The sequence below is a fragment of the Capnocytophaga bilenii genome, assembly GCF_017565765.1.
In the GTDB taxonomy this organism is placed as follows: domain Bacteria; phylum Bacteroidota; class Bacteroidia; order Flavobacteriales; family Flavobacteriaceae; genus Capnocytophaga; species Capnocytophaga bilenii.
In genome coordinates, this window is sequence record NZ_JAGDYP010000011.1 from 1 (window position 1) to 57,671 (window position 57,671).

The 57,671-nt window shown below is 38.6% G+C and carries 48 protein-coding genes and 1 pseudogene (1 of these 49 running past the window's edge); 12 read left to right on the forward strand and 37 right to left on the reverse strand.

Annotation, left to right across the window (positions count from 1 at the left end; translation table 11 throughout):
• Positions 1 to 160: 160 nt before the first annotated feature.
• From J4N46_RS11450 to J4N46_RS11500, 11 genes are all read right to left on the reverse strand, one after another.
• Positions 161 to 1,225 carry a nucleoid-associated protein gene (locus J4N46_RS11450; protein WP_208059408.1) on the reverse strand — a complete coding sequence of 355 codons (1,065 nt, stop codon included), beginning with the start codon at positions 1,223 to 1,225 and terminating at the stop codon, positions 161 to 163.
• 13 nt (positions 1,226 to 1,238) lie between these two features.
• Positions 1,239 to 1,748, reverse strand: a complete 510-nt coding sequence (locus J4N46_RS11455; RefSeq protein ID WP_009415561.1) for an IS1096 element passenger TnpR family protein — start codon at positions 1,746 to 1,748, stop codon at positions 1,239 to 1,241.
• A 17-nt stretch (positions 1,749 to 1,765) separates the two neighbouring features.
• Complete coding sequence (locus J4N46_RS11460; protein ID WP_317194301.1) at positions 1,766 to 3,400, reverse strand: AMP-binding protein; 1,635 nt, start codon at positions 3,398 to 3,400, stop codon at positions 1,766 to 1,768.
• A gap of 12 nt (positions 3,401 to 3,412) precedes the next feature.
• Complete coding sequence (trmD, locus tag J4N46_RS11465; protein WP_208059410.1) at positions 3,413 to 4,087, reverse strand: tRNA (guanosine(37)-N1)-methyltransferase TrmD; 675 nt, start codon at positions 4,085 to 4,087, stop codon at positions 3,413 to 3,415.
• Between the two features lie 2 nt (positions 4,088 to 4,089).
• The gene (locus J4N46_RS11470) at positions 4,090 to 4,770 is read right to left on the reverse strand and encodes a hypothetical protein (protein WP_208059411.1); all 681 of its coding nucleotides are present in this window, start codon (positions 4,768 to 4,770) and stop codon (positions 4,090 to 4,092) included.
• A 14-nt stretch (positions 4,771 to 4,784) separates the two neighbouring features.
• A complete protein-coding gene (locus J4N46_RS11475) occupies positions 4,785 to 5,390 on the reverse strand; it encodes a thioredoxin family protein (protein ID WP_208059412.1) in 606 nt (201 codons plus the stop codon).
• Positions 5,391 to 5,428: 38 nt separating this feature from the next.
• Positions 5,429 to 6,661, reverse strand: a complete 1,233-nt coding sequence (gene clpX, locus J4N46_RS11480; RefSeq protein ID WP_208059413.1) for an ATP-dependent Clp protease ATP-binding subunit ClpX — start codon at positions 6,659 to 6,661, stop codon at positions 5,429 to 5,431.
• Positions 6,661 to 7,320 (reverse strand): ATP-dependent Clp endopeptidase proteolytic subunit ClpP, encoded by a 660-nt coding sequence (gene clpP / locus J4N46_RS11485; protein ID WP_009415555.1) that lies wholly within the window; start codon positions 7,318 to 7,320, stop codon positions 6,661 to 6,663. The genes clpX and clpP overlap by 1 nt, the downstream gene beginning before the upstream one ends.
• A gap of 111 nt (positions 7,321 to 7,431) precedes the next feature.
• Positions 7,432 to 8,760: a trigger factor gene (gene tig / locus J4N46_RS11490; protein WP_208059414.1), complete on the reverse strand. Its 1,329-nt coding sequence runs from the start codon at positions 8,758 to 8,760 to the stop codon at positions 7,432 to 7,434.
• Positions 8,761 to 9,135: 375 nt separating this feature from the next.
• Positions 9,136 to 9,762 carry a trimeric intracellular cation channel family protein gene (locus J4N46_RS11495; RefSeq protein ID WP_208059415.1) on the reverse strand — a complete coding sequence of 209 codons (627 nt, stop codon included), beginning with the start codon at positions 9,760 to 9,762 and terminating at the stop codon, positions 9,136 to 9,138.
• Between the two features lie 18 nt (positions 9,763 to 9,780).
• Positions 9,781 to 10,440, reverse strand: coding sequence for a hypothetical protein (locus J4N46_RS11500; protein ID WP_208059416.1), 660 nt, complete (start codon positions 10,438 to 10,440; stop codon positions 9,781 to 9,783).
• A gap of 114 nt (positions 10,441 to 10,554) precedes the next feature.
• On the opposite strand from J4N46_RS11500, the gene J4N46_RS11505 reads away from it, so the two are divergent.
• Complete coding sequence (locus J4N46_RS11505; RefSeq protein WP_208059417.1) at positions 10,555 to 11,136, forward strand: energy transducer TonB; 582 nt, start codon at positions 10,555 to 10,557, stop codon at positions 11,134 to 11,136.
• Here J4N46_RS11505 and mtaB read toward each other — a convergent pair.
• The 15 genes from mtaB to gldA form a co-directional block, all read right to left on the reverse strand.
• Complete coding sequence (gene mtaB, locus J4N46_RS11510; protein ID WP_208059418.1) at positions 11,123 to 12,445, reverse strand: tRNA (N(6)-L-threonylcarbamoyladenosine(37)-C(2))-methylthiotransferase MtaB; 1,323 nt, start codon at positions 12,443 to 12,445, stop codon at positions 11,123 to 11,125. The two genes, J4N46_RS11505 and mtaB, sit on opposite strands and share 14 nt — an antisense overlap.
• A gap of 47 nt (positions 12,446 to 12,492) precedes the next feature.
• Entirely contained in the window at positions 12,493 to 12,852 is a 360-nt protein-coding gene (locus J4N46_RS11515; RefSeq protein WP_208059419.1) for a hypothetical protein, read from the reverse strand.
• 117 nt (positions 12,853 to 12,969) lie between these two features.
• Entirely contained in the window at positions 12,970 to 19,233 is a 6,264-nt protein-coding gene (locus tag J4N46_RS11520) for a gliding motility-associated C-terminal domain-containing protein (RefSeq protein WP_208059420.1), read from the reverse strand.
• 782 nt (positions 19,234 to 20,015) lie between these two features.
• Positions 20,016 to 21,830 (reverse strand): DUF349 domain-containing protein, encoded by a 1,815-nt coding sequence (locus J4N46_RS11525; protein ID WP_208059421.1) that lies wholly within the window; start codon positions 21,828 to 21,830, stop codon positions 20,016 to 20,018.
• A gap of 155 nt (positions 21,831 to 21,985) precedes the next feature.
• Positions 21,986 to 23,134, reverse strand: coding sequence for a cysteine desulfurase family protein (locus J4N46_RS11530; RefSeq protein ID WP_208059422.1), 1,149 nt, complete (start codon positions 23,132 to 23,134; stop codon positions 21,986 to 21,988).
• Positions 23,135 to 23,160: 26 nt separating this feature from the next.
• On the reverse strand, positions 23,161 to 23,478 hold the full coding sequence (locus J4N46_RS11535) for a DUF6722 family protein (RefSeq protein ID WP_009415885.1): 318 nt from the start codon (positions 23,476 to 23,478) through the stop codon (positions 23,161 to 23,163).
• A 41-nt stretch (positions 23,479 to 23,519) separates the two neighbouring features.
• Entirely contained in the window at positions 23,520 to 25,382 is a 1,863-nt protein-coding gene (locus J4N46_RS11540; protein ID WP_208059423.1) for an SLC13 family permease, read from the reverse strand.
• A gap of 46 nt (positions 25,383 to 25,428) precedes the next feature.
• Complete coding sequence (locus J4N46_RS11545) at positions 25,429 to 25,932, reverse strand: phosphoribosyltransferase family protein (protein WP_009415883.1); 504 nt, start codon at positions 25,930 to 25,932, stop codon at positions 25,429 to 25,431.
• Positions 25,929 to 26,807, reverse strand: a complete 879-nt coding sequence (gene speB, locus J4N46_RS11550) for an agmatinase (protein ID WP_208059424.1) — start codon at positions 26,805 to 26,807, stop codon at positions 25,929 to 25,931. Before speB ends, J4N46_RS11545 begins: the two co-directional genes overlap by 4 nt.
• A gap of 97 nt (positions 26,808 to 26,904) precedes the next feature.
• Positions 26,905 to 27,270: a DUF4293 domain-containing protein gene (locus J4N46_RS11555; RefSeq protein ID WP_208059425.1), complete on the reverse strand. Its 366-nt coding sequence runs from the start codon at positions 27,268 to 27,270 to the stop codon at positions 26,905 to 26,907.
• Positions 27,271 to 27,325: 55 nt separating this feature from the next.
• Positions 27,326 to 28,231: a YitT family protein gene (locus J4N46_RS11560; protein ID WP_208059426.1), complete on the reverse strand. Its 906-nt coding sequence runs from the start codon at positions 28,229 to 28,231 to the stop codon at positions 27,326 to 27,328.
• A 55-nt stretch (positions 28,232 to 28,286) separates the two neighbouring features.
• Entirely contained in the window at positions 28,287 to 29,477 is a 1,191-nt protein-coding gene (locus tag J4N46_RS11565; protein WP_208059427.1) for a pyridoxal phosphate-dependent aminotransferase, read from the reverse strand.
• Positions 29,478 to 29,490: 13 nt separating this feature from the next.
• Positions 29,491 to 30,315, reverse strand: a complete 825-nt coding sequence (locus J4N46_RS11570) for an endonuclease/exonuclease/phosphatase family protein (protein ID WP_208059428.1) — start codon at positions 30,313 to 30,315, stop codon at positions 29,491 to 29,493.
• Between the two features lie 43 nt (positions 30,316 to 30,358).
• On the reverse strand, positions 30,359 to 31,999 hold the full coding sequence (locus tag J4N46_RS11575; RefSeq protein ID WP_208059429.1) for a M14 family metallopeptidase: 1,641 nt from the start codon (positions 31,997 to 31,999) through the stop codon (positions 30,359 to 30,361).
• A 185-nt stretch (positions 32,000 to 32,184) separates the two neighbouring features.
• Positions 32,185 to 33,078, reverse strand: a complete 894-nt coding sequence (gldA, locus tag J4N46_RS11580) for a gliding motility-associated ABC transporter ATP-binding subunit GldA (RefSeq protein WP_009415876.1) — start codon at positions 33,076 to 33,078, stop codon at positions 32,185 to 32,187.
• 586 nt (positions 33,079 to 33,664) lie between these two features.
• Here gldA and J4N46_RS11585 point away from each other — a divergent pair.
• The 4 genes and pseudogenes from J4N46_RS11585 to J4N46_RS11600 all read left to right on the forward strand — a co-directional run.
• A pseudogene (locus J4N46_RS11585) lies at positions 33,665 to 35,008 on the forward strand (GDSL-type esterase/lipase family protein); the annotation flags it as partial.
• Between the two features lie 43 nt (positions 35,009 to 35,051).
• A complete protein-coding gene (locus tag J4N46_RS11590; protein WP_009415873.1) occupies positions 35,052 to 36,572 on the forward strand; it encodes a LysM peptidoglycan-binding domain-containing protein in 1,521 nt (506 codons plus the stop codon).
• A complete protein-coding gene (locus J4N46_RS11595; protein ID WP_208059431.1) occupies positions 36,569 to 38,257 on the forward strand; it encodes an MBOAT family O-acyltransferase in 1,689 nt (562 codons plus the stop codon). The genes J4N46_RS11590 and J4N46_RS11595 overlap by 4 nt, the downstream gene beginning before the upstream one ends.
• Positions 38,258 to 38,986 (forward strand): biotin--[acetyl-CoA-carboxylase] ligase, encoded by a 729-nt coding sequence (locus tag J4N46_RS11600; protein ID WP_208059432.1) that lies wholly within the window; start codon positions 38,258 to 38,260, stop codon positions 38,984 to 38,986. It abuts the gene before it with no gap.
• An 18-nt stretch (positions 38,987 to 39,004) separates the two neighbouring features.
• Here J4N46_RS11600 and J4N46_RS11605 read toward each other — a convergent pair whose 3' ends face one another.
• Both J4N46_RS11605 and udk read right to left on the reverse strand, forming a co-directional pair.
• Positions 39,005 to 39,319, reverse strand: coding sequence for a DUF5320 domain-containing protein (locus J4N46_RS11605; RefSeq protein ID WP_009415870.1), 315 nt, complete (start codon positions 39,317 to 39,319; stop codon positions 39,005 to 39,007).
• The gene (gene udk, locus J4N46_RS11610; RefSeq protein ID WP_034557153.1) at positions 39,316 to 39,930 is read right to left on the reverse strand and encodes a uridine kinase; all 615 of its coding nucleotides are present in this window, start codon (positions 39,928 to 39,930) and stop codon (positions 39,316 to 39,318) included. The genes J4N46_RS11605 and udk overlap by 4 nt, the downstream gene beginning before the upstream one ends.
• A 206-nt stretch (positions 39,931 to 40,136) precedes the next feature.
• Here udk and J4N46_RS11615 point away from each other — a divergent pair, with 206 nt between their 5' ends.
• The 4 genes from J4N46_RS11615 (at position 40,137) to J4N46_RS11630 (ending at position 43,581) form a co-directional block, all read left to right on the forward strand.
• Positions 40,137 to 40,949, forward strand: coding sequence for a M48 family metallopeptidase (locus J4N46_RS11615; RefSeq protein ID WP_208059433.1), 813 nt, complete (start codon positions 40,137 to 40,139; stop codon positions 40,947 to 40,949).
• Positions 40,950 to 41,237: 288 nt separating this feature from the next.
• Complete coding sequence (locus J4N46_RS11620; protein WP_034557149.1) at positions 41,238 to 42,104, forward strand: glycoside hydrolase family 25 protein; 867 nt, start codon at positions 41,238 to 41,240, stop codon at positions 42,102 to 42,104.
• Positions 42,105 to 42,108: 4 nt separating this feature from the next.
• Positions 42,109 to 42,660 carry a 5-formyltetrahydrofolate cyclo-ligase gene (locus tag J4N46_RS11625; RefSeq protein WP_208059434.1) on the forward strand — a complete coding sequence of 184 codons (552 nt, stop codon included), beginning with the start codon at positions 42,109 to 42,111 and terminating at the stop codon, positions 42,658 to 42,660.
• A gap of 75 nt (positions 42,661 to 42,735) precedes the next feature.
• A complete protein-coding gene (locus tag J4N46_RS11630) occupies positions 42,736 to 43,581 on the forward strand; it encodes a hypothetical protein (protein WP_208059435.1) in 846 nt (281 codons plus the stop codon).
• Between the two features lie 73 nt (positions 43,582 to 43,654).
• Here J4N46_RS11630 and J4N46_RS11635 read toward each other — a convergent pair whose 3' ends face one another.
• Together J4N46_RS11635 and purH are read right to left on the reverse strand one after the other, a co-directional pair.
• Entirely contained in the window at positions 43,655 to 44,428 is a 774-nt protein-coding gene (locus J4N46_RS11635) for an MlaE family ABC transporter permease (protein WP_009415863.1), read from the reverse strand.
• Between the two features lie 8 nt (positions 44,429 to 44,436).
• A complete protein-coding gene (purH, locus tag J4N46_RS11640; RefSeq protein WP_208059436.1) occupies positions 44,437 to 45,969 on the reverse strand; it encodes a bifunctional phosphoribosylaminoimidazolecarboxamide formyltransferase/IMP cyclohydrolase in 1,533 nt (510 codons plus the stop codon).
• A gap of 366 nt (positions 45,970 to 46,335) precedes the next feature.
• On the opposite strand from purH, the gene J4N46_RS11645 reads away from it, so the two are divergent.
• Together J4N46_RS11645 and J4N46_RS11650 are read left to right on the forward strand one after the other, a co-directional pair.
• Complete coding sequence (locus J4N46_RS11645) at positions 46,336 to 47,583, forward strand: ABC transporter permease (RefSeq protein ID WP_208059437.1); 1,248 nt, start codon at positions 46,336 to 46,338, stop codon at positions 47,581 to 47,583.
• A 15-nt stretch (positions 47,584 to 47,598) separates the two neighbouring features.
• Positions 47,599 to 48,330: a shikimate dehydrogenase family protein gene (locus tag J4N46_RS11650; RefSeq protein WP_208059438.1), complete on the forward strand. Its 732-nt coding sequence runs from the start codon at positions 47,599 to 47,601 to the stop codon at positions 48,328 to 48,330.
• A 53-nt stretch (positions 48,331 to 48,383) separates the two neighbouring features.
• On the opposite strand, the gene folD is transcribed toward J4N46_RS11650, so the two are convergent.
• Positions 48,384 to 49,262, reverse strand: a complete 879-nt coding sequence (gene folD / locus J4N46_RS11655) for a bifunctional methylenetetrahydrofolate dehydrogenase/methenyltetrahydrofolate cyclohydrolase FolD (protein ID WP_009415859.1) — start codon at positions 49,260 to 49,262, stop codon at positions 48,384 to 48,386.
• 23 nt (positions 49,263 to 49,285) lie between these two features.
• The gene (gene ffh, locus J4N46_RS11660) at positions 49,286 to 50,614 is read right to left on the reverse strand and encodes a signal recognition particle protein (protein ID WP_009415858.1); all 1,329 of its coding nucleotides are present in this window, start codon (positions 50,612 to 50,614) and stop codon (positions 49,286 to 49,288) included.
• A gap of 287 nt (positions 50,615 to 50,901) precedes the next feature.
• On the opposite strand from ffh, the gene J4N46_RS11665 reads away from it, so the two are divergent.
• A complete protein-coding gene (locus J4N46_RS11665) occupies positions 50,902 to 51,537 on the forward strand; it encodes a hypothetical protein (RefSeq protein WP_208059439.1) in 636 nt (211 codons plus the stop codon).
• A gap of 569 nt (positions 51,538 to 52,106) precedes the next feature.
• Here the strand turns inward: J4N46_RS11665 and J4N46_RS11670 are convergent.
• The 5 genes in view from J4N46_RS11670 to J4N46_RS11690 are tightly spaced (at most 54 nt apart) and all read right to left on the reverse strand, a layout consistent with a single transcriptional unit that may run on beyond the window.
• Positions 52,107 to 54,440 (reverse strand): ribonucleoside-diphosphate reductase subunit alpha, encoded by a 2,334-nt coding sequence (locus J4N46_RS11670; protein WP_208059440.1) that lies wholly within the window; start codon positions 54,438 to 54,440, stop codon positions 52,107 to 52,109.
• Between the two features lie 8 nt (positions 54,441 to 54,448).
• Positions 54,449 to 55,030, reverse strand: coding sequence for a peptide deformylase (gene def / locus J4N46_RS11675; protein WP_095900506.1), 582 nt, complete (start codon positions 55,028 to 55,030; stop codon positions 54,449 to 54,451).
• A 54-nt stretch (positions 55,031 to 55,084) separates the two neighbouring features.
• Entirely contained in the window at positions 55,085 to 56,059 is a 975-nt protein-coding gene (locus J4N46_RS11680) for a ribonucleoside-diphosphate reductase small subunit (protein ID WP_009388529.1), read from the reverse strand.
• Positions 56,056 to 56,655 carry a YceI family protein gene (locus J4N46_RS11685; RefSeq protein ID WP_236013967.1) on the reverse strand — a complete coding sequence of 200 codons (600 nt, stop codon included), beginning with the start codon at positions 56,653 to 56,655 and terminating at the stop codon, positions 56,056 to 56,058. The genes J4N46_RS11680 and J4N46_RS11685 overlap by 4 nt, the downstream gene beginning before the upstream one ends.
• A protein-coding gene (locus J4N46_RS11690; RefSeq protein ID WP_095900504.1) for a leucyl aminopeptidase family protein crosses the window boundary here: on the reverse strand, positions 56,655 to 57,671 show its 3' portion. The gene runs 426 nt beyond the window's last position; the window shows 1,017 of its 1,443 coding nt (coding positions 427-1,443); its start codon lies off the right edge, out of view — the gene reads right to left on this strand; the stop codon is at positions 56,655 to 56,657. Before J4N46_RS11690 ends, J4N46_RS11685 begins: the two co-directional genes overlap by 1 nt.

A 57,671-nucleotide genomic window follows, 5' to 3' on the forward strand; every position in this document is an offset into this window, starting at 1 on the left:
TAGGAGCCACAAAGATACAAAATTTGTGGTAAAACACCAAATAATAAGAGGCTATCCGATAAAAGATAGCCTCTTTTTTATTCATTACTGATAATCAGCCTTTTAAAACTTTTCGGACAGGCTCTTTTTTATTTTAATAGCATTTTGTATGCAATTTAATTTAATCTGAGGCTTTTTGTTCTTTATTGAAATAAAGTAGATAATAATACATTTGCTTTTCTTCGTCCCAACCTTTTTCTATAAACTTATCTGCGGACTGAGGGTTGATAAAGTCCATACGTATTTGTATATGTGTATCTAAATCAATCACATTCTTTATCTTCTTGCGTACATCTGTAACAGCTTTGTTGGCGATTGGGAAAGTAGATACATCTTCTATTTGGTATTTAGGTCCTTTTTCTTCCTTATAATGCTTAAATTCGGGAATGAGCTCAGGGTTCTCAAATACTTCATTTACAAATGCTGTTTCTTCAAAATCATCATTCTTAGCAAAGTAATTAATAGCTCTATTCATAAAAAGCACCTCTTCCTTCTTGTCCTCTGCTGGTAAGATCACATCTTTTGCAAAATCCTGACTGAATTTTAGGTACTTTTTAGTATAAAAATTCTCGTCTATAAGGGCATCTACATTCAGGAAGTTTTCAAGCCAATATTTGGTGTCGTAACGATTGCTATCTATTGACAATATCTTGTAACCGTCTTCTTTATTGACATTGAAAATGATACAACCTTTATCCAATCGTTGTAGGTTTACCCCCTCCTGAATAAGTATCTCTAACTGACTATCTTGCTCTTCAAACTGCAAAAAGCTATTCTTTACTTCCGATTTAAAAATTCCTACAGCTTTTACCTTTTCATTATCTAAGTAAGTGTCGTGCAAGAGTGCTACATACACCTCACCGTTCTTGATATGTGGGTGATTAGATTGATTGTACAAATGTTTGGCTATTTTTTGTGATTGCTCGTGAATAGTACTTTCATCATCAAAAATAGCTGTAACCAATTGATAAAGCTCATTAAACTCTACATCGGCTTCGTGCACAAAGTGAAAATAATTTTGTTCTTTTTCACGAAAAGGCTTGAAAAAGTACTCTTTCAACAAACCTATAATTTCATCATTCAAAGCATAGGGCTGTGCAGAGAGGAACAAAGGCTCGCCCTTGCTCTGGTTACCCACCCTATGCACTGATAAGGTTTCTATATTTGTAGTATATAAATTCAGCATATTATTTTAGGCATTAATAGTATTCTTCAGAAAAGCCTTCATAGTAGTCTTCTTCATCTACATCAAAATCATTGAACTCGTCTTCAAATTCATTAAAATCATCAGCTACAAAGTTCTTTTCGGGAGCTTCAGCAGGTATGCTCCCCACTGTATTGAGCACCATTGGGTAGGAAGCTCCAGCTTGCTCATCATCAATCTCTACTAAATTCACAAAGAACGTCCACATTTGCATAAAGTCGTAAATGTAAAGGAGCTTGGGGTTGTCTTCACTTACTACCTCATCAATAGTAGTTTCCTCCATTAGGCGTGTTTCGCCACTTTCTGAAACATCAAAGAGGGTAATTTCCTCGCCTTGATTCCAATCATCATCAGTAAGGTAAAAAGAAGCCATTTCCTCACCTGTAAAGCCGAATGATTGGTTGATAACGTTATGAAAATCTTCTAATGTAGCGTCTTCCTGAATGATAATATCTCTAAATACATCTTCTTTTACATCAAGAATAACTCTGAATTTGTATACCATAATATGATTGATTGTTATTAGTTTTCGTCTTCTTCTTGTAAACCAAGTTCTTTGGTAGATATTTCACGCATTTCTACTTTACGTATTTTGCCTGAAATAGTCATTGGGAACTCTTGTACAAATTTCCAATAGCGAGGCACTTTGTAATGTGCAATACGCCCTTTGCAGAAGTTATGTAATTCTTCTTCGGTGAGGGTAACGCCTTCTTTAGGTTTTATCCACGCCATTACCTCTTCGCCAAACTTCTTGCTTGGTACGCCTATTACTTGGGCATCCATAACGCCCTCATAGGTATATAAAAAGTCTTCTATTTCTTTAGGAGAGATATTTTCACCTCCACGAATAATAAGGTCTTTAATACGCCCTGAAATATGCACATAGCCATCATCGTCCATCATAGCGAGGTCACCAGAGTGCATCCAGCGTTGCTCATCTATTACCTGAGCGGTAGCTTGTGGGCTATTCCAATACTTTAGCATTACCGAGTAGCCACGCGTACAAAGCTCGCCGTTCTCGCCTCGCTTTACAATAGCTTTGGTTTCGGGGTTGATAATCTTGATTTCTAAATGGTCGTGAATAGTGCCTACAGAGTGGATTTGTTTTTCAAAAGGAGCTCCTATCTTTGTTTGTGTAGATACGGGTGAGGTTTCGGTCATTCCGTAGCATATAGTAATTTCGTGCATATTCATCTGCTCTTTCACCCGCTTCATAATCTCTGGTGGGCAAAGTGCTCCTGCCATTACCCCTGTGCGCAAGCTGGATAAATCATAAGGGTGCCTATCGAGCACATAAAGTTCTGAAATAAACATAGTTGGAACGCCATAAAGGGAAGTACAACGCTCTTTTTCAACCGCTTCCAAAGTACGCGTAGCATCAAAGCTATCATTGGGGATTACCATTGTAGCTCCGTGAGAGGTGCAGCACAAATTGCCTATCACCATACCAAAACAATGATAAAAAGGCACGGGAATACAAACGCGGTCTTTTTCGGTATAATTCATACGAATGCCGATAAAGTAAGCATTATTAAGTATATTATGGTGCGATAAGGTTACTCCTTTAGGATTACCCGTAGTACCTGAAGTATATTGGATATTTACGGGGTCGTCAAATTGTACTTTGTCTTCGTACTCTTTGAGTTTTTCATCGGATATTTTTTTGCCTTTCTCTAAAAAGCGTTGCCATTCTTCTCCCCAAAAAACTTCTTTGCGCAAGCTTTCTGTAAATTCGCGAGCATCGTCTATCATTTTCCTATAATCACTGCTTTTAAACTTTTCAGCAGCAAACATATAGGCTATTCCTGACTGGTTGATAACGTAAATAAGCTCACTGGTGCGATAGGCGGGGTTGATATTTACCATTACCACGCCTATTTTGGCAGTAGCAAACTGCAGCAGTGTCCATTCACTACAATTAGGAGACCAAATACCTACGCGATCTCCACTTTTTACGCCTAAAGCTATTAATCCTTTGGCAACAGCGGTTACTTGTTCGTAAAATTCGGCATAGGTAGCTCTATAGTTTTGATGAGAAACTATAAGCGCTTCCTTATTAGGGTATTTGGCTACCGTTTTGCGCAAGTTTTCATCTATAGTTTCACCCAACAAGGGTATATTAGAAGCCCCATTGGTATAAGCTAATTTTTTCATTATCAAAAAGGTTTTTTATTTAAGTAAATCAGGACGTTTAGCAAGGGTGTGTTTATATGCCATTTCTTCACGCCATTGTTCAATCTTGGGAGTGTTGCCACTAAGAAGTACTTCGGGAACTTCCCAGCCTTTATAATTGGCAGGACGAGTGTAAATGGGGGGTGCTAAGAGATTATCCTGAAAGGAATCGGTAAGTGCTGAGGTTTCATCGGAAAGGACACCTGGTATAAGGCGTACAATAGCATCGCAGAGTACGGCTGCCCCTAATTCGCCTCCTGAGAGCACATAATCGCCTATAGAGATTTCTTTAGTGATAAAATGGTCGCGTACACGCTGGTCTACCCCCTTGAAATGCCCACATAAAATGATTAGGTTCTCCTTTAATGACAAGGAGTTTGCCATTTTTTGGTGTAGTGTTTCGCCATCGGGGGTGAGGTATATCACCTCATCGTAATTGCGTTGCGCTTTAAGAGCACTGATGCATTTATCAATGGGCTCAATCATCATTACCATTCCTGCTCCACCGCCAAACTGGTAGTCATCTACTTGTTTATAGGCATTATTGGCATAGTCGTGTAGGTTATGAAAATGCACCTCTGCTAATCCTTTATCAATAGCACGCTTCATTATAGAAAAGGAGAAAGGGCTCTCCATTAGTTCGGGTGCTACTGAAATAATATCAATGCGCATTATTAACGGTGTTTATTAATCTCGTCTTGCAATTGTCGGCGTACTTTTTGTTCGCGCTCAATAGCAGCTTTTCTATAATTTTCATATTCTTGTTGTAATTCGCCTAATTCATTGATAGAATTTTTGGTAATTACGTTGCTATTGGTGTATTTATAGATATAAAAGGCTAATAATCCTGCTAATATAAGCACAATAACCCACATAATGGTACTATAAACCCCTTTAGAGAGCAATACACCGAAGAAATTAACGCTATCATTTTGGTCTTTTGTTTGGTCGAGGGTAGTTTGTAGCTCGGTGATTTTATCATTTAGTTCTTTTATATTCTGAAGATGGGTAGCTACAGCTTGTTTTTGGGTACTGAGCTGTCCTCTAATTGCATTGATAGTATCAGCCATACTGCGTTGAAAGGTAGCTAATTTGGCTCTATCTAGCATCTTAAAGTTTTGCCAAGCTCCTGATTTATCTACAAGCTGCTGAAATACACCTTCTAAGGTAGTTGGCTTCATTTCTTCTTGTGCGGCTACTACTCCCATAGGGGCATTTTGCGTACGCTGATTGCGTTGATAGTATTCTTGTTGTGCTGATTGTGCAGATTGTGAGTGCCTTGTGGCTGTAGAATCTTGTGCAACTGCAGTATGCAATGCCAAAATACTCAATGATATTATTATTATTTTTTTCATTTTACGAGTTGTTTTTATAAGTCAAGTGTTGGGAGTGTTTGCATCACATTGATAAAATCATCAACAATAGTGAGTCCTTTATCTTGATTGTACCATTTTTGTAAATCCTCTTTAAATTCGGGGGTTAGTGAGCCGTGAGCTGCTTTAAAATCATCTACCATTTTTTTGGCTGCGGAGGGTCGTGAGCCCCAATAAGCCAATACGTTATCCTGTAAATCTAAAAAGATAACAATAGGGATAGCTTTTCCTCCGTTGGTAAGAAAGAGGTTCATCAGTTCCTCATTTTCGTCTCTAAATACTATTTTCATAGTAAGCTTGGGGTTAAGCTCTGTTATCTTATGCACTACAGGCAAAATCTGTGCTGCATCGGCGCACCAGCTTTCTGTAATAACAAGCAGACAAAGGCTATGAGGGTAGTTTTTGAAAAATGCCGCTTTATCTTCAGGAATAACAATCGTTTTGTCCAATCGCTTGTAACGTTTCTGATTTAGTGCAGTATAATGTATGCGATCCTCAGTTTGTTCTGTACCACTACTCTTCCCCTCTGCTTCATATTTATCAATAAGATGACGATAGGTTTCATACGAAACAGATTTCAATAAGCTATCTCTAATTATCATTGTTTTTTTGGTTTTATAGTTTTAAAGTTATGACTTTTTTACGATGCTATTTGCAATGCCGATTTATTGAGTTTATCCTCGGCATATTCTTTAGTAACAGTAAGGTTTTTTACACCAGTATTGGGTAGCTCGAACATTGCATCGGTGAGGATATTCTCACAGAGGGAACGCAAGCCACGAGCACCGAGCTTGTATTCTAAGGCTTTATCAACTATGAAGTCGAGAGCTCCTTCAGTAATCTCGAAGTGGATACCGTCCATTTCAAACAGTTTTTTGTACTGTTTGATAATAGCGTTTTTAGGCTCGGTGAGTATCATTCTCAGTGTTTGCTTATCAAGAGGGTTCATATAGGTAAGCACTGGCAGACGCCCAATAATTTCGGGTATTAAGCCAAAATCTTTGAGGTCTTTAGGAATGATATACTGCACTAAGTTTTTACGGTCTATCTGTGTATTTTTAGATGAGTTGTAACCTACAGCTTGCATATTCAAGCGTTTAGAGATAACGCGTTCTATACCATCAAAAGCACCACCTGCTATAAAGAGAATATGCTCGGTATTGACTTCTATGTACTTTTGGTCGGGGTGTTTTCTACCGCCTTTAGGGGGTACATTTACCACCGAGCCTTCTAAGAGCTTTAAGAGTGCTTGTTGCACGCCTTCGCCTGAAACATCGCGGGTAATAGAAGGGTTATCACTCTTGCGAGCTATTTTATCAATTTCATCAATAAATACGATACCACGTTCGGCTTTAGCCACATCATAGTCGGCAGCTTGTAGAAGGCGTGATAAGATACTTTCTACATCTTCGCCCACATAGCCTGCTTCGGTAAGCACAGTAGCATCGACAATTGCGATAGGCACGTTGAGCATTTTGGCAATAGTGCGAGCTACTAAGGTTTTGCCTGTACCTGTTTCGCCTACCATTATCACATTGCTCTTTTGTATTTCAACCTCATCGTCTATATTGGGTTGATTTAGGCGTTTGTAGTGGTTATACACCGCTACAGAGAGTATTTTTTTAGTAAAATCTTGCCCAATGACGTATTGGTCGAGGAAATGTTTAATTTCCTGTGGTGTTTTTAAGGTAAGCTCACCAAGAGTGGCTTTGCTATCTTTTGTTTTTTTGTTGCTGAGTGCTTCGCCGATGATGATATTGCACTGATCTACACAATAATTGCATATATTACCAGCCATACCTCTTATAAGTAGTTCGGTTTCAGCTTCAGCACGCCCACAGAATGAGCAGTAGTCTTCTTGTTTTTTAGCCATTATTTTCGTTCTAATACTTCGTCAATCATACCATAGTCTTTAGCCTCGCGTGCTATCATCCAATAGTCGCGTTCGGAGTCTTTATAGACTTTAGTGAAAGGCTGTTTTGTGTGTTTGGCAATGATTTCGTAAAGTTCATTTTTAATTTTTAACATCTCTTTCAAGTTGATTTCCATATCGCTGGCAACTCCTTGTGCACCCCCCGATGGTTGGTGTATCATCACGCGTGAGTGAGGCAGTGCTGAACGCTTTCCTTGCGCGCCTGCACACAATAAAACTGCCGACATAGAGGCTGCCATACCTGTACAGATAGTAGCTACATCGGGTTTGATGAATTGCATAGTGTCGTAGATACCTAATCCTGCATATACACTACCGCCGGGTGAATTGATATAAATTTGAATATCCTTACCGCTATCTACGCTTTCAAGGAAGAGTAATTGAGCGGTGATGATGTTGGCTACTTGGTCATTTACATCGGTGCCGAGGAAGATGATTCTATCCATCATCAGGCGAGAGAAAACGTCCATTTGGGCTACATTTAGCTGGCGTTCTTCCATAATATATGGAGTCATACTTGCGATAATTTTATCGTAGTATAGACTATTGATACCGCGCTCTTTGGTAGCATATTTTTTAAATTCGTCTGTTAAGTTCATTTTTTATATTGTTAGGTATGTTAGTACGCAAAGTCCAAAATTGTCAAAAAAGTAGTTATCATACTTTATTTTGACAATTTTGGACTGGTTATTTGTAGTCTTTATAGGGTTTTATTCGGGAAATGCTAATTTCACGAACTCGTCAAAAGTTACTTTTTTGGTATTGATATTGACGTTTTGTTTATAGAAATCTATCAATTTTTGGAATACTACTTGTTGCTGGATACGTTGTACTTCGTTACGGTCTTTTAGTAACTTAGCTACGATGTCATTCACATAGTCTTCGTCTTGGGCATTGAAGCCGTATTGTATCAATTGTGCTTTCACGTAATTAGCAGCGAAGTTTTTCAAATCGTCAGGAGTGGGTTGCAATCCGTTATCGTTGAGTATTTTTTCTTCGATAAGCTGGTAGCGTAAGCCTTTTTCTGAACGCTCATATTCTTCATTAGCCTCTTGTTCGGTAAGCTCTTTTTCACCTGAAGTGCGCAACCATTTTCTCAAAAACTGAGATGGGAGCTCGAATTTAGTATTATCTACTAAATAATCGGTTACGGTGTTCAAAAAGTGCTGGTCGGCTTGTTCTGTATATTGGTGTTGTGCTCCTTCTTTAATTTTTTCGCGCAATTGAGCTTCCTCGGTAACGCTACCGTCAGGGAATAGCTTGCTGAACAATTCGGCATCTAAAGCAGCAGGTTCACGCTCATTGATTTCTTCTAAGGTGAAAGTAACTTCGATGTCTAAATGATGTGCTTCATCGTGAGATACTTTTAGGTAGTGCATTAGGCTATGTGCATCAGCAAACAGACCTTTGGTTTGCAATGAATATTGGTCGCCTATTTTTTTGCCTATGAACAGCTTGCGGGCATCATCAGAAAGAGCTGATAGAGGGAATGTAGCTTGTGTATCAATACCTTTTTCTTCGTTGAAGAATGTTCCGCTTACTTCTACTCCGTCTTTATCGGCTACTTCTCCTTTGGCTACGAGTTTGCCAAATTGTTTTTGTATATTAGCAATTTGGTTGTCGATAACTTTATCATCTACAGTAATTTCGTAGTAATCTAAGGGGGTTGCAGGTTTAAGATTTACTTCAATAGTAGGTGCTAAACCTATTTCGAAATCAAAAGAGAAGTCATCGGCATCTAAATTGATGTCTTGTTTTTCTTTGGGTAGTGGATTGGCTAAAATATTGAGTTTTTCGTCTGCCAAATATTTATATAAAGCATCTTGAAGAACTTTATTGATTTCGTCAAACTTGATAGCTTTACCATATTGGCGTTTAATCATACTTGCGGGTACGTGTCCTTTTCTAAAACCTGGTACGTTGGCGGTTTTTCTGTAATTGGCAATGGTTTCCTCTACTTGAGTGTTGTAATCTGCTTTCTCTACATTGATTGTGATAACGGCATTCAAATCATCGATTTGAGTTTTTGATATATTCATTTCTTTAAATATTTATCTAACTAAACTTTTCAGCTTGCAAAGGTACAACAAAATATTTAAATATGCAATAGTTTTAAAAAATATTTATAATTGTGGTACCCTATCTAACTACACTAACTCGGTGCGAGCCGTACAGGCTTCACATACTCAGCTGCGCCAGCTCGGTGCGAGCCGCACGGGCTTTTATCCTTCGGTGCGAGCCGCACGGGCTTTTATCCTTCGGTGCGAGCCGCACAGGCTTTTATCCTTCGCTTATCCTTCGCTTATCCTTCGCTTATCCTTCGCTTATCCTTCGCTTATCCTTCGCTCAACCTTCGGTGAGGTACACAATTAGATTAGTTATTCAAAGGAAAGTATTAATTTTTTGATTAAAGGTTAGAATTTGGGGAGTTCCCAATGGTATTTTAGGGAGAGTAGGCGTACAGCGATAACTACTACTATAGTGATGAATATCACGAGGTTATGTGGCATAAAGCTATTGATAAGAAAATAAACGGTTCCGCCAGCAATGCAGGCTGTGGCGTAGATTTCTTTGTGGAAGAGTGCAGGGAGCTTGTTGGCAAGGATGTCGCGAATTACGCCGCCAAAGCTGCCTGTCATTGTGCCTAAAATAATGGCAATGGTGGGCGAAAGTTCGTATCTGAGGGCTTTTTCTATACCTATAATCGTAAAAACGCCTAAACCTATTGCATCAAATAGCAACAGCCATCTGCCCCATTGGTCTGCCATCTTATTTTTAAAAAGTAGTGTGATGACTACACTTACTATAATCATCACGATATAAATGTGGTCGCGCATCCAAAAGACGGGTATGTAGCCTATGAGTACATCGCGGAGTGTTCCTCCGCCTACGCCTGTAACAAAGGCTAAGATGAGCATTCCAAACACGTCCATACGGCGCTCCATTGCTATGAGTACGCCCGAAACGCCAAATACGGCTGTACCAATAATATCCCAAAGATAAATTTGGTCTATTTGCGAGAAAAATGTTATTATATTCAATTTGTGTAATGTATTAGTTTATTGCCAAATTTGTGTGAGTAGCCAAGTGTCGTTGTGAGGGGCGAAAAGAAGTGTAAATCCTTCTTCTGTATTTTTACAACATACGCTATCGGGGTAATAAGTAAAAGTATAAGTTTGCAACTCGTTGATATTCTTTGTAATAAGCTCTTGCTCTTCTTGCAGAATCAGGCTACCATCGGGGGTAGTGGTGAGCGTGGTGAGCTGGTCGGCTAAATGCTGTTGCCTAAAGAGCATATTAGCGGTAAATTGCTTGAAGAAGGTGGGGAAGTTTTTTTGTTGTTGGGCTTGCTGGGCTTGTTGCTGTTGGTAGGTAGTATAGGGAATGAGTTCTTTTGCTGGAGTGTTTATGAATATCTCGTTGCAATTGTTCTTGGCTACCAAATAGGTAGCTATTGGTAACTGGGTGTAGGATAGATTGTAACGCAGCTTAATGCGATAGTAGGTATTTTTGAGGACTACTATAGTGTCTTGGGTGTATTGTATGCGCTCTTTACCTGATAGGGCTTTGGATTGTTCTATTTTGGCTTGTACTTCGGGGAGCGCCCAAACGCTTTGCTGGGCGGTAGTTATATTGCATTCTTTTTTAAGAAGACTACTGGCATTTTCGCAGGAAAGAAGCATACTTGTTACGAGGATAAGAATGGCGTATTTTGTCATTTTTGGGTTCAAAAAATGGGCTATTGAATTTTGAGGGCAAAAGTAAAAATATTTTTTAATTTATGGGCTAAAAGTTGTTTTATTTTTCTATATTTGCGGCAAATTTTTTCTCTTATGGATGCTTATTCGCCTAAACAACCTCAACAATCGCAAAAAACGTTTATTGCTATTGGCTTAGTTGTATTTGCTGCTGTTGCTTTGCTGCTTTTCTTTAGTCGTGAAACGGCTGAGGAGGAGACATTGCCTGCGACTACTTATGATCATAGTCCTATTTTGGCTGCTGAAGAGCCTGATGACGAGGTGGGGGTAGTTACTAATGCGCCAAATGAAGATGGACAACAGGTGCCTGAAGATAGTGTACTGCAACCTGACTTATACCCTTATTTTCCTAATGGAAAATGTAGGGGCGAGACTGATATACATTGTTTTAAGAAGGAATTAGATAGGTTTATAGCTGATAATCTTTTTTATCCTGAAGAGGCTATTGAGCGGAATGAGCAGGGAAGGGTAATGATTACTTTTCAGATAGATGCTGATGGAGATGTGCAGATACTGAAGGCAGATGGTAGGTACCAAAGTTTGCTAGAAGAAGGGGTACGCATCATTGAGAAGTTACCCCGTCTTCAGCCTGCTTATAAAGACGGTAAATTTGTAGCTTATACTGTGAGGTATCCTATAAATTTTAAGCTGGAATAAACTCAAAGCGCACCATCCCGTCTGCATCTATTTTGGTAAGGCGTACTTTGTGGAGTGTATTGACTAAGGCGGGATCCCAAGGGGCTTTTACCTTGACGTAATTCTCGGTAAAGCCGTGTATATAGCCTTGCTTGTTGTCGCTTTCAAAAAGTACGGTTTTTTCTTTGCCTAACTGGCTTTCGTAAAAGGCATTGCGTTTTTTTGCCGATAGCCCTCGCAACATTTTGCTACGTTTGGCACGCACGGCATCAGGTACTACCCCGTCCATCAGTACGGCTTCGGTATTATCTCGCTCGGAATAGGTGAATACGTGCAGGTAGGATATATCTAACTCATTGAGGAAATGGTAGGTTTCTAAGAAGTGTTCATCGGTTTCACCGGGGAAGCCTACAATGACATCTACACCGATACAGGCATCGGGCATTACTTCGCGTATTTTGGCTACTCTGCTAACATATAATTCTCGCAAATAGCGGCGTTTCATCTTCTTGAGTATATCATTGCTGCCGCTTTGTAATGGGATATGAAAATGAGGCACAAAGGCTTTGGATTGTGCTATAAAATCAATGGTTTCGTCTTTAATTAGGTTAGGTTCTATAGAAGAGATGCGCAAGCGTTCTATCCCTTCTACCTTATCAAGTGCTTGCACCAACTCTAAAAAGGTGTGCTCGTGCTTTTTATTGCCAAATTCCCCTTTGCCGTAATCGCCTATGTTTACGCCTGTAAGTACGATTTCTTTAATACCTTTATCAGAAATTTTTTTGGCATTGGCAAGTATGTTCTCAATAGTATCACTGCGCGAAATACCGCGTGCCATTGGGATAGTGCAATAGGTGCACTTATAATCGCAGCCGTCTTGCACTTTGAGGAAAGCTCGAGTACGGTCGCCTATGGAATAGCTACCCACATAGAAGTCGGTTTCGGCTATCTCGCAAGAATGGACGATACCTTCGTTGTTTTTAGTAAGGTCGTCTATATATTGAGTTATATTGAATTTTTCTTTAGCACCTAGTACTAAATCTACACCATCTACAGAGGCGAGTTCTTCGGGCTTGAGCTGGGCATAGCAACCTACGGCAGCCAAAAAGGCTTTAGGGTTTGTTTTCAGTGCCTTGCGTACTATTTGTTTGAATTGTTTATCGGCATTTTCGGTTACCGAGCAAGTATTGATAACGTATATATCGGCAGGGTCTTCAAAATCAACACGGGTATAACCATCTTCTTCAAAGCTACGTGCTATAGTAGAAGTTTCGGCGAAGTTGAGTTTGCAGCCTAAGGTGTAGAATGCTACTTTTTTTTTGTTTATCATTTTTTTAGTGATTAGTAGTTATAAAAATATTGGGTAGATAGGTGTTATTAGTTTTCAAAAAAGTCTCTTTCAACAAAGTATTGTACAATAGCTTTTTTCATCAGTATGGTTTGTTCACCTGGTTTTAGAGCTGGGAGTTCTTGTACTAATTCATAGTGAGGCCAGCCATCGGGGTCTGTAAATTGATATTGATAATAACCAAAGGGTTCTAACAGCTTACAAATGGCGATGTGCATCAGGTCTACTTTTTCGTCTTTCTCATATTTACGCCCTAATTGCCCTAATTCTTGTATGCCTATCAGGTATATGATAGCATCTACATCAAGGGTTTCTCCTTCGGTAAACATATGCGAAAGGCGTTCTACTATTTCGTTCCAACGCTCTCTTAGCAAGGTGTAATCTTCCATAATTCTTATTTTAGGGCGCAAAGGTATTAAAAAATAATGAATTAGGAGTAACTATATAAAAAAACACTGCTAAAGAAAAGTGGCTTTAGCAGTGCTTTTTAGTTCTAAAACTATTTATTAATATCTTCCTTTTAGGTATAAATAGCCTCTTTCGTCTGTTTCTCTACCGCGCTTATCGGTATATTTGAGGATATAGAAGTAAGTGCCTGAAGGTAATAATTGTGCGCCTTCGGTATTGCTTATTCCTCTAAAAGAGCGGTGGCTGTTGTCATAATTCTGTTGTTCAAAGACTACTTTACCCTGACCGTTGAATATATAAACTTTATTGCTTGGGTAACATTCTATATTTTTTATATAGAAAAAGTCGTTAGCATCATCATTGTTAGCCGAAACAGCATTGAATATCTCTATTTTACAAGGTACTTCGTTCTCGCATTCATTGCGGATACTAAATACAGTTTCTTTTGATGAACAATCATCGGGAGTACGAACTGCTACGGCATATACCAATTCTGGCTGTGCTCCTAAGATGACCCCTGCATCGGTTACAGATAACAATGGATCGGTAAACACATAGCGGTAAGCAGGATTATAGTTGGTAATATAAGCTGCTCCTTCACTATCACAAGTGCGTGCCACTATAGCCACTCTTGGCTGATATGAACGCTCTGGTATAATAAGAACTGCATCAGAAGTAGATTGGCATACTCCGTTGCTTGCTGTTACTGTTACGCTAAAGGTATGAGTAACACTATTTTCAGGGAAGACAAGAATACCTGTATCTTTGGTTACCCCTCCAAAAGGATGAACGGTGTAAGTAAACTCCTTATTGTAATTCTTCACGAAAGCAATTGTACCCATATTACAATTTTCTTTGGCTACACTCAAGACTGGTTTCTCAAATTCTGATGTTGAGGGTTGTAGTCTAAAGTTTTCGGAAGTTGCAGCACAACCATTATGGAAAGCTCGTACTCTATAATATGTATTGGTAGGAGGTGCCATAACTCTACCATCAGGGGTGATTGTTCCTGTTGGCAATACTTCATATTCGTAATCGGGGTTGAAGTTAGTAATACGAGCAAAGCCCACAGCTCCACAGCCTCCTGGTATAAGGAGTATTTCGGGTTGTTCTACTCCATTAAGCTTAGGCTGTATAGTAAAGCCTTCAGAGGTAGCACTACATCCTTTGTAATGAGCTGTTACGTAGGTAAATATATTCTTACTTGCCTTGATACTTCCGTTAGCATCTACACTACCATTAGGGAATACGGTATACTGATAGATAGGATTGTAGTTGGCTACATAAGCACTCCCTTCCTCACCACAAATAGCTGCTTGGGTTATAACTACGGGTTTTTCTGAAATTACTTTGGCAGCTTGTATGCTAAACTCTCTCGAAATTAGTTGACAACCTGCTGCATTAGTAACTGATACCCTATATACACCTTCACCTACTGAAATAACTGCATTATCTAATACTGTGCTTTTATTACCTTCTAAAAGAGTATAAGTAAAGTTACTATCATAGTTTGTAATCTTGGCACTACCAGCCTCGCCACAAGTTGCTGGCGTAGTAACTATCGCAGGTGCTTTTGGCATTGCTTCTTCAGCCTCAATAGTGAAAGCGGTACTTACCTTGCACGAACCATTATTAACACTTAGCACATAATTACCTGCACCTGCTATAATTGTTCCGTCATAATGTACTCGCCCGCTAGGGGTAAGTACGTATTTATCAGTATAACGGCGGTCGTAATTAGCTATATAAGCCTTGCCTATTTCGCCACAAGTAGCCGAAGTAGTTACTACGATAGGAGTCGCAGGAATTTCATTCGCTCTTTGAACAACAAACAGCTCTGACGACTTTTTACAATAACCATTACTTACCACTACATTGTAACTACCACCTGCTGTAACCGAAATAACTCCGTTAGCAAGTACCACATTACCTTCTCTTTTTGGCAAAACAGTATAAGATAATTGAGGATCGTAATTACTGATACGAGCACTACCCGCTACGCCACAATCAGCGGCTGTAACTATCACTGTTGGTTGTGCTGGGATAGTTCGTTCTGCTTCAATCTCAAAGCTTACTGCTGTAGCTTCACAAGTACCATTGCTCACCTTGAGTTGGTATTTACCTGCTGTAGCCGAGATAACACCTCCTGCTGTAATAGTAGCTTCAGGAGTAAAACTATAAGTGTAATCTCCTCTATAGTTACGTATCACTGCACTTCCTTTTGTACCACAAGAAGCATTGTAAACAGTTATCTTTGGCTGAGCAGGAGCTTCTTTTTGAGGATTGATAACAAAAATTGATGAATTAGCACTACAACCATTATTATTCGTAGCTATAACAATATACCTTCCCACTGTAGCCGAGATAACACCACCTTGTAATATTTCCCCTGCCGGACTTAATTTATATTGCAAAGCAGGGTCGTAATTACTTATACGTACTAATGAAGGGGCTGCACAAGTAGCCGCTACTTCTTCTTCTATGGTAGGTACTGCAGGAGGCAATAACTGTGCTTTTATCTCAAAAGGATCACTTTGCGAAGTACAGCTACCATTGCTCACTATAAGCACATAGTTATTAGCAGTTGCTGAAATCACTCCGTTACTAAGTATCTCATTACCTGCAATAGCTGGTGAAAGTTCGTAATTTAAGCTATTATCGTAATTCTTTATCAATACGTCGGTTACACCACCACAAGTAGCAGGTAAAACTCTCAATTCAGGTTTTGCAGGCAATACTTTTTCTTTGCCTATATGAAACTCACTTGTAGTAACTGCACAGTCGCCATTGCTAACTTCCAACTGATAGGTTCCTTCAGTAGCTTCTATATGTAATGAGTTGATTGATTTTCTAACTCCTGATTTTGAAATAAGTGTATAGCTAAAGTTCTTATCATAATCACGGATGCGTATATCATTCGCTATACCACAACCGGCTTCTGTTATAAAATCTATTTTAGGCAAGGCTGGTATCTTCTTAGCCTCTTCTATCACAAAGGTTGTAGAAGTAGCCACACAGCCATTGGTATTGCGTACTACTACTTGGTAAGTACCCGCAGTCATTGATAAGTCCGCAGTATTAATAGCACTGCTCTTAACTGCTGCTCCTGTAGCTGATAGAGCCACGAATTGATAACGCAAATTGCTGTTGTAGTTATCTATATAAGCTTTGCCTTGAGCTCCACAACTTGCAGGAGTTGTACGTACTACAGGTGCTACAACGCCCTCTTTAGCAGACTCCACTACAAACTGAACCTCTTCACTATCGCAACTGCCATTGTTTACTAACAAAGTATATTTCCCAGCTTCATTAATTTCAGCACTAGTAAGCTTTTCTGTAACTGTTCCGTTATACAATTTATATATAAGATTATGGTCGTAGCCCTTAATAATAGCCTTACCCGATACACCACAAGCAGGTGCATCTACCCATACATCAGGTTTTTGAGGTATCTTTTTAGCCTCTTCTATCACAAAGGTTGTAGAAGTAGCCACACAGCCATTAGCATTGCGAACTACTACTTGGTAAGTACCCGCAGTCATTGATAAGTTCGCAGTATTAATAGCACTGCTCTTAACTGCTGCTCCTGTAGCTGATAGTGCTACCAACTGATAAGTCAATTTTTCGTTATAGTTATCTATACGAGCCTTACCTATCTCGCCACAAGTAGCCGAAGTTGTAGTTACTTTAGGTGCTGTAACATTTTCTTTAGCTGCTGCTACTGTAAAATGAACCTCTTCACTATCGCAACTGCCATTGTTTACTAACAAAGTATATTTCCCAGCTTCATTAATTTCAGCACTAGTAAGCTTTTCTGTAACTGTTCCGTTATACAATTTATATGTAAGATTACGATCGTAGTTCTTGATGATAGCCTTACCCGATACACCACAAGCAGGTGCATCTACCCATACATCAGGTTTTTGAGGTATCTTTTTAGCCTCTTCTATCACAAAGGTTGTAGAAGTAGCCACACAGCCATTAGCTTTGCGAACCTCTACCTTATAACTGCCCGCAGCTACTGCTATAGCTGCTCCATTAATATCACTACTCTTAACTACTGCCCCTGTAGCTGATAGAGCTACCAATCGATAACGCAAATTGCTGTCATAGCCCTCTATATAAGCCTTACCTATCTCGCCACAAGTAGCCGAAGTAGTACGTACTATAGGTGCTACAGCACCCTCTTTAGCTGCTGCTACTGTAAAATGAACCTCTTCACTATCGCAACTGCCATTGTTTACTAACAAAGTATATTCCCCAGCTTCATCGATTTCAGCACTACCAAGCAATTCTGTACTAGCACCATTATTCAACTTATAAGTAAGATTACGATCGTAGTTCTTGATGATAGCCTTACCACTCACACCACAAGCAGGTGCATCTACCCATACATCAGGTTTTTGAGGTATCTTTTTAGCTTCTCCTATATCAAAGATTGTAGAAGTAGCCACACAGCCATTAGCGTTGCGTACTACTACTTGGTAACGACCTGCATCAGCTGTAAACTCAGCACTATTAAGTTTTCGTAACTCTTTACCATTCAAAAGCAACTGATAAGTCAACTTTCGGTCAAATTGGGTAAGGCGTGCACCTCCTTTTTTACCACATTCTGCTGGCAAAGGCTCTACTATAGGAGCTTCTAATTTTTCTCTACCTTCTATACGGAAACTACTACTATTATCACAACCACTATTATATACTTTCAATTCATAAGAGCCCTCTTGTAATCCCACAAGGTCTTTATTTTTAATGGTATTTATTACTCTATTATCTTTTAGTAACTCATAGCGGTACTTAGATTCATAGTTTTGTATCTCTACCCAACTATTGCTATCACAAGTAGCTGGATGAGGTTTTAAACGAGGACTATCAGGCTTACCGGCACCTCTGTTGTAATGAATTTGAAACAAATTAGATTCTTTCTCACAACTCTTATAGCTCACTACAAGTTTAAAATCTCCTTCTTGATTTATATGTATTCTACCGCTATAAGATTCTATCAAAGTTCCCGTATAAGGTACTTCTTTTCCTTCGTGGTTGTACACTTTATAAGTAGCTCCTCTTTCTTTAATTTTATCATAATCAGCATAATTTGAGAGCATAGCACGCATACCACCTCCACTACAAGCATCTCCATAAGGTATTGTTTCTACATAAGGTGTAGGTATTTCATTACAATCACGTTCATAGTCCTTATAAAATTCATAAGCCCCTATATCTATTGTTCCTTCCATAATACGAGGCATATGAGCCAAATCGAAGTCATTATCACTCTTGCTGCGGTATAAACCACCATTACCTGCATTTATCAAACTTCTTTTGGGGCGCAAATAGTATTTATCGTCTTTGCTCAAGCTTACAAATATGCCTGCTGGACTTTCTACCGGTATATTACCATTACCAGAAAGTGCACCATTCACCATACTATATTGTACGTCTATATTCTTAAAGTTCCCATCTACACGTTCCAATAATACTGTATTGTGTATTTTAGGAGAAGCCGAAGGAGCTACCTTCAAATCATTGCCCCCATTATTGTAAAATGTAGCATTGATAAGCTGAGTATTGGCATATTGGTCATTTTCCATTGCCCAAGGAGTCATTACAAGTCCATCAGCTCCATTGTTAGGCTGGTCAATGTTATCATCTACATTATCACCTATAATATCTTCTTTTTTAGGTGTATTATCCGATACCTGCAAATTGATAAAGATAGGAGTAGCACGTTCACGTTCTGTACCTTTTACATAGATAAGTGCCTCACTACCAAATAAATTATCGGTAATAGCACAATTTTCAAAACGAGGAGAACCATTTGCCACATAAATAGCTACCCCTTTTTTACCATTGATAGGAGCGGCATATTTCAAGCGAAACCCGTCAAGAGTCGCTACACCCATAGCTCCTTCCGAGGTAATAAGTCTACCTATGTGAGCAACTCCAGCATTATTCACACGCCCACTTAGTACAGTGGGGTTTGCATACCAATCACGGTCTTTCAATGCTGTTTCATTACCTGCAAAACCACCATAGATTTTCACATTTTTCACCATTGCAAAAGTTGCCTTATCAATAGCAACACCATCACCCACCTTAGGGCTATAGCTGTAGTTTGCACTACCCGCCACCCATATCTGCAAGGGTTCTTTTTCTGTAAATTCTTTTTGGTGTGCTTTAGCAAATTCCAAAGCTGTTGAGAGTTCTGTTAGTGCGTCTTGCCAATTTTCACCATTGTTTGAGCCTTTTGCATCTTTTTTCACATAACAGATGCGTTTAGTTAGTACGTTGTTACTAACAACTGTCTGCGCCGTTCCGACACTTACCAGCATCGCTATAACGGCAGTTAAAATTGCCTTCATTTTTCTATTATTTAAATTCTTCAACTAAGCCATTCCTAGTTCTTATTTCTCCTACCTGCATAATTCCCATTATGTTTAAAATCTCTATTCATTCCTCTTCGCTTACCTCTCATTACCAATGTGCAATAATAACACTCTATATATAAATATAAAAAATCTATCACTTTCCTTTCTTTTTATTATTGTGATAGCAGTGTTTTTTAATCAGTTAGTGAAATAAACCTTTGCAAAGATAGTATATCATATTGAATAATCCTAATTTTTTATCATAAAAATTTCATAAAATCATCTTATTTGTTAATATTTTTAAAATAGTAAAAAAGCAACATTATTGAAAAACAATTATTTAAACTCAAATCTTCTAACAAATAAAATGAGAATTTAAAAGTCTTTTATTAATAATATAAATTGTATTTTGTTAAAATAAAAACTCTTACTATAATAGTTTTTTTTCATCAATCTCAGTTTTCTCATTTTTATATGTAAGAATACCCACAACTTTTTATTGTTATTTTTACAGCACATAATATTCAAAAAAGCATAGTATCCAATTACAAAAAATATACCGAAGAAATTTATTCTATTTTTTAAATTAAAAATTTTATACAGCATTATGAGTATCAAGTAATCAAAAAAATGAGAATACCAATAAAGCTCTTTAATCTTATAATTAGAGAATCTTTCTCTGTGTCAATTTTAGAGCAAACTCCAGCAAACGAGCAATAATAAAAAAAAGAGGCTATAAATTACTATAACCTCTTTTCTTAGTAATATGAAACAAATTAAACACCTTCTTGTTCCTCAGCTGTAGCTTCTGCTTCTTGCGACTTTTGTAAGTTTTTAAGCTCTCGCAACTTGTTTTCCCAAGTTTTAAGATGCTCTTTTTGGTGGTTGATGTTGCGTACCACATCACGTACCAACGGATTCTTCTCATCTATCTTACCAAAATATGCTAAGTTGCGTTCCAGCTGCAGTATTTCAGTTTTAAGCTCATCTATACGGCGTTTCACAAATTGCACTTCTCTATCCAACGAATCTTCATTATCATCATTTATAAGTCGTTCCAATTTGTTGTTGTACTTTATAAGGGCAGCCTCTTGCTTATTGATGTCAAGCTTTTTGTAAAGCGCATCAATCACCTTGTTGAATTTTAGGTCGAGCGTTTTTGTATTGCCTGTTTTATCCAACTGATTCCATTCGTCTTCAAAACGATGAATATCATTTAGGGCTTGTTCTTTATCCTCTACCAAGCGGTATGACTTCAAATTGTCTAAAAACTCTTTCTTTTGTTCAAATACGTTCAGCTCTTTGTTTTTAGAGTGTTTTATAGCCTCGCTATAGTTAGCAAAATAAGCATCACAAGCCTTTTTAAACTCTTTCCAAATTTTCTCAGTATTTCGCAAAGGAACGCTACCAATCTCCTTCCACTCTTTTTGGATATTTTTCATCAGCTCGGTAGTAGCTTCCCAATCAGTACTATTTTGGTGGTTCTTTGCTATCTCTACCAATGCCAACTTTTTAGCAAGGTTTTCTTGTTGTTCCTTTTTCAGCTCTTTATAAAACTGATTTTTCTTTTTGCTAAAAGTGCGTAATGCTACATTAAATGCTTTCCAAACCTCATCAGCTTGTTCCTGTGGCACCTTTCCTGCACTCAAAAAGGCAAAACGAAGCTCTTCTACCTCTTTTGAAAACTGCTTCCAATCGTTATGGTTAGTAGCCTCTTTTGCAATAACAGCTTCAATGCGTGCTATAATATCACGTTTTTTCACTAAGTTTTGAGCGTACATTTCATCTAAGTTTTTGAGGTAGTACTGCCTTCTTTCGCGTATTTGTTTAGTAAGCTCACTGAAACGTTGCCATATAGGCTCACGATGCTCTTTATCTACAGGTCCTATTTCCTCTTTCCAAATGCGATGTAGCGTTTGTAACTCACGAGAAGCATGCAAAGCATCTACCTCATCTTTCACAAGTGCTTCAGCACGTTCTATAAGTTTGAGTTTTTCTTCTAAATTGCGTTTAAAATCAATATCACGCAAATCTTTGCTCAAGTGAATAAAGTCATAAAACTTCTCTACGTGATGATGATAAGTACTCCATAAGTCGTCATAATCAGCCATAGCCACTTGCCCTGCATTGCGCCAGCGTTCTTGTAATTGCTGAAACTGCTTAAATGTACTTCCTATGTGCTCTTCAGTATTAATAAGTTGCTTAATTTCCTCTATTATTTCTTTGCGCTTTTCAAGGTTTTCCTTGTGCACTTTCTCCATTTCCTTATGGTGCTGGTGTCTCTTTTTGCGATAATCGTTATAAAGAGTATAAAATTCCTTATGAATAGGACTCTCATACGAAAATTCGTACTCCTCCCCTCCATCGGCTATATATTCTTCTTTTTTTTCTTCAAGAAGTGCTTCGTATTGTCTATCAAATGCTTCTTTGATAGCCTCTACCGTCTTCTTAATACTTTGTAGTTTATCTGTATGAAGCTTCTCTTTCAAGGTCTTGGTAAGCTCCTCAAGCGACATCGCTTCATAATTCACTGATAAAACATCTTCTACAGCATTTTCGTCTATGGGCAAAATGTTCTTTTCGTCTGTCATAACTAATATTTTAATACTACGGATTACTGAAAAACGCTACTAAATTACAACTTTATTTTAAAACTCCTACTGTTTTACAAATAATTTTTGCTATTTTTTTCTATTTAATATATTAATATTCTCATTATCAGTATATAACAAAAATAAGAAATAGCTTACTTTTTTGCTATTTCTCCTAAAATTTTTATCAAATTATCTACCTCTTCTGTAGTATTTTGTATTGAAAACGAAAACCGTAAAGAGGGGTAACGCAAGCTCTCTGCTGGCAAAAAAGCCTGTAACACGTGCGACTCCCCTACACTACCACTCTGGCAGGCACTCCCTTTAGAGCAAGCTACTCCTTTCAAATCCAACTCAAACAATAAGGTATCTTTTTTATTTTCCCAATTAGGAAAGCCCACATTTAGTATGGTATGGCTACTTTTTTCCTTGTCCTGACTATTCCCGTTGAAAACCACCTCTGGAAAGTGTTCTTTAAGTGCCGCAATAAAATACTGTTTCAGCTGTTGTAACTTTTCAGTATGAGATGCCCTATCCCGATAAGCCAATTTCAAAGCCTCCTGCATACCCACTATATTGTGTACTGCCTCTGTACCTGCACGCAACCCTTTTTCTTGTTCGCCTCCATAAATCAAAGGGTGTAGTACGATACCTTTTCTGATAAAAGCAAAGCCCACCCCTTTAGGACCGTGAAATTTATGTGCCGATGCCGTAATAAAATCTACAGGTACTTCTCGCAAATCAATAGGCAAGTGTGCTACCGATTGTACCGTATCTGAATGAAAATAAGCACCGTACTTTTTGCAGAAAGCAGCCACTGTTGCCAATGGCAAAATATTGCCTATTTCATTATTCACATGCATTAAGCTTACCAATACTTTTTGGTCAGCGTACTGTTGTAGTAAAGTTTCTAAATGTTGTAAGCACACATCGCCTTCTGCCGTAAGATGTACATACACTATTTGTATGCCGTATTCTTTAGCCAGAGCCTCTACCGTGTGCAATACAGCGTGATGTTCTATAAGCGATGTGATTATTACCCGAACTCCTAAATCACGCACACAGCCACGCAGTATCAAATTATCTGCCTCACTCCCCCCCGAAGTAAATATAATTTCAGAAGACTGAGCACCAAGCTGCTGTGCTATTTGCTTGCGTGCTGTTTCTATCAAAGTACGGGTTTTCCTGCCCAAAGCATAGGTAGCTGAAGGATTGCCATAATTATCTGTAAGCACCTCTGTCATCTTTGCCACCACTTCACGGTGCAAAGCTGTGGTAGCTGCATTATCAAAATAGATATTCATAGCAATAGAAAAATTAAACTTTATAACTAATTGTTAGCTACTTTATTGGCTGCTGTGTTGTTATTAGAGTTAGGTGCTGCGTTATTACCGTTTTTCTTATTATTGTTATTGCGGTAATTATTGTTTTTCTTATTTCTATTAGCGTTATTATTGTTTTTATTGGTATTGTTATTCCCTTTTTGAGCGTTTGATAACCAAAGTCCTAACAACAAGGCGATAGAAGCTACCAAAGTTACCCACCAATAATTGGCTGCTGCATTACTATTGAATAATGGTGCTACAAAAAGCCCTACAAATATGTATTTTGATACATCTAATAAAAATTCTGAAATCCTTTTTTTCATCTTTTATTTTTAAAATTTTCGGCAAAGATAGTAATTATTTATCAATTGGCAAACGGAAACAGCAAAGGTAATACAAAAACCATTACAATGCCCATAATTATTTGTAATGGTAATCCTACTTTCACATAATCCATAAAGGTATAACGCCCTGCCGACATCACTAAAGCATTAGGTGGTGTAGAAAAAGGTGAAGCAAAACACATACTTGCCCCCACCGCTACTGCAAATAAAAAGGCTTGGGGCTGTAATCCTAATGTAACTGCTGTTTTTAAAGCAATAGGAGCTAACAATACTGCCGTAGCGGTATTGCTGATAAACATCGTCATTAGCGAAGTGGTAAAATAAACTCCTGCCAAAAGCACATAAGGACTTTTATCACCCAAACTTTCTACCAAACCGTTGGATACCAATGCCGAGACTCCTGTTTTTTCTAATGCCAATGCCATTGGTAGCATTCCTGCAATTAGCACAATACTTTCCCAGTTTATCGTTTTGTATGCCGACTCTATATTGCGCAACGCTCCTGAAATAACCATTAGCAAGGAGGCAATCAATACTGCTGTTACGGGGGCAATAGGGATAAAATCGAACATCATTGCCAGCACCATTGCCAGCATTATAAGAGCAGCTATAGGGGCTTTATGTGTAAGGGTTACTTTAGAGGCTTCGGCAAGTGGTTGCCCTAATACTACCAGCTGACTGCGTTCGGCACTCAATTTTCCTATATGATCCCACGTACCTTGTACCAATAGTATATCACCCGAATGCATCTTCTCTTCTTTCAAATTTTGCAGTATATAGCCATCTTTACGCTGAATACCTAAAATATTAAGCCCATAATGCTCACGCAATTTACTATCTTTGATAGGTGTATTTACCAATTTAGACGCTGGCATTATCAATACTTCTGCAATACCTATATCGTGAAAATGAAGTTCATTAGGCATACGCTCTTCAGGGTGATGTGCTTCTAAAAAGCTAAAACCATTCTCAGCGTTCATTTGTTCTATAAACTCAAAACCTCCGCTTAGGTAAAGTATATCACCCTCATTCACTATTGTTTGGGCACTCACCACCTCTTGGCTACCCGTTTTAAAAAACGGATTGTTGGAAGTTGCTTTTCGCCTGATTTCTAATACCGATACTTTATAGCGTTGTGAGAGGTTCAGCTCTTTTAGACTTTTACCCACTGCAGCCGATTGTTCGGTTACCAATACCCTGTACAAGTTTTTAGACAGCTGATACTCGCCTACCAAGTCGTTTAAAGTTTTCCCCCCCTTGTTCTTGTCAGTTTTATTATCTCCTTTTTTGTTCAAGAACCAACCGCTTACGGGTATCAATACCAAAAGTCCTACCAGCAAGCATACCAATCCTACAGGCGTGAATGAGAAAAAAGACAGTTTTTCATAGCCTGCTTTCACCATTTCACCTTCAATTACTAAATTGGGAGGCGTACCTATGAGGGTCATCATTCCCCCCATACTGCTAGCAAAAGCCATAGGCATCAGCAGGCGACTACTATTGATGTTGCCACTCATTGCCATACTCACTACTATAGGCATCATCAGGGCTACAGTACCCGTATTGCTCACAAAAGCACCTATAAATGAGGTTACCAACATCACCAATACCAACAGTTTTACTTCGCTATCACCTGCCAGCTTTAGTATTTTGCTGCTTATCATTTTAGCCAAGCCTGTTTGGAAAATAGCCCCTCCCACCACAAAAAGTCCTATCATCATTACTACCACTTTATCCGAGAATCCAGATAGAGCTTCTTCGGGAGTCAGTATTCCAAAGAGTACCAGCAAGACCAAAGCGCACATCGCCACCAAGTCGGAACGTACTTTCCCACTCATAAACAGCAATGACGATACCAATAATATAATCAGGGTTGTATACATAATTTGCTAATTTCCAAATTTGCTAATTTTCCAATTTGCTAATTACCTAATTGTTTTGACTTGACAAATTAACCGAATAGTTTCCTTCCTCAAAGACTACCGATATATGCTCTTGTAACGAAGTAGAAAGTGAAATTCCCTTAAAGTCAGCTTTAATAGGATAACGCTTGTGGTTTCTATTCACCAACACAGCTGTAGTAAGTTTCTTCAAAGGCACTTCCAAAAAGTGTTTTACTCCATAAATAAGTGTAAGTCCTGAGTTTAGCACATCATCTACCACTATTACCGCTTTATGAGTGTAATGTTCGGCAGCTACTGTAGTAGTAATGCCTTGCAAAGGGTTCTTCTTATCCATTACCACCTTGCAAAGAGTAACTTTCAGTGAGCAGATTGCAGCTAAGGCTTCTGCCAACTTTTCAGCCAACACAAAGCCATTACCATTGATACCTGCCAGCACAATTTCCTCTTCATCTAAGTGATTTTCATATATTTGATAAGCTATACGCCTTATTTTATGCTGAATATCTGTGTGATTTAATATTTGTGTCATAAAGCACTTCTTTTTTTATTTTTATATTTAAAGTAATACGCCAGCATTTTGTAATAAAGTTTAGCTGCCAAAAAGGCTGTAGGTTTAGCCTGAGCACTATCCATTAGCTCAACGATATCAAAAGCTACCACATTGCACTTTTTAAACACCTTTCGCAATAGTTTCAAGGTGGGATACCATTGCAATCCACCTGGTTCTGGGGTACCTGTTGAAGGGGCTATGGCGGGGTCAAAAGCATCTAAATCAATAGTGATATACACATTACCTGATACTTTTTCAAGCACATCATCTATCCATCCTGCAGGGTTTTTAGCAATTTCGTGAGCAAAGAACACGCGCCCTTTTGGCAAATATTGTTTTTCTTCAGCATCCATAGAGCGAATACCTACTTGCACCAATTTGTGTTTTTGGTTAGCCTCAAACACTGCACAAGCGTGGTTGGAGGTAGAACCGTGATATTCGGGGCGCAAATCAGTATGTGCGTCCAACTGCAGTACGGTAAGTTTTTCGTATTTCTCACCCACAGCTCGTATAGAGCCTATAGAAACTGAGTGTTCACCACCAAAAAGCGTGAATAGTTTATCTTCGTGTTGTAGCAGTTCTTTAGTTTTTTGGTAAACAGCTTCGGTCATAGCCTCTGGCGAACTATTTTCACTCACTTCGCCTGCCATATACACCCCATTGAGGTAAGGCTCACTATCGGTTTCGATGTCGTAAAGTTCCATATTTTCAGAAGCGTCTAAAAACAATTCAGGACCTTTATCAGCTCCTTTACCCCAAGTGGAAGTACCATCATAAGGTACTGTTACAAGCATTACTTTTGCATTTTCTAAAGTAGCATTCTCTTCGGGAATACCCGCATAAGTTCTTTTCATTTTTGTTGTTGTTAAATTTTTGGCAAAGATAATAAAAAAATCCTAAGTTTCATAACTTAGGATTTTTTTAACGCACAACACTACTAAGATTATAGGTTTATCGCAATCGGTCTGCTGATTTTACAAGTCTTTCGTCCCGTAAGATAGCCTTATTGGCTAAAAACAAGAAAACGATAGAAAGCACAGGTACAAAGAGCCCAACACCTTTCTCAGAAACAAGTTCTCCAGATGAATTTAGCATACGATATACAAATACCCCTAATAAAGTAACATTTATAAGTATGTTCAGCCAATTCAACAATAGCTGAAAACGTCTTTTTTTGTATTTTAAAATTGTATAGATTGCCAATATAGCTGAAGCTGCAAATAGCAACAATTTAAGCCACTCTACATCTAAAAAAAATGTGAGTATGCCTACTACAGCCACCAATAGCAAATAAACAGTTTGTATTCTTTGGATCATCGTTCTTAATATTGAATGTGCAAATGTACTATTTTTTTTTATTTCTCCAAAAAAATTATTTTAGTTTATCAAAGCCGTTCCCATAAACTCCCATAACATTGGTTTTGGTTACAAAAGCGGAAGGGTCTATACTGCGTACTAGTCTAAAGATAGAAGTAGCCTCTGTACGCCTTGCGATTACTATCACTATTTTTTGTGATGATTTGGAGTACCAGCCTATCCCGTCTATCACTGTACAGCCTCGTTTCAGTTCGGTATTGATATGAGTTGCAATCTCGTCATAATGCTTTGAGAAAATAAATAACTGCACCGACTGGCGCGCACCATTAATCACAATTTCCACCATTTGCCACATCAGCGGTAGTAAGATAAGTCCGTAGATTGTTTTTTCGAGCGTATCTTCTTTATGTTCTAAAATAAAATATGAAGAAATCACGATACATACATCTACTACCAAAAGAATACGTGCTATACTGATACTATAATATTTAGTAACCACAAAACCAATAATATCCGTACCCCCTGTACTACCATTGGCAGAATACACGAGCCCTAAACCTGTACCGCACAACAATCCGCCCATAATCACGTTCAGAAAGTCGCCGCTCAATGGAGGGTGTTCCGCAAAATAAGGTGTTAAATACAATTGTCCTACCCAAAGAAAAGCCGATAAAATAGAAATAGACACGAGGGTGCGGTACGTAAATTGTCTGCTTACCGCTTTTAGTCCTATCAGCAACAATATTATATTGATAATCCAATACGAAAGAGCTAATTTTATCCCCAATTTATAGTTAATCATCAAGCAGACCCCTGCCAAGCCGCCTGTTACTATTTTTGAAGGCACCAAAAATCCTGTTACCCCTAAGGCGTAAGCCACCAACCCCATAAAGATGGTTAAATAATCACGAAGGTAAAAAGATTTTAGGTATTTGATAGTTCGGTTATCACTAATTGCCATAACTTTTTTTGTTGAATATTTTTATTGTTTCAGGCTGCAAAGGTAATATTTTTAATTAACCCTGCAAACTTTCTTTGATACGAGCAATAGCCTTTCGCAATTCTTCTTCCGAAGCTGCATAGGAAAGCCTAATGCATTTAGGGTCGCCAAAAGCTTCCCCAGTAACGGTAGCTACCCCTGCTTCTTCAAGCAAATACAACGAAAAATCGGAGGCATTATTGATAGTGCGCCCACGTAATGTTTTCCCAAAGAACGAAGATACATCGGGAAAAACATAGAATGCTCCTTCGGGTACATTTAGTTTCAGTCCTTCTATTTCGCCTAAGAGTTGCAACACTAAATTACGGCGTTTTAAAAACTCATCTATCATATACTGTATTTTGCTTTTAGGAGCACGAAGTGCCACGATAGAGGCGCGTTGAGCAATGGCATTGGTACCGCTGGTTACCTGTCCTTGCACTTTGTTGCAAGCTTTGGCAATCCATTCAGGAGCAGCCAAATAGCCTATACGCCAACCCGTCATAGCAAATGCCTTTGAGAGTCCGTTTACGGTAATTGTACGGTCGTATAAGCCATCTATTTCAGCCATACTTGTATAGTTGCCTGTAAAGTTGATATACTCATAAATCTCATCTGATAAAATAAAGATATTAGGGTATTTGCGTAACACTACAGCGAGGGCTTCCAACTCTTCTTTGCTATATACTGAGCCACTAGGGTTATTAGGTGAGTTGAACCACACCATTTTGGTCTTAGGAGTAATTGCTTTTTCTAACTGAGTAGGTGTAATTTTAAAGTCGTTTTCTATAGTAGTAGGCACTTCAACAGGTATACCTCCTGCCATTTTGGCTATTTCTTTATAACTTACCCAATAAGGGGCAGGGAATACCACCTCATCACCGGGATTTATCATAGCCAGAGCGACATTTGCCAAGCACTGTTTAGCCCCTGTAGAGACTACTATTTGCGAAGGCTTGTAGTGCAAGTGGTTATCGCGCAATAGTTTTTCGCAAATAGCCTCGCGCAGTTCTAAATACCCATCTACAGGCGTGTATTTGCTATAATTTTGGTGTATAGCCTCTACAGCTGCCTCTTTGATAAAATCAGGGATATTAAAATCGGGCTCACCTAAGCTCAAGCCTATAATATCTTTGCCTTGCGCTTTAAGCTCGCGCGTTTTGGCTGCCATAGCAAGGGTTGCTGAAGCTTCCATTGCATTGATACGTTCCGATAAAAATTCTTTCATATTAACAGTGCTATTAATTTAGTTCTAAAGTAGTTATTACAGGCAGATGGTCAGAGGGATAGAGGCCATCAATGCGTGTAGTTATAATTTGATAGTTGCGTACTTTTATTTTTTTGCTTACAAAGATAAAGTCGATATGCCCACGCAGGGGTTCGTCTGTTTTAAACTGGTTAAAAGTGCCCATTGCAGGGGTAGCGTTGGTGGGTGATAGCTGGGTATCATAAAGTTGGCTAGCTATTTTTTGTACAGCCACATCTTCAGTTGGCAGGTTGAAATCACCCATTAGAATTATTTTTCCTTTTTTGGCTATTTGTTTTATTTTTTGCAAAACCAAGTCGGCGCTGCGTTGTTGTGCTTCACGCCCTTCGTGGTCGAAATGGAGGTTGAACACCCAAAAGACTGCACGCTGGTCTTGCAGTTTTACCCACGAGCAAATACGATTACAGCAAGTAGCGTCCCAACCTTTTGAAGGAACATCGGGGGTTTGTGAAAGCCAAAAATTACCGCTATCTAATAGCTTGAAACGTTCTTTTTTGAAAAAGATAGCAGCGTGTTCGCCAGCAGCCTTTCCGTCATCACGTCCTACCCCTTGGCGCTGGTAACTGGGAAAGTGCTGCTCTAAGGCTTCTACTTGGTGTGCTAAAGCCTCTTGTACCCCAAAAATATCAGGGTTATTGTCGTTTATCACAGTAAAAACCTTCTCTTTGCGATTGCCGTCCGTCCAAGCATTTACTCCATCGGAAGGATTATCATAGCGGATATTGTAGGTCATTACCTTTAGTGTTTGTGCTGTACTAGCCAAGGGCAATGCTGCTAAAATCAATAATAAAAACTTCATAATATAAAATGTTCATCAATGTTATTTGGTATTGTAAGCCTCGCTAAAGCTTTCTATAAATAGGGTAAATAGGTTTAGGACTATAAAGGCTGTCCTCTTCAGCAGGGGTAAGGATATTGTCAAAAAAGTTCCAATTAAAGAACGAATCGGGGGCTTCGGGTTCTAAAACTTCTAAGAGGTACTTTGCGGCAGGTTGTGATAGAGGAACTTGATAGTCGCCTTTGTACAATTGTACTCGGGTAGTATCGGCAATTACGTGAGTATCGTAGTGCCAATAATGCCCTTCTACGGGTGAAGAGAGTGTTTTGAAACTCTCTATTTTATAGCGCACTACGCTCATCAGTGTATCCTTATCTATCATTGTCATTTGCACATTGTTAGCCTTGAGTCTATCTATTACTTTTTGGAAAACTTTAGGCACTATATAAGATTGTGGTATGGTAATACTTTTGGTAGGCTTATAGCGGTTGTAAAATGCTACTTCTTGTACTAGAGGCTTTTGATGATTCAAATGTACCACCTCAGTAATTGTATCAATTTCGTAGGTATAGAAAGGCAAATTAACACATTGGGTACTATCAATAGCCCAAGAGAATGCGTAATTTTTTTGAGCTTCGTTGCTTTCTTTTTGTTTTATTTTGAGTTGTTTGATATAGGCATAATCTCTATCGGCTACCTCTACAATTGTTTTCATCATTTCGTAATTGGCTTCTACTCGTTGCCTATAGGGTTTCTTTACGTGAGTATTAATACGGATACCCATACAATCGTATAGGGTAGCATAATCAATCGCTTGGACAGGAGAATGAGGTGTTTCTTCGGGAAAAATACGCCAAAAGGGAGGTGTTATGGTATCATTCATCAAAATACGTTTCGGTTTGAATGATTTTTGAGCTATTTTTTGTTCATTTTTACCACTTAGGAGGTCTTTTTGCCGTTTTAATAATGAATCAGCTATTTTTTGGAAGTCTTCTTGTCGTTTTAGTAGAGAATCGGATACTTTGGTGAGTAGTTGTTCGCGTAAATAAGTACCTAAATAGTTACCTAACTTATCGGTTTGTGAGGTAGTGTAGGTGAGCACATACTGATAGTCGGCAGCTGTGTAGTGAGTGTAATTATCTATAAAGACATCGGGGTGCACCATTTGGAATATTTTGGCAAAGGAAAGCGCGTTTTGGGTATCGTTTTTGATTACATCAAGATTCAAATCATAGTTCGTAATTGTTTTACGATAGTTTTTGCCTTGTAGTGCTCCTATGTTGTAGACAGGGATTGCTACAACTATCACATTTTCGGAGAGTTTTATTTCGTTTTGAGCTAAGTTACGGAATAATAGCATTGTAGCATCAACTCCATCGGTATCATTGCCATAAGTAGCATTATTGATAAAAACGATGGTACGTTCTTCTTGATATTTATTGAGATTGAACTCGGCATCGGGGCTGTAGATTACTAAATGCAGTGGTACGCCGCTATCGGTTTGTTCTACAGTGCGGAGAGAGATAGTGCTAAATTCGCTAGATAGACGCTTATAGAAATCTATTACCTCATCATAGGTAGCGCTTTTAGTACCTTCGGAACGTTCAAAAGGAGTTTGAAAGTCTTTACTACCAAAGTAGAAAGGGGTATCGCAACCTACAATAAGGGATAGTACTAAAGATAGAAAGAGTATTTTTTTTATCATATCAAGCTTTTTTGAGTATTACACATTGTAAAAAGATTAAACTAAAGCTATAATATTTATCAATAAAACACTGGTTATCAAATTGCTAATTATTTATTAGCTTATTGTCACCTCATTTTGTTTTTCTATTGGAAAATTCATCGGCAAAGGTAACCCTTTTTTGTGCAAATAACAAATGTTTTTTGTTAATTTTTAGTGAGTTCGGCAAATATTTGTTCTAAATCTTTGTGTTTGTGGTTTATCTGTAGTATTTTAAGTCCGTTTTCTTTGGCAAAATCAAACACTGCGGGGCGCATATCGTTATGGGTATCAAATTGCAGCTGGTAGAAAAAGTCATATACATTGCTGACAGCAACTACAGAGGGCAATTGGCGCAATAGGCGTTCTTCTACTCTGTAATCAAAAGCTACCTCTATGATTTGTTGGTTGCCTTGCAGCTCGGTCATATTTTTATCGAGGACAATATTGCCTTTATGCAATACAATAACGCGGCTGGCAACGGCTTGTATTTCTTGCATAATATGCGATGAGAGCAATACGGTTTTGTGTTTTCCGAGTTCTTTTACAATATTTCTTATTTCTACTAACTGATTAGGATCCAGACCTGTAGTGGGTTCATCTAAAATTAAAACTTTAGGGTCGTGAATGAGTGCTGAAGCCAGCCCCACCCGTTGGCGATAGCCTTTGGATAATGCTTCTATTTTTTTATTACTTTCGGGTAACAAACCTGTGAGAGCGATGACCTCCTCTACCCTATTGCGTGGCACTGCGGGGTATAAATTGGCAGTAAATTGCAAGTATTCACGCACATACATTTCTGTGTACAGGGGATTGTGTTCGGGCAAATAGCCTATAGTACGTTGTGCTTTTATGGGGTTTTTAATTATATCTATCCCATCAATAGTAATAGAGCCTTCAGTGGGGGTGAGTGCACCTGTGAGCATCTTCATAGTGGTAGTTTTTCCTGCGCCATTTGGACCTAAAAATCCTGTTATTTCTCCGTTATGGAGCTGAAAATCAATGTGATTAACGGCTGTTTGCTGGTTATATACTTTTGTGAGATTATGTACTGTTATCATATTGTGCTTGTTTTTTCAGCGTACAAAAGTAGTTCTTTTTTTTGAAATACGGAAATTAGGGATTAGGACTTTAATCCAAACGCACAAAATTAGGAGAAAATTAAGGTGCTGTCGCTCATCCTTTTCGTCACATACTCGGCTGCGCCAGCTCGGTGCGAGCCGCACAGGCTTTTATCCTTCGTCACATACTCGGCTGCGCCGACTTTCCTTCGCTTATCTTCTCCTTATCTTCCCCTTATCTTCTCCTTATCTTCCCCTTATCTTCTCCTTATCTTCCCCTTATCTTCCCCTTATCATTCGCTTATCATTCGCTTATCCTTCGCTTATCCTTCGTCACATACTCAGCTGCGCCAGCTCGCCGACTTTCCTTCGCTGATCCTTCGGTGAAGCTTCGGTGAATTTTGAATTCTGAATTTTGAATTGGGGGGGTAAAAAAACTTTAGCAAACTTTCAGAGTTTGCCAAAGTGTATGGCACACGGGCAATCGAGGAATGGGAGGGTGGATTTTGGTGGTATGTGTTAATTTTTTTTTGCTATTTGAAAAAAGTTTTATATTTTTGCACGTTGAAAGCAAACTAAATTACTCGTGAATAAGAACTATTTCAAACAAGCTCTCTTTATTGCTCTGTTGGCTACAGCTATTTTTATGGCTTTTAAAACTTTTTTGCCCAACCGTATTTTTCCTGAAAATAAACATACGGGTAGCAATATTGTAGCCGATAGTTTGATGATTGAGGCTATGGCAGGTAATGAAATAGACAAGGTTTTGGGTGAGGCTGCTGATTCGCTAGCTACAGCTAAAAAATTGCATACAACTGAACAGTATTTGTTTGGCTTTTTTAAAAAGTTGAAACAATTGGAAACTACTCATCAGGGACATATTCGCATTGGTTATTACGGTGATTCGATGACTGATGGTGATTTGATAGTGCAGGACTTGCGGTTGCTTTTTCAGAATGCTTTTGGAGGTGAAGGTATTGGTTTTTTACCCATAGCCTCGGAGTCAGCAAAATCACGGGCGAGTGTGTGGCATAGTTATTCAAATACTTGGCGAACACAATCGTATGTGAATGTAAAGAAACCAAGTCGCCCGTTTGGGGTGAGTGGGCAGGTGTTCTTTGTGCAAAGCAATAATAGCTGGTTGCAATATAAGGCATCTAATCAGCCGCATATCAGTATGTTATACGCTCCGCAATTGTATTACGGGCGTTCGTTGAACAAAGAAGCTAAAGTGGAAATTGTATATAACGACACTGTGAAGGTGGTGAAACCGCTAAATGCGGATAAGCCGCTAAATGTGTTGTCGCTAACTGATGGACTTACTACTAAGGGTGTAAAAATGACTTTCTATCAAGCAGATAGTATTCCTTTTTACGGTGTTAGTTCGGGGCAAAACCAAGGGGTGTATGTAGATAATTTTTCGAGCAGGGGGAATTCGGGCTTGCCTATTACGCTTTTTAGTCCTGAACTGATGAATCGGTTTGATAGTGCGTTGGGCGGTTATGACCTTATAGTGCTTCACTTTGGAGCTAATGTGCTAAACTATGGTTCGTTGGATTATTCTTTTTACAAAAAGGGTATGACGAAGGTAGTAAATCAAATAAGAGCTTGTTTTCCGAATGCTTCGGTACTTATCATCTCGACAGCTGATAAATCGAGTAAAATAGATGGGGTGATGAAAACCAATAGGGCTGTAGTTCCTTTGGCTAAAGCACAAGAGGCTTTTGCTAAAGACACAAAGTGTGGGTTTATCAACTTATATGAGCTAATGGGGGGCGAGGGTAGTATGAAAGAATGGGTAGAGGCTACTCCTTCGCTTGCGAGCAAGGACTACACGCACTTCAATGCTAAAGGGGCTAAAAAGGTAGCTCACTTACTTTACAACAAACTGATGGAGGAGTATCACGCCCAATATCAGAAAAACAACAAATAAAAGTCCGCTTGTAATAATAAAGAAAATAACAAAACAACTAATGAAAATAAATGTATTAAAGAAACTTTTAGCTTTAGGGGTATTTACTATGACGGTAGGAGCTTACTTGAGTGTAAATTACTCTACAGCTATCAACTTGGCTAATGCAAAACCGCATAATGACCCTATAAAGGCTGCGAATAAGGATGCACTGGCTGAAGCAGCAAACAACGACAGAGACGAAGAGGATAACCCTGCGCCTGAGGCTTTTGATAACTTGTACAATCCTACAGCTCTGAATCCTTTTTTTGAGAAACTGATGAGCTTGGATACATTTCACGATAGGAAAATAAACATCGTACATATAGGGGATTCGCACATACAGGCTGATGTAATGACAAACCTTGTACGCAACAAGCTGCAAGAGAACTTTGGCAATGCTGGGCTGGGGTTGGTATTCCCATATTCGCTACTAAAGACTAACGGAGGTAGGAATGTGTCATTCTCATCAAATATTATTTGGAATGGGGAGAAAACTTCACCACAAACGGGTATTACGGGGTATGCGCTATCGACCAATAAGAAGAATTTTGTGATTGAACTGAACTTAAAGAATAAAGAATATGCTTTTAATACTGTGAAGATTATCACTCCTGATAACCAGCGGCTATTTGAACTGGCTACTAATGTAGGGAAAGTTACGCCTTTGAAGCATTCTACAGCTAAGAGCATCACTCACAAAGTAAGCAAGGGAGAAACGCTATACAGCATTTCGCGAAAGTACCATTCTACTGTAGAACAATTGAAGAAACTTAACCATTTGCAATCGGGGGGAATACGTGTAGGACAGGTGCTAAAAGTGGGTACTAAAGCAGCAGAAAACAATGTAGCTACTAAAGTGGATATGAGTAATGCTACGATATTGGACGGCAATACATTGTATAACTACTATATGTATGACAACTTAGACAGCTCGGAAAAGATTTACTTAACCCCCAATAACGAAAGTGATGCTTTTACGCTTGACGGGATAGTATTGGAAAATAAGAACAATGGCATCATCTATCACACTATAGGGGTGAATGGGGCTCATTTTTCGGACTACAACAAGTCTGCTCGTTTTTTTGAACAAATAAAGGCTTTAGAGCCAGACTTATTGATTATTTCGCTGGGGACTAATGAAACCTTTGGGCGTATGACCGCTGAGCGTTATAATACACAAGTAGCAAAATTTATAGCTGAAGTACGTGCTCATTACGGCAATTGCCCAATACTCTTTACGACTCCACCTCCTTCGCTATATAAGCGCAAGAACCCTAATCCGCTATGTGGGGAATATGCTGATGCTCTTATAGGCAAATCGGTACGAGGGAACTACAGCGTATTTGATTTATATCGCGCATTGGGCGGTAGCGAGGCAATGGATCACTTTATAGACGATCACTTAATTGCCAATGACCGAGTGCATTACACTCGCTCAGGCTATTTGGTGCAAGGCGACTTGTTTTACAACGCATTTATCAGTAACTACTTACTTTACAAAAAACAGTCTAAACTACCTTTAAAACCTTATCTGAATTGAACACAGCAGCCATTGCCACAGAGTGGTGGGAATACTTTAACGGACTTACATATCAGCAAATAACCGATTGGTTTACTTATCATAAAAACAACCCATTATTATTCAGTAGTGGGTTATTTTTAGGGCTTTTTTTAGTTTTTTATGCGGTATATATCGTTACGCGCAAACATTCGCATTTTCGTACGGTGTACGTAACGCTATTTTCACTGTTTTTTTACTATAAAGCTGGAGGTAATTACTTTGTACTTTTGATACTATCTTCGCTAATGGATTATTATTTTGCTGGCGAAATACACAAAAGTGAAAACCCTGCAAGGCGGAAGCTGTTCTTAGCCATTAGTATGGTTACGAACCTTGGGTTATTGGGATATTTTAAATATACTAACTTCTTGATTGATAGCTTTAATGCTATACTGAGTAGCAACTTTGCCTTACAGGATATATTCCTACCTGTAGGGATTTCATTCTATACTTTCCAGACAATGAGCTACACAATTGATGTGTATAGACGTGAGATAACTCCTGCAAAAAGTTTCTTGGATTTTACGTTTTTTGTGTGCTTTTTTCCTCAATTGGTAGCAGGTCCTATAGTGCGTGCTAAAGATTTTATTCCGCAGATATACAAGAAAATAAGCCTAACAAAAGAAGAAACCTCTTTGGCTTTATTTCTAATTATAGGCGGTTTGCTAAAGAAGGCGGTGATTTCGGACTATATTTCACTAAACTTTGTGGATAGAGTGTTTGAAGCTCCTAATAATTATAGCGCTATTGAGAACTTATTGGCGGTATACGGCTATACGTTACAGATATATTGTGATTTTTCAGGGTATTCGGATATGGCAATAGGGCTTGCTTTGCTAATGGGTTTTACGCTACCTACGAACTTTCGTACTCCTTACCAATCGCAAAATATCACTGAATTTTGGCGTAGGTGGCATATTTCACTATCTACGTGGCTAAAAGATTATTTATATTTTTCGGTAGGAGGTAACCGAAAGGGTACTTTTTGGGGGTACTTTTTCCCTACTATATTTTTTATAGCAAGCTTTATTTGGGCTTTTAGGATGCTGCCTACCAATAATTTGCCTCTATATATTGTAACGGGAGCATTTTTGCTATTTGTAATAGCTATAATAGTAGCAAAAGACCGAAAAAAAGCCGTGCGAAGCCATTTCAACCAAATGACAACAATGTTGCTGGGGGGCTTATGGCACGGTGCTAACTTGCGATTTATTATATGGGGTGCGCTACACGGCTTGGCACTTGCCATACACAAAACATTTACCGAATATTTTGGTAAAAAAGACAACAAAAAAACAACTTTATGGCAGCGCTGTAGCAGTGCCTTTTTTATCCTGCTTACTTTTCATTTTGTGGCTTTTTGCTGGATATTTTTCCGAGCAAAAGATTTTGACATTGCTCTTACCATTATGAATAATATTAGTGAGCTTAGTTGGGATTTTGAAAAGTGGAAAGCTATTGTATTAGGATATGAAAACGTTTGCCTACTAATGGCAATAGGCTATATATGGCATTTTTTCCCTGCTAATATGAACGAACAGCTTAAGAACTTGTTTAACAGTATGCCTATTACCTTTAAAGCTGTGATTATAGCGCTTGTATTTTGGGTAGTATATGCTACTGCCAGCAGTGATGCACAGCCTTTTATTTATTTTCAGTTTTAAATGAAACTTATCACACTCTCTTCTACCGACTCTACCAATCGTTACCTGAAGGACTTGGTGCACAGCGGTGCGTTGTTGCCAAATTTTTTGACGGTATTTACCCCCATACAAACGGCAGGTGTGGGACAATATGGCGCTAAATGGCAAAGTGCCCCTCATATAAACCTAACTTTCAGTACTCTCTTTACGCCTGAAAACTTGATGATTGAACGCGGATTTGTATTGAATATGTTAGTACCCATAGCCGTAGTAAAAGCTCTAAAAACTTTGGGAATTGCTGAGGAAATAAACATAAAATGGCCTAATGATATTGTAATAACACGGAAGAAAATAGGGGGTATTTTGATAGAAAATATAATACAAGGGCAACAGATTATAAAGAGTGTAATAGGAATAGGGCTGAATGTAAATCAAACTAATTTTGAAGGCTTACCCAAAGCATCGTCATTGGCAAAAATTACAGGACACACCCTAGAAGTAAAAAAAGTATTGGAAGAAGTAATGCGCGCCTTGGAAGAAACTTTACTACAGCCAATGGATTTTGAGCAAGTGTACCCTGAATATGAGGCATTGCTATTTGGGCTGGAAAAAGTAGCTACCTTTCGTTTGCCTGAAGGAGAAATTTTTATGGGAATCATTAAAGGTGTAGCTGCTAATGGCAGGCTAATAATAGCTACCGAAAGTGGAGAGAAAGCATTCCGACTAAAAGAAGTAGAAATGCTGTATTAATGCGCTATTGCCTATTGACTAATTAATAGTGTCATATTCAATAATAAACACTTCTTCGTCATCGTGTTTTAGATAATAGGCTTCGCGCCCTAATTTTTCTTTACCTTCTTCAGTATAAAGCTCCTCCAATTGTTTTCTATCTACTTCAATCTCCTTTTGTAAGAATTGTTTTTGCTTGTTTAGCTTCTCAATCTCTTTATCGTATTCGTGATGCGCAAGAAATGAGCCAGAGCCTATAAAAATCATAATAATCATAAAAAAGAAGAGCACCGTAAGATATAAACGGTAACCATATAAGAGCGATTTGAGAAAATCTATAGTCTTTCTTTTCATTTTTGATACACTCGGTTATGAACAATCGTTTTAATAATATCAATCGCAACTGTATTGTAGCGATTATTAGGGATTATAATATCGGCAAACTCCTTCATAGGTTCAATAAACTGCATATGCATAGGCTTAAGCGTGTTTTGATAACGATTGAGCACCTCTTCTACATCACGACCTCGCTCGGTAATATCACGCTTGATGCGGCGAATCAGACGCTCGTCAGAATCGGCGTGAACAAATATTTTGATATTGAACAAATCGCGAATATCAGGGTGAGAAAAAATAAGTATCCCCTCAACAATCACCACATTAGTAGGCTTGACCAGCACAGTTTCTTTGGTACGATTGTGCTCTACAAATGAATAAGTAGGAGTATCAATAGTTTTTCCTGCTTTTAGTGCAAGAAGATGCTCTTTAAGAAGATCAAAATCAATAGAATTAGGATGGTCAAAATTTATTTGTGTACGCTGTTCAAAGGTAAGATGCGAAAGATCTTTATAATACGAATCCTGTGAAATAACTGTAACATCTTCAGCAGAAAGTTCATTAACAATCTGATTTACAACTGTAGTTTTACCACAGCCTGTACCTCCTGTAATTCCTATAATAAGCATTTTATTCTGAGTTATGAATTTTGAATTATAATCTGGGTGCAAAGATACAAAATAATGTTTAATGTTCAATGTTTTATCTACCTCATACAATACCTTTGCAATTCTTTATTTTCAACAAAGGAAAATAGGCGAGCTGGCTGGAAAATAAATTTGGCTATTCAAAATAAAATTCTTACATTTGTGCCATAATTAAAAAATAAACTAATATGAAAAAAATAATTATTACTGTTGCCTTGGCAATAGCTTGCTGGGGTGGCGCACAAGCTCAAAAAATTAACCTTACCAAAGCTGCAAGTGCTGCAGTAAAAGGAGCTAAAGCACTCACTTTTAGCAATGAAGATGCTATAAAGCTCTCTAAAGAATCTGTAGAATGGATGGATGCTCACAACCCTGTTACCGACAGCAAAAATGCTTATACCAAAAGGCTTAATCGCCTATTTGGCAAACATAAAAGCGAAGATGGGCTTACCCTAAACTACAAAGTATATAACGTAGTAGATATCAACGCTTTTGCTTGTGCCGATGGCAGTGTGCGTGTATTCTCGTCATTGATGGATTTGATGACTGATGATGAGCTATTGGCTATCATTGGGCACGAAATAGGACACGTGAAAAACGAAGACACTAAAGATGCTATTAAAGCAGCCTACACCCGTGCAGCACTGCAAGATGCAGGTGCAGCCGCTTCGGAAAGCGTACGAAAACTCAGTGATACCGAACTTGGAGAAATGGCTGAAGGTATCTTGGGAGCTTCACACAGCAAAAAACAAGAATCACAAGCCGATGAATACGCTTATAACTTTATGAAAAAACACGGTTATGACGTAGTTGCAGTTTATACTGCCTTCAAAAAGTTGGCATTACTTTCAAAGGGAGATACACAAAGCAAATTTCAAAAGATGATGAGCTCACACCCCGATAGCGAAAAACGTGCTGAAGCTGCTAAAAAACGCGCTATCAAAGACGGGCTTTGGAAAGACCCAGGTGAAGTAACACTGCCCAAAACTCCTATAAAATAACCCTCTTATCACCAATACTTGAGGGAGGCTGAAAAGTTTTAATGCTAAAAGTATTTGATTATCAGTTCTATAATTATTAACATCCCCCCTACTACCCTTTTCAAAAGGGAGGAAATGCCGAAGTAGTACTATTAAAGACTTTTTGGACAGGCTCTGTGTGGCACAATTGTACTAAAGACTTTTTGGACTGCCTCAAGTTTTTGGATTATCATACTACAAAATTGATTATTAATTATAAAACTCCTATAACCATAACCGTCAGTAACATTGAGAAAAAAACAAAATACACTGAAAAAAACAAGAAGAAAACCCACCACATACCATACTCCTAAAAAAAAGAAATTATCGGCAGTACTGAAGTATTTGCTGCTATTTTTTGTATTGCTAATAGCACTCTTAATGGCTGGCACATTCTACTTGCGAGCTTATTATCCTACTTATTACCAAAAAATACTCAACAAACTTTTTTATAGCAAAACTAATACTCTATACGAAAACGAACGCATTGCCCGTATCATTACTCTGCATAGCGATAAAATATTTGGGATAGACCTCTCCCACTACCAAGAACGTGATGAAATACAATGGGATAGCCTTTATATTACAGATAAAAGGGCTAAATACCCTTTGCAATTTGCTGTCTTTAGAGCTACAATGGGCAACCAAACTACTGATAAAAACTTTGCTCATTTTTGGGTAGAAGCCAAAAAACACAACTTGATACGCGGTGCCTACCACTACTACCGCCCCGATGAAGACCCTGTAAAACAAGCTAATTCGTATATCAATAACGCTCCATTAGAAAAGGGTGATTTGCTTCCTATCATTGATGTAGAGCAATTGCCTAAAGAAAAATCGGTAGTACAATTTTTAAAAGATATACAAACTTGGCTGGACTTGGTAGAAAAACATTTTCAGCGAAAACCGATTCTTTACACTTATATCAATTTTTACGAAGAACATTTGTATTCAATGTTTGGGGACTATCCTCTGTGGGTAGCCAATTACAATAATGTAGCTATCCCTACTCACGTTTTTAAATGGCAGTTTTGGCAATTTACCGAAAATGGTATTACCCCAGGTGCTAAAGTGAAAATAGATTTCAACGTATTTAATGGAGATAAGGAAAAACTTAAAACCTTCTTAATCAAATAAAAAGATGACTAAAAAAGACTTGCGGAAAATTTATATGCAAAAGCGCAGCACTCTTACCCCAGAAGAACGTGCCGCTATGAGCCAAAAAATAACCGATGAACTCATAGCTATGGAAGCTCTTTGGCAATTTAAAACTTTTCATATATTCCTAACTATAAAAAAACTAAACGAGATAGATACCGCCCCCCTAATAGCCTTTATGCAGAAAAAAAACAGGCAAATAGTGGTACCACGAATGAACCCTGAGACTAAAAACATAGATTCGGTACTGCTAACTAATGATACTGTGTTGGAAACAAATGCTTGGGGAATAGACGAACCTAAAGGGGGTAAGATTATCTCACCCGATAAAATAGATGTTGTATTCGTGCCTCTATTAGCTTGCGACTATCGGGGTAATCGGATTGGCTATGGTGGCGGCTATTACGATCGCTTTTTAGCGCAATGTAAGCCTGATGTACTAAAAATAGGTCTTTCATTCTTCCCCCCCGAAACTGATTTATCACCTTTTATGACTGAAAAAGACATACGGGTAAGTCTTATTTGTACTCCTTAAAAGTAATAGCATCTTGCAGATTGTAATTATTTTATTACTTTTGCAGCCTCAAAATAACTAAAAAAATATCAATCAATGAAAAAAATGTTTTTAAGTGCAATGCTTGGCTTTGCTACTATAGCTACCTTTGCACAAACGGAGCCCGATAACGCTCCTGCGCGTTACACTGCCAACAACAAAGGCAAAATATTTTTCTTTTGGGGCGGTAATCGTGGCTACTACACGGATTCTGACATTACCTTCACCGGTAGTAACTACAACTTTACTATCAATGATGCTGTTGCTGTTGATAGACCTAAAGGATGGCATATAGATTATATCAATCCTTTGCGTATGACTATCCCGCAAACTAACTGTCACGTAGGCTACTACATCACCAATAACTATACTGTTTCTTTGGGAGTAGACCATATGAAATACGTAATGAAGAATAACCAAACAGTAAAGATGAATGGTTACATCAGTGGGTCTGGTACTTCACACGATGGCGTATACAACAACGCTGACAAAGTGCTTACTGAAGACTTCCTTACCTTTGAACACACCGATGGGCTAAACTATGTAGTTGCTGAAGGAGCTCGTATAGATGATATTTCGCGACTTTTTGGTATTCGCAATACCGACAAGCTACAGGTAAGCCTTACTGAAGGGCTTGGTTTTGGCGTAATGTATCCTAAATCGAATACTAAATTGCTAAACAAGGAGCGCTACGATGAGTTTCACATTGCAGGGATAGGTGTAAATGCTAAAGCTGGATTGCACCTTACATTCTTCAAATACTTTTTGATAGTAGGTGAACTAAAAGGTGGCTACATCAATATGTACGACGTACGCACTACCTACGATATTGCCGATAAAGCTAAACACGATTTCTTCTTCTTTGAAACTGTATTAGGAGTAGGAGGAACATTTAGATTTTAAGCGTTTTTATAAGACATAAAAAAATCCGGTAGCGTTTTGCTATCGGATTTTTTTATGGTTTGTTATTGTATAGTTACGCATAAAACAATTGCGTAATTATAGAGTTGAAAAAGATAATTACTATACTTGTCCATACAAATGATAGGGTGCTTGCTTTACCTACATCAAGTGCGCCTCCTTTCATATAATAGCCGTGATATGAGGGAATTGTAGCTAATAAAAAGGCAAATATAAGCGTTTTGGTGAGTGCGTAAAACAAACTGTACATAGTAAAATCATATTGTACCCCTTGTACAAACTCGCTTGTTGTAGAATAACCACTTGCTACTGATGATATCCAGCCTCCTAATACTCCTATTACCATTGCTAAGGCTATTAAAAAAGGCATAAAAAGCATTGCTATAATTTTAGGAAACACTAAGTAATTCACTGAATTTACTCCCATAATATCAAGGGCGTCTATTTGTTCTGTTACTCGCATTGTTCCTATACTTGAAGTGATAAATGATCCTACCCTACCTGCTAATACTATTGAAATAAAGGTAGGAGCAAACTCTAACACTATAGATTGGCGTGTGGCAAACCCTATCAGATACTTTGGGATAAAAGGATTATTTACATTCAATGCTGTTTGTACTGCCACTACAGCTCCTACAAAGAATGAAATAAAAAGCACAATACCCAATGAATTTAGTATAAGATCTTCCAACTCACGCATTATTAAATCTTTTGTAATAGACCAACGCGTTTGTTTTCTAAAAACATTATAGAGCATCACAAAATAACCAGCAATAGCTACGAAGTGTTTTTCGAATGGTTTTTCTAGTATTTCTATTATCTTTAGCATCTTTTTTATTAGTGTTTAAAGTGTCGTACTCCAGTAAGCACCATTGCTATTTGGTGAGCATTACAATAGTCGATACTTAAATTGTCTTTTATAGACCCTCCTGGTTGTATTACAGAACGAATACCTGCTTTACCGGCAATCTCTACGCAATCGGGGAAAGGGAAAAAGGCATCGCTTGCCATTACAGCGCCATTAAGGTCAAATTTAAATTCTTTAGCTTTCTCGATAGCTTGTTTAAGAGCATCTACACGGCTTGTTTGTCCTGTACCACTGGCTATAAGTTGTTTGTTTTTGGCAAGCACTATGGTATTGGACTTGGTGTTTTTGCATATTTTAGAGGCAAAGAACAAGTCTTTAAGGTCTTCTGCACTTGGTTTAGTATCGGTAACGTATTGCAAATCGGTGATTGAGTCGGTTTTAAGGTCTTTATCTTGTACCAAATAACCATTTAGGCAGGAACGAACACTTACTGTAGGCAATTGCAATTGTTTTTGCACTAAAATAATGCGGTTTTTCTTCTGTTTTAGTACTTCTAACGCTTCATCGGTATATGATGGTGCAATAATGACTTCAAAGAACAAAGAATGAATATCTTCGGCAGTGCCTAAATCGATGGTTGTATTAGCGATAAGGATACCTCCAAAAGCCGATACGGGGTCGCCTGCTAAGGCTGCTTGGTAGGCTTCCCTGATGGTGTTGCGTGTAGCTACTCCGCAAGCATTATTATGCTTTAAGATAGCAAAAGTAGGGGCATCATTGGCGAACTCGCTAATTAGGTTTACCGCAGCATCTACGTCTAACAAGTTGTTGTATGAAAGTTCTTTGCCGTGTAGTTTAGTGAAGAGCGCTTCAAAATCCCCATAAAAACGTCCTTGCTGGTGAGGGTTTTCGCCATAACGCAATACCTCGCCACGGGGTTCGCTTAGTTTTAGTGCTGGAAGTTGTTCGGTTTGGTTGAAATAGTTGAAGATAGCGGTGTCGTAATGTGATGACACTTGGAAAGCTTTTGCAGCAAATGTTTTGCGTTGTGCCAATGTGGTACTTCCTTTTTGGTCATTTAATATTTGCAATAGAGCACCATATTCATCTACTGATGCTACACAAAGCACATCTTTGAAGTTTTTAGCTGCCGCACGGATAAGGGAAATGCCTCCTATATCAATTTTTTCAATAATCTCTTCTTGAGTAGCACCGCTGGCTACCGTTTTTTCAAAAGGATACAAATCTACAATCACTACATCTATTTGTGGGATTGTGTATTGTTTCATTTCCTTAATATCGGTTTCGTTGTCTTGCCGATTTAGGATTCCCCCAAATATTTTGGGGTGTAATGTCTTCACTCTACCTCCAAAGATAGAGGGGTAGTTGGTAATTGTTTCAACAGGGATTACTTCTACTCCTAATTTTTTAATAAAGGCTTCTGTACCTCCGGTGGAATAGATTGTAAAATCTAAATCTTTCATTTTTTGAATGATAGGCTCTAATCCTGTCTTATCAAAAACGGAAATCAATGCTGATTTTGCTTGCTTTGCAGTGCTCATTTGGAAAAATATTTGTATTTTTACGCTGCAAAGATAATAATTAAATAGCAAATGGCAAATGGCAAATGAGAAATCTTTTTTGTTTATCCTTCGCTAATCCTTCGCTAATCCTTCGCTCAAGGTTCGGTGAGAAGAATTGGGAATTTTGAATTTTGAATTTTGAATTTTGAATTTTGAATTTTGAATTGGCGGGGCAGTGGAACGGGAGGTTATGAGTTTGTAGAAAAAGATTTTTCAGATAGTCTCTTAATTCATAATTATTTCATATATTTGCAGAAAAATATTTTTGCTGACTGAAAGAGTTTTGTTTTGTGAGGCTGATTGATTTTTGGGATAGCTTCTGGCTGTAAAAACTGAGAACTAACTATGTTTATTTATTTACAATTATTAAAAGAGAGTTTTAATTTTGCTATTAAGTCGTTACGTGATAATAAGTTGCGTACCTTCCTTTCGCTCTTGGGCGTTACGGTGGGTATTTTCTCTATTATTTCGGTATTATCGGCAGTTGATTCTCTCAATAAAAGCATACAGGATAGTCTTGCGGGGCTTGACAAGAATATGATTACGCTTTCTAAATTCTCTTTTGCTCCTACTGATGTACCTCGCTGGCAGCGGCTTCGTTTTCCGCAAGTTACTTATCAGGAGTTTGAATTCTTAAAGCGGGAACTTCCTAATACTGAGGCTGTGGTTTATAGTATGTTTGGTGTAAATACTACTGCCAAATACAATGGAAAAACGCTCTCTAACCTGAATGTACAAGCTACGTCCTCGGGTGTGGAGCTTATCAATGACATTAAAATGGAAAAAGGGAGGATTTACAACGAGGCTGAAACTAATGCTGGTAGCCCTGTGGTTCTTTTAGGGCATTCTATTGCTGAACAGTTATTTGGTTATGAAGACCCGTTGGGTAAAGAGGTGCGTATGTTTGGCAGGAAACTTATGGTTATAGGGGTGCTTAAAAAATATGGAGAGATGGGAAATGGTGCTGACGATAATGCTTATGTGCCTGCTAACTTTGTACGTAATTTTATGAATACAGGTCCGCAGGGAATGCCTTGTGGTGTAACTATAAAACCTAAGAAGGGGGTGGATGCTGCTGAATTTGAAGGTGTTTTACGGCAGAAACTCCGTACTTATAGGGGATTGAAACCTAATGATATAGACAATTTTTTTCTGAATAAAATTTCTTCTTTTACTGATATGATTGACCAAACTATTGGTATGATGAATGTTGTAGGTTGGATTATTGGAGGTTTTTCTATATTGGTAGGCGGTTTTGGGATTGCTAATATTATGTTTGTAAGCGTAAAAGAACGGACTAATCTCATCGGGGTACAGAAGTCATTGGGTGCTAAAAATCAATTTATTTTGTTTCAATTTCTTTTTGAAGCGGTACTATTGGCTATTTTTGGTGGATTGCTTGGTTTAATTGCAGTTTGGGCTCTCACGATAGGTATTAGTGCTTCTTTTGATGAGTTTAAGTTTGTGTTATCTGTTAAAAATATAAGTATAGGTTTGGGTATTTCGCTTGTAGTGGGCTTACTTTCGGGTATTATTCCTGCCTCGAGTGCTGCGCGGTTAAATCCTGTGGAGGCTATCAGAACGGGACAATGATAATTAATTCTTAAAATGAAAACATATGCTTTAATAGGTCGTAATATTTCGTATTCTTTTTCACGCAATTATTTCAGCGAGAAGTTCGCACGTGAAGGTATTACTGATTCTCAGTATATCAATTTTGATATTCAGACACTTGATGAGCTCCCTGCGCTACTTAAGGCTACTCCTACTCTTAAAGGAATGAATGTTACGATTCCTTATAAACGTGATATTATTTCACTTCTTACTGCTATAGAGCCCACAGCTCACCAAATAGGGGCTGTGAATACTATTAAGCCTACTCCTATAGGGCTTATAGGTTACAATACCGATTATTACGGTTTTACCGAATCTCTAAAACCTTTATTACAACTTCATCACACACAGGCACTTATATTGGGGACAGGCGGTGCTTCGGGGGCAGTGGCTTATAGCTTGCAGCAGTTGGGCATTGGTTATACTTTTGTATCACGTAACCCCAAAGAAGGACAGCTGTCTTATCACCAGCTTACTCCTACTATTATAGAGGCGCATACACTTATTATTAACTGTACTCCTTTAGGTACATACCCTAATATCACTGATTGCCCTCCTCTGCCCTATCAATACCTTAGTGGGCAGCACTTGTTGTACGACCTTATTTATAATCCTGCACAGACTACTTTTTTGGCGTTGGGCGCACAGCAAGGGGCTACTACTTGTAACGGACTAAAAATGCTGGAATTACAAGCCGAAAAGGCTTGGGAAATATGGAATTCATAACACAAAAAAAAGAGGCTAAGCGCCTCTTTTTTCGTCTTTATTTTTTTCTTTTGCTATTTTCTATTCCACTGGTAAGCTAACAATGTATTCTTCAAAAGCATTGCTATAGTCATAGGGCCTACTCCACCAGGTACAGGCGTAATAAAACTTGCTTTATCCTTTACCTCATTGAAAGCTACATCGCCTACGATGCGGTATCCTTTGGCGGTGCTGTCGTCCTTCAGGCGTGTGATTCCTACATCTATAATCGTAACGCCTTCTTTTACCATATCGCCTTTTAGAAACTCTGGGATACCTAATGCCATCACGATAATATCTGCCTGACGAGTGAAGTCTGCAAGGTTAGGAGTATGGCTGTGAGTGAGCGTAACTGTTGCGTTGCCTTGCGCTCCTTTTTGGCTGAGCAAGATGCTGATAGGTCTGCCCACGATATGCGAGCGTCCCACAACTACTACGTGTTTACCTTTGGTAGGCACTTCATAACGTTTTAGGAGTTCCATAATACCAAAAGGAGTAGCGGGAATAAAAGCTTCCATATCTAAAGCTATTCTTCCAAAATTGGATGGGTGAAAGCCATCTACATCTTTTTTAGGGTCTACTGCCAAGAGTATCTTCTGCTCATCAATATGTTTAGGGAGTGGCAATTGCACTATATAGCCATCAATATCAGGATTGGCGTTGAGCTTATCAATCTCTTTCAAAAGAACCTCCTCAGTAATATCGGCAGGAAGTTTCACAAGGGTAGAAGCAAATCCTACCTGCTCACAAGCCTTTACTTTGCTCCCTACATAAGTAAGACTTGCCCCATCATCGCCTACTAATACAGCTGCCAAATGAGGCGCCTTTTTACCTGCTGCTTTCAGTTGTTTTACCTCTTCAGCAATTTCTTGTTTCAGGGTTTCTGAAGTTTTTTTTCCGTCTAAAATAGTCATTTTTTTTAGTTGTTATTGTTATTTTATCTTATATTTTGCATCATTTGCATCATCTTTCTACCGCCACCGCCTTGCATCATCTTCATCATTTTGCTCATTTGTTCAAACTGCTTCATTAGCTGGTTTACTTCCTGAAGCTCACGTCCGCTACCTTTAGCAATACGTTTTTTGCGACTCATATCAATAATAGCAGGATTGCTGCGCTCTTTAGGTGTCATTGAGTGGATAATAGCCTCAATATGCTTAAAAGCATCATCTTTTATATCGAGGTCTTTTACAGCTTTACCCACACCAGGGAGCATACCCAGCAAGTCTTTCATACTACCCATACGCTTAATTTGCTGTATTTGTTCGAGAAAATCATCAAAACCAAATTGATTTTTAGCGATTTTCTTCTGAAGTTTGCGAGCTTGTTCTTCGTCAAACTGCTCTTGAGCGCGTTCTACGAGCGAAACGACATCACCCATACCAAGAATACGGTCTGCCATACGATCGGGATAGAACACGTCTATAGCTTCCATCTTTTCTCCTGTCCCCACAAACTTAATAGGCTTATTCACTACCGACTTGATAGTAATAGCGGCACCACCGCGGGTATCGCCATCGAGTTTGGTAAGAATAACTCCATCAAAATTAAGCACATCATTAAAAGCCTTAGCTGTATTCACTGCATCTTGCCCGGTCATTGCATCTACCACGAAGAGCGTTTCGTGTGGTTTGATAGCTTGGTGAATGTTAGAAATTTCATTCATCATTTGCTCATCAACTGCCAAACGACCTGCTGTATCTACAATTACCACATTTAGGTGATTATCCTTAGCGTATTGCACTCCTTTAAGTGCTATATCTACAGGGTTATTATTGCCTTTATCAGAAAAAACAGGCACTCCCACTTGGTCGCCCACTATATGCAGCTGATCAATCGCCGCAGGACGATACACATCACAAGCCACCAAAAGGGGCTTTTTATTTTTCTTGTTTTTAAGATAATTAGCCAACTTGCCCGAGAAGGTGGTTTTACCCGAACCCTGCAAGCCCGACATCAAAATAACGGTAGGATTCCCCGAGAGGTTTACTCCTGCTGCATCACCTCCCATTAGCTGAGTAAGCTCATCTTTTACGATTTTTACCATCAGCTGCCCTGGTTGCAATGTGGTAAGTACCTGCTGTCCAATGGCTTTTTCCTTAACTGTATTGGTAAAATCCTTAGCTATTTTATAATTCACGTCCGCATCTAAAAGGGCACGTCTCACCTCTTTTAAAGTCTCTGCTACGTTGATTTCGGTAATTTTACCGTGCCCCTTAAGATTATGTAGGGCTTTTTCTAATTTATCACTTAAATTATCAAACATTTTTATCTCATTTAAAAGCGGTGCAAAGATAGTAAATTATTAACAATTAATCATTAATAACAATAAAAAAACTACAACAGGGGGTATTTTACTTCATTTTTTAAGGAGATAGCTCATCTAAAAAGTCTTTTATAAGTGAGTTTTTCTCCCTGAGTAGTATTAGCTTTACTTTGTATGAGCCGTGTTGCGTATAGAGCACTTCAGAACAGTATCTGAAATTTATTTTGGAATTTATCAATAAAATTCATATTTTTGCGCAATCAATTAGTAACTAAACATATAATATTATGATGAAGAGAATTTTATTACTCGTTATTGCAGCCATATCGTTTGCTGCTTGTTCAAAATCAGACAAAGAAACTCCTAACAGCGAAAAAGGAGGTAATGACAAATTTTTAGGCACTTGGGTAGGAACTATAAAGGTTATTGCTGAAAAGCCTGAAAAACAGGCTAAAGTAGATGAAATTTTCAAACAAATGTATGGTATAATCTTAGGAAGTCCTGAGACTAATTACGAAGTCTACTCAGTTAAAGTTGTTTTTAGCAACATAGAGGGTGAGAAAAAACTAAAAATAACAGATAAGAATGGAGTATATACTTTCCAAGATATAACATACGCTGTAAATGGAAATAAAATAACTAATGAAGATAAAAAGCAAGACTTAGCTACTTATTATTTTGAAAACAACAATAATTTATTAGCTGAAAATACTGATTTCTTCTTTCTCTTAGTAGATAGTGATGCTATTGGAAATAATAGTGAATATAAAAGAGAACTTGAAAAGTTAAACAAAGAATATCCTAATTTACCTTCTCTTAGTTTAGAAAAACAAGCTGAATACGCTGAAAAAAATATAATACTACAGCTAAAATATGATGTATCTTTAAGGTATAAGTACAAATATAACCTTACTCGTCAATAATAAAATAACTATCATATATAAAAGCACCCCTGATAAGCACAAGCCTATTAGGGGTGTTTTATTAGCGTTTAAAACAGCTTTTCTTGCTCTATCGTATTCGTTTTTCAATTTCTTACTAAATTCAGACATAAAAAAGAGTGATTTATGCGCATATAAACCACTCTTTTTTAGCTATCTAAATTTTGTAGCGGGAACTGGACTCGAACCAGTGACCTTCGGGTTATGAGTTCCCTTTTGTAGATAAAAGCCGTTTTATATAATAGCTTTTATCTAACTTCTAACGCCATAAAACCTAATAAAAATACTCGGTTATATACTCTATCTATTGTTGATTTTAAGTATCAAGATAACATTTTTTAGAAATTAAATTGAAATACTTTTAAATCTAAAATACAAATACATTTCTATTTGAATTGCAAATATAGAAATAAAAAATGGAACTAAGATATAAATTATTTTTTCTTTTCTTTTTTCCTGTAAGAAAACGTTTTTTCATTATTCAAAATCACTAAGCCAATAGTATATCTTTTATCAATTTTACCATAAAAACGAATAGTTTCAATAGAAAGTTAACTTCCACACGCCAAACATTCCTCAGGGTTGTCTAGCGAGCAGGCTACTTGTGATTGTCCTAAAAGCAGCTGCGTATCTACGGTAAATTTGATGGCATCTACGGCGGCTTTGGTGCGGAGGTAGTACATACCCGTTTTGAGTCCGCTTTTCCACGCGTGGAAGTGCATCGAGGTGAGCTTTGCCAAATTCGGCTCTGCCATAAAGAGGTTGAGCGACTGCGACTGACAGATAAACGCTCCTCGCTCTGCCGCCATATCAATGATGGTTTTTTGCTTGATTTCCCAAACGGTTTTGTACAATTCTTTCAGCTCCGTAGGGATTTTAGGAATGTTTTGCACCGAACCATTTTCGGCGATGAGTTTGTTTTTCATCGTAGGGTTCCAAAGTCCCAACTCGATGAGGTCTTTGAGTAAGAATTTATTCACCACCACAAATTCGCCCGAAAGCACACGGCGGTTATAAATATTGCTGGTGTAGGGTTCAAAGCACTCATTGTTGCCCAAAATCTGCGAAGTAGAGGCGGTAGGCATCGGTGCTAAAAGAAGCGAATTGCGTACGCCGTGGGTCATCACCTCTTGGCGAAGTTTTTCCCAATCCCAACGGTCAGAAGGGACAACTTGCCACAAATCAAACTGAAATTTCCCTTCCGAAAGCGGCGACCCTGCAAACGAGCTGTATGCCCCTTGCTCCTTTGCCAAGTCCATCGAGGCTTCCATCGAGGCAAAATAAATCGTCTCGAAAATATCCTTGTTCAGCCTCCGAGCTTCTGGGCTTTCAAAGGGCAAACGGAGGAGTAAAAACACATCTGCCAAGCCCTGCACGCCTAAGCCTATCGGACGATGGCGGTCGTTGGAAGTTTTGGTCTCAGGAATGGGATAATAATTTCCATCGATGATTTTATTGAGATTTCGCGTAACGATTTTGGTTACTTCGTAGAGTTTTTGAAAATCAAATCCCCCACTGGAAACATAGCGAGGCAATGCCAAGGAAGCCAAATTGCACACCGCCACCTCATCGGCGTTGGTGTATTCCATTATTTCGGTGCAGAGGTTGGAACTGCGTATCGTACCAATGTTCTTTTGGTTTGATTTTTCATTCACGGCATCTTTGTAGCACATATAAGGTGTACCGGTTTCGATTTGAGCTTCGAGAATGGCTGTCCAGAGTTCGCGTGCCTTGATTTGCTTGCGAAATTTTCCTTCGTTTTCGTAAGTGGTATAAAGTTCGTTGAATTTTTCGCCATACACCTCGTACAGCCCTTGTGCTTCGTTGGGGTCAAAGAGCGACCACATTTGGTCGGCTTCTACGCGTTGCATAAAGAGGTCAGGAATCCAAAGGGCAGGAAATAAATCCCTTGCGCGCATCTCCTCCTTACCGTGATTTTTACGAATATCAATAAAATCAAAAATATCCAAGTGCCACGGTTCGATATAGACGGCAATAGCACCTTTGCGTTTGCCGCCGCCTTGATCTACATAACGAGCCGTATCATTGAACACGCGAAGCATCGGAATAATGCCGTTGGAAATTCCGCCTGTACCTTTGATATAGCTCCCCGTGGAACGAATGTTATGAATGCTCACACCAATACCACCCGCTGATTGCGAAATCAAAGCACAGCGTTTGAGGGTGTCAAAAATCCCAGCGATGCTGTCTTCGGTCATACTCAGCAAAAAGCAAGACGACATTTGCGGTTTGGGCGTACCGGCGTTGAAAAGCGTTGGTGTAGCGTGGATAAACCATTTTTCGCTCATCAAGTTGTAAGTTTCAATCGCCGCCTGAATATCCTCTTTGTGAATGCCCAACGCCACACGCATAAAGAGATGCTGTGGGCGTTCGGTTACCTTTCCATTGGTACGAATGAGGTAGGAACGCTCTAAGGTTTTAAATCCGAAGTAATCAAAATTATAATCGCGGTCGTAGATGACACTGCTGTCGAGTTCATCGGCGTTTTTACGAATGATTTTATAAATTTCTTCGGAGATGAGAGGTGCGTGGGTTTGGGTTATGGGGTCGGTGTATTCGTAGAGCAATTGAGCGGTTTTTGAAAACGATTTGAGAGTGTTTTTGTGCAAATTGCTCACGGCGATGCGTGCCGCCAAGACCGAAAAATCAGGGTGAATGGTAGTTTGTGCAGCGGCGGTTTCTGCCGCAAGGTTGTCCAGTTCGGTAGTGGTAATATTGTCGTAAATCCCTTGAATGACTTTTTTAGCAATTTCAATTACATCTTTTTCCGAAATTGATAAGCCGTAGATGAGTTTATGAATACGAGCCGTAATTTTATCAAAATGAACGGCTTCTTTTTTTCCGTTTCTCTTTATTACAAACATTTCTTTTTTTATTTGAATTTCATAGCATAAGCAGGAACTAGATTTCCTTTCAATAGTTTTTGGAGTTTGGATTGCATCAGTTTTTTCGCCAAGGGTTTCACGCGGTCAATGTAGAGAATGCCTTCCAAGTGGTCGTATTCGTGGAGAATCACGCGTGCAGTCATTCCGCTAAAAGTTTCGGTGATGGTTTCAAATTGTTCGTTTTGATAGCTCAATTCCACCGACCACGAACGGGCTACTTTTCCTGATAAAAAGGGCAAACTCAAACAGCCTTCTGCTTCTTCCCATTGTTCTTCGGAAAGATTTTTTATTTGCGGATTGATAAACACTCGCCGAATACCCGTGTCGCCTTTTTCGAAATAGGCTATTTTATCCCTTTCGTCCATCGCCTCGTAAAGCAATTGAGAATCGGCAACGAACAACCGCAACGATTTTCCGACCTGCGGTGCTGCCAACCCACAGCCATTGGCCTTTTCCATCGTTTCCCACATATTGGCGATGAGTTCGTGCAAATTGGGAAAATCAGAGGCTACGGCTTGTGCCTTGACTTTGAGTACATTATTTCCGTAAGCAAATATGGGAAGTTTCATTTTTTTAATGGTTTTATTTGGCTAATAGCTAATGGCCGATAGCCAATAGTTATTTTAAAAATCTTCATCGAGTGAAAAGGTGTTTTGTTCGCTGTTGGTTTGTGCTACGCCTGTTTTTTGGTATTCGCCTACACGCCGTTCGAAGAAATTGGTTTTTCCTTGCAGAGAAATAAGTTCCATAAAATCAAACGGATTGGTAGCGTTCCACACTTTATTGCACCCCAAGGCAACGAGCAATCTATCGGCTACAAATTCGATGTATTGGCACATCAGTTCGGCATTCATTCCGATGAGTTTCACAGGGAGTGCATCGGTAACAAATTCCTTTTCGATAGCAACGGCATCTACGATGATTTCTCGTATGGTTTCTTCCGAAAGTTTGTTTTGTAGATGATTGACATAGAGCAAACAAGCAAAATCGCAGTGCAAGCCTTCGTCCCGACTGATGAGTTCGTTAGAAAAGGTGAGCCCTGGCATCAAGCCGCGTTTTTTGAGCCAAAAAATAGAGCAAAAACTTCCTGAAAAGAAGATGCCCTCCACCGCAGCAAAGGCGATGAGTCGCTCGGCAAAACTTCCTTTGGTAATCCATCGCAACGCCCATTTTGCTTTTTTGGTAACACACGGAATGGTTTCGATGGCACGAAGCAAATAATCCTTCTCGGCAGGGTCTTTCACATAAGTATCGATGAGGAGCGAGTACATCTCGGAATGGATATTTTCAATCATAATTTGAAATCCGTAGAAACATCGTGCCTCAGGATATTGCACCTCTTGGAGGAAGTTGATGGCAAGATTTTCATTCACGATGCCATCACTGGCAGCAAAAAAAGCCAACACTCGCGAGATGAAAAATCGTTCGTTGTCGTTGAGTTTGTTTTGCCAATCGTGGAGATCGGGCGACAAATCTACTTCTTCTGCCGTCCAAAAACTGGCTTCGGCGTTTTTGTAGAATTGCCAAATATCATTGTGCTGTATAGGAAAAATGACAAAGCGGTCTTTGTTGTCTTGTAAGAGGGGTTCGGTAATCATTTTTTAGTTTCTTTTAATTTTACAGACGCGTGAATATCAACATTTTCCCATACTTTACTTATACCATCAACACCTTTATGCAAATCAAAACAAACTGAGTTAAGTACTTCTAAGGCTTTCAAAGCTTTAAAATCTTTCAAATCGATAGAAGATTTGACACTCAATAAATTATCTTTGAATTGAATTTCTGCTGGAATATTATTCACACTAACTCCATTCATTCTTAGCTTAATAGTCCATTGATGGTTTTCAAAAATGAATTTTCCTGATATTTTTCCTGCTTCGTTCATCAATCCGAAAAAGGAATTTTTAATTTTTTCATCTCTGGAAGGATCTCCTGTTGATAACTCCAAAGCACGAATAGAAAACTCAGCATTGTTTAAAAAATCTTCAATGGATTTTCCTTCTGAAAGGTTGATTAAGTCCACCGATTCAAAAGTTCCTTTTACAGGTAATTTCTCGGTAGTTTTATATGCCGTCCATTCTACTTTTGCTGAATTTTCAACGGGTTCAAAAGATGATTTTTCATTTTTACAAGAATACAACAATGTACCTCCTATACCTAATAGTACGATGAATAATTTTTTGATTTTCATTAGCATTTACTTTTTACAAATTCATAAATCAGTCTTACAGGCACTGCTGTTGCTCCGCTTTGTTTATAGCCTTTTTTGTCTTTGAGGAAAGCAGCTCCTGCGATATCGAGATGTACCCAAGGGTAATCGGTAAAATGCTCCAAAAATTTGGCTGCTGTACTCACTCCGCCGATGGGTCCGCCAATGTTTTTAAGGTCGGCAATATCAGATTTTATGAGTTCGCCGTATTCTTTCCAAAGAGGGAGCTGCACAATGCGTTCATAGACTTCCTCGCCAATGGATTTTAGAGCATCGATACTTTCTTGGTGGTTGGAAAGTCCTGCAATTCCGAAACTCCCTGTAATCGCCGCCGAAGCTCCCGTGAGCGTAGCCATATCAATCACTAATTCAGGGTTGAATTTTTTCGCATAGCAAAGTGCATCTGCCAAAACAAGTCGTCCTTCGGCATCGGTATTTTGCACTTCTACCGTAGTGCCGTCCATTATGGTAATCACATCATCTACCACTAAGGCATTGGAATTGATTTTGTTATCCGTGGCGGGTACAATACCAATCACATAGTAAGGCAATTGATTCCCCGCAATTACCGAAATGATACCCAACACAGCGGCACCACCTGCCATATCGCATTTCATTGTACTCATTACGCCACCCACTTTGAGTGAGTAACCGCCCGTATCGAACATTACACCTTTGCCTACCAAAACCAAAGGTTGAGAATTGACCGCATTTTTCGGTTTGTAGTGCATAATATTAAAAGTGGGTGGTGTTTCCGAGCCTTTATTCACGCCGAGCAAACCTCCCATTTTTAGGGTTTCGATTTGTTTTTTATGAAGAATTTCCGTTCCAAAACCGAATTTTTCACCTGCTTCCTGCACCCATTCTGAAAACTTGAGAGCATCCATATAATTAACAGGTTCATTTACTGCGTTTTTGGTGAGGGAAATGGCTTCAAGAACTGTGTTAAGTTCATTGTATTGCTTTTCAGAAAGAGCGGTTTCCGAAACAAATAGCGT

What these genes read in the sequence shown, in the direction of transcription:
- J4N46_RS11520 (WP_208059420.1), bottom strand. Translation starts at nt 19,233, where the DNA reads ATGAAGGCAATTTTAACTGCCGTTATAGCGATGCTGGTAAGTGTCGGA.
- gldA (WP_009415876.1), bottom strand. Translation starts at nt 33,078, where the DNA reads ATGATAACAGTACATAATCTCACAAAAGTATATAACCAGCAAACAGCC.
- J4N46_RS11645 (WP_208059437.1), top strand. Translation starts at nt 46,336, where the DNA reads ATGTTTATTTATTTACAATTATTAAAAGAGAGTTTTAATTTTGCTATT.
- J4N46_RS11575 (WP_208059429.1), bottom strand. Translation starts at nt 31,999, where the DNA reads ATGATAAAAAAAATACTCTTTCTATCTTTAGTACTATCCCTTATTGTA.
- folD (WP_009415859.1), bottom strand. Translation starts at nt 49,262, where the DNA reads ATGACTATTTTAGACGGAAAAAAAACTTCAGAAACCCTGAAACAAGAA.
- J4N46_RS11535 (WP_009415885.1), bottom strand. Translation starts at nt 23,478, where the DNA reads ATGAAAAAAAGGATTTCAGAATTTTTATTAGATGTATCAAAATACATA.
- J4N46_RS11560 (WP_208059426.1), bottom strand. Translation starts at nt 28,231, where the DNA reads ATGGCAATTAGTGATAACCGAACTATCAAATACCTAAAATCTTTTTAC.
- J4N46_RS11615 (WP_208059433.1), top strand. Translation starts at nt 40,137, where the DNA reads ATGAAAAAAATAATTATTACTGTTGCCTTGGCAATAGCTTGCTGGGGT.
- def (WP_095900506.1), bottom strand. Translation starts at nt 55,030, where the DNA reads ATGAAACTTCCCATATTTGCTTACGGAAATAATGTACTCAAAGTCAAG.
- J4N46_RS11530 (WP_208059422.1), bottom strand. Translation starts at nt 23,134, where the DNA reads ATGAATATCTATTTTGATAATGCAGCTACCACAGCTTTGCACCGTGAA.
- J4N46_RS11600 (WP_208059432.1), top strand. Translation starts at nt 38,258, where the DNA reads ATGAAACTTATCACACTCTCTTCTACCGACTCTACCAATCGTTACCTG.
- J4N46_RS11540 (WP_208059423.1), bottom strand. Translation starts at nt 25,382, where the DNA reads ATGTATACAACCCTGATTATATTATTGGTATCGTCATTGCTGTTTATG.
- J4N46_RS11670 (WP_208059440.1), bottom strand. Translation starts at nt 54,440, where the DNA reads ATGTTTGTAATAAAGAGAAACGGAAAAAAAGAAGCCGTTCATTTTGAT.
- J4N46_RS11455 (WP_009415561.1), bottom strand. Translation starts at nt 1,748, where the DNA reads ATGGTATACAAATTCAGAGTTATTCTTGATGTAAAAGAAGATGTATTT.
- udk (WP_034557153.1), bottom strand. Translation starts at nt 39,930, where the DNA reads ATGCTTATTATAGGAATTACAGGAGGTACAGGCTGTGGTAAAACTACA.
- J4N46_RS11545 (WP_009415883.1), bottom strand. Translation starts at nt 25,932, where the DNA reads ATGACACAAATATTAAATCACACAGATATTCAGCATAAAATAAGGCGT.
- ffh (WP_009415858.1), bottom strand. Translation starts at nt 50,614, where the DNA reads ATGTTTGATAATTTAAGTGATAAATTAGAAAAAGCCCTACATAATCTT.
- J4N46_RS11565 (WP_208059427.1), bottom strand. Translation starts at nt 29,477, where the DNA reads ATGAAAGAATTTTTATCGGAACGTATCAATGCAATGGAAGCTTCAGCA.
- purH (WP_208059436.1), bottom strand. Translation starts at nt 45,969, where the DNA reads ATGAGCACTGCAAAGCAAGCAAAATCAGCATTGATTTCCGTTTTTGAT.
- J4N46_RS11665 (WP_208059439.1), top strand. Translation starts at nt 50,902, where the DNA reads ATGATGAAGAGAATTTTATTACTCGTTATTGCAGCCATATCGTTTGCT.
- J4N46_RS11525 (WP_208059421.1), bottom strand. Translation starts at nt 21,830, where the DNA reads ATGACAGACGAAAAGAACATTTTGCCCATAGACGAAAATGCTGTAGAA.
- J4N46_RS11570 (WP_208059428.1), bottom strand. Translation starts at nt 30,315, where the DNA reads ATGAAGTTTTTATTATTGATTTTAGCAGCATTGCCCTTGGCTAGTACA.
- J4N46_RS11475 (WP_208059412.1), bottom strand. Translation starts at nt 5,390, where the DNA reads ATGATAATTAGAGATAGCTTATTGAAATCTGTTTCGTATGAAACCTAT.
- J4N46_RS11680 (WP_009388529.1), bottom strand. Translation starts at nt 56,059, where the DNA reads ATGATTACCGAACCCCTCTTACAAGACAACAAAGACCGCTTTGTCATT.
- J4N46_RS11515 (WP_208059419.1), bottom strand. Translation starts at nt 12,852, where the DNA reads ATGGAAGATTACACCTTGCTAAGAGAGCGTTGGAACGAAATAGTAGAA.
- J4N46_RS11635 (WP_009415863.1), bottom strand. Translation starts at nt 44,428, where the DNA reads ATGCTAAAGATAATAGAAATACTAGAAAAACCATTCGAAAAACACTTC.
- clpX (WP_208059413.1), bottom strand. Translation starts at nt 6,661, where the DNA reads ATGGCTAAAAAACAAGAAGACTACTGCTCATTCTGTGGGCGTGCTGAA.
- J4N46_RS11470 (WP_208059411.1), bottom strand. Translation starts at nt 4,770, where the DNA reads ATGAAAAAAATAATAATAATATCATTGAGTATTTTGGCATTGCATACT.
- J4N46_RS11625 (WP_208059434.1), top strand. Translation starts at nt 42,109, where the DNA reads ATGACTAAAAAAGACTTGCGGAAAATTTATATGCAAAAGCGCAGCACT.
- J4N46_RS11590 (WP_009415873.1), top strand. Translation starts at nt 35,052, where the DNA reads ATGAAAATAAATGTATTAAAGAAACTTTTAGCTTTAGGGGTATTTACT.
- mtaB (WP_208059418.1), bottom strand. Translation starts at nt 12,445, where the DNA reads ATGATAAACAAAAAAAAAGTAGCATTCTACACCTTAGGCTGCAAACTC.
- clpP (WP_009415555.1), bottom strand. Translation starts at nt 7,320, where the DNA reads ATGAACTTAACAGACGAATTTAAAAAATATGCTACCAAAGAGCGCGGT.
- J4N46_RS11505 (WP_208059417.1), top strand. Translation starts at nt 10,555, where the DNA reads ATGGATGCTTATTCGCCTAAACAACCTCAACAATCGCAAAAAACGTTT.
- trmD (WP_208059410.1), bottom strand. Translation starts at nt 4,087, where the DNA reads ATGCGCATTGATATTATTTCAGTAGCACCCGAACTAATGGAGAGCCCT.
- J4N46_RS11630 (WP_208059435.1), top strand. Translation starts at nt 42,736, where the DNA reads ATGAAAAAAATGTTTTTAAGTGCAATGCTTGGCTTTGCTACTATAGCT.
- speB (WP_208059424.1), bottom strand. Translation starts at nt 26,807, where the DNA reads ATGAAAAGAACTTATGCGGGTATTCCCGAAGAGAATGCTACTTTAGAA.
- J4N46_RS11650 (WP_208059438.1), top strand. Translation starts at nt 47,599, where the DNA reads ATGAAAACATATGCTTTAATAGGTCGTAATATTTCGTATTCTTTTTCA.
- J4N46_RS11685 (WP_236013967.1), bottom strand. Translation starts at nt 56,655, where the DNA reads ATGAAAATCAAAAAATTATTCATCGTACTATTAGGTATAGGAGGTACA.
- J4N46_RS11500 (WP_208059416.1), bottom strand. Translation starts at nt 10,440, where the DNA reads ATGACAAAATACGCCATTCTTATCCTCGTAACAAGTATGCTTCTTTCC.
- J4N46_RS11605 (WP_009415870.1), bottom strand. Translation starts at nt 39,319, where the DNA reads ATGAAAAGAAAGACTATAGATTTTCTCAAATCGCTCTTATATGGTTAC.
- J4N46_RS11450 (WP_208059408.1), bottom strand. Translation starts at nt 1,225, where the DNA reads ATGCTGAATTTATATACTACAAATATAGAAACCTTATCAGTGCATAGG.
- tig (WP_208059414.1), bottom strand. Translation starts at nt 8,760, where the DNA reads ATGAATATATCAAAAACTCAAATCGATGATTTGAATGCCGTTATCACA.
- J4N46_RS11555 (WP_208059425.1), bottom strand. Translation starts at nt 27,270, where the DNA reads ATGATCCAAAGAATACAAACTGTTTATTTGCTATTGGTGGCTGTAGTA.